General features: G+C 57.6%; 51 protein-coding genes and 2 pseudogenes (1 of these 53 running past the window's edge). 37 read left to right on the top strand and 16 right to left on the bottom strand.

The annotated features are described in order from the left end of the window. The 15 genes from panC to ACLBWT_RS03640 form a co-directional block, all read left to right on the top strand. Positions 1–492 carry the 3' portion of a pantoate--beta-alanine ligase gene (gene panC / locus ACLBWT_RS03710; RefSeq protein WP_447661737.1) on the top strand. The gene continues 402 nt to the left of window position 1, outside the view, so the window shows 492 of its 894 coding nt (coding positions 403–894); its start codon lies off the left edge, out of view; the stop codon is at positions 490–492. A gap of 16 nt (positions 493–508) precedes the next feature. Further along, positions 509–892, top strand: a complete 384-nt coding sequence (gene panD / locus ACLBWT_RS03705; RefSeq protein WP_076356336.1) for an aspartate 1-decarboxylase — start codon at positions 509–511, stop codon at positions 890–892. A gap of 144 nt (positions 893–1,036) precedes the next feature. Next, positions 1,037–1,876: a hypothetical protein gene (locus ACLBWT_RS03700; protein WP_447661736.1), complete on the top strand. Its 840-nt coding sequence runs from the start codon at positions 1,037–1,039 to the stop codon at positions 1,874–1,876. An 18-nt stretch (positions 1,877–1,894) separates the two neighbouring features. Beyond that, entirely contained in the window at positions 1,895–4,759 is a 2,865-nt protein-coding gene (gene dinG, locus ACLBWT_RS03695; RefSeq protein WP_447661735.1) for an ATP-dependent DNA helicase DinG, read from the top strand. Next, positions 4,756–5,415, top strand: coding sequence for a redox-sensing transcriptional repressor Rex (locus ACLBWT_RS03690; protein WP_076356330.1), 660 nt, complete (start codon positions 4,756–4,758; stop codon positions 5,413–5,415). The genes dinG and ACLBWT_RS03690 overlap by 4 nt, the downstream gene beginning before the upstream one ends. Further along, positions 5,396–6,694 carry an amidohydrolase gene (locus tag ACLBWT_RS03685; protein ID WP_447661734.1) on the top strand — a complete coding sequence of 433 codons (1,299 nt, stop codon included), beginning with the start codon at positions 5,396–5,398 and terminating at the stop codon, positions 6,692–6,694. The genes ACLBWT_RS03690 and ACLBWT_RS03685 overlap by 20 nt, the downstream gene beginning before the upstream one ends. Then, a complete protein-coding gene (locus ACLBWT_RS03680; protein WP_447661733.1) occupies positions 6,694–7,215 on the top strand; it encodes a cell wall elongation regulator TseB-like domain-containing protein in 522 nt (173 codons plus the stop codon). The genes ACLBWT_RS03685 and ACLBWT_RS03680 overlap by 1 nt, the downstream gene beginning before the upstream one ends. A gap of 155 nt (positions 7,216–7,370) precedes the next feature. Beyond that, the gene (locus tag ACLBWT_RS03675) at positions 7,371–7,907 is read left to right on the top strand and encodes a hypothetical protein (protein ID WP_447661732.1); all 537 of its coding nucleotides are present in this window, start codon (positions 7,371–7,373) and stop codon (positions 7,905–7,907) included. Then, complete coding sequence (locus ACLBWT_RS03670) at positions 7,900–9,399, top strand: AAA family ATPase (RefSeq protein ID WP_447661731.1); 1,500 nt, start codon at positions 7,900–7,902, stop codon at positions 9,397–9,399. Before ACLBWT_RS03675 ends, ACLBWT_RS03670 begins: the two co-directional genes overlap by 8 nt. Positions 9,400–9,618: 219 nt before the next feature. Then, positions 9,619–10,491: a 3-hydroxyacyl-CoA dehydrogenase family protein gene (locus tag ACLBWT_RS03665; RefSeq protein ID WP_447661730.1), complete on the top strand. Its 873-nt coding sequence runs from the start codon at positions 9,619–9,621 to the stop codon at positions 10,489–10,491. Further along, the gene (locus ACLBWT_RS03660) at positions 10,488–11,711 is read left to right on the top strand and encodes an acetate/propionate family kinase (protein WP_447661729.1); all 1,224 of its coding nucleotides are present in this window, start codon (positions 10,488–10,490) and stop codon (positions 11,709–11,711) included. Before ACLBWT_RS03665 ends, ACLBWT_RS03660 begins: the two co-directional genes overlap by 4 nt. Then, positions 11,708–13,006, top strand: a complete 1,299-nt coding sequence (gene asnS / locus ACLBWT_RS03655) for an asparagine--tRNA ligase (RefSeq protein WP_447661728.1) — start codon at positions 11,708–11,710, stop codon at positions 13,004–13,006. Before ACLBWT_RS03660 ends, asnS begins: the two co-directional genes overlap by 4 nt. A gap of 79 nt (positions 13,007–13,085) precedes the next feature. Beyond that, positions 13,086–13,766, top strand: coding sequence for a DnaD domain-containing protein (locus ACLBWT_RS03650; RefSeq protein ID WP_447661727.1), 681 nt, complete (start codon positions 13,086–13,088; stop codon positions 13,764–13,766). 205 nt (positions 13,767–13,971) lie between these two features. Continuing rightward, positions 13,972–14,193 carry a DUF1450 domain-containing protein gene (locus ACLBWT_RS03645; protein WP_447661726.1) on the top strand — a complete coding sequence of 74 codons (222 nt, stop codon included), beginning with the start codon at positions 13,972–13,974 and terminating at the stop codon, positions 14,191–14,193. A gap of 129 nt (positions 14,194–14,322) precedes the next feature. Further along, on the top strand, positions 14,323–14,826 hold the full coding sequence (locus tag ACLBWT_RS03640; protein ID WP_447661725.1) for a ferritin: 504 nt from the start codon (positions 14,323–14,325) through the stop codon (positions 14,824–14,826). A gap of 119 nt (positions 14,827–14,945) precedes the next feature. Here the strand turns inward: ACLBWT_RS03640 and ACLBWT_RS03635 are convergent, their stop codons facing one another. Beyond that, a complete protein-coding gene (locus ACLBWT_RS03635; RefSeq protein ID WP_447661724.1) occupies positions 14,946–15,146 on the bottom strand; it encodes a hypothetical protein in 201 nt (66 codons plus the stop codon). A 22-nt stretch (positions 15,147–15,168) separates the two neighbouring features. Next, positions 15,169–16,095 (bottom strand): helix-turn-helix domain-containing protein, encoded by a 927-nt coding sequence (locus ACLBWT_RS03630; RefSeq protein WP_447661723.1) that lies wholly within the window; start codon positions 16,093–16,095, stop codon positions 15,169–15,171. Between the two features lie 155 nt (positions 16,096–16,250). Between ACLBWT_RS03630 and ACLBWT_RS03625 the strand changes: the two genes are divergently transcribed. Together ACLBWT_RS03625 and ACLBWT_RS03620 are read left to right on the top strand one after the other, a co-directional pair. Next, a complete protein-coding gene (locus tag ACLBWT_RS03625; RefSeq protein WP_447661722.1) occupies positions 16,251–17,102 on the top strand; it encodes a sugar phosphate isomerase/epimerase family protein in 852 nt (283 codons plus the stop codon). Next, entirely contained in the window at positions 17,099–18,133 is a 1,035-nt protein-coding gene (locus ACLBWT_RS03620) for a Gfo/Idh/MocA family protein (RefSeq protein WP_447661721.1), read from the top strand. Before ACLBWT_RS03625 ends, ACLBWT_RS03620 begins: the two co-directional genes overlap by 4 nt. 121 nt (positions 18,134–18,254) lie before the next feature. On the opposite strand, the pseudogene ACLBWT_RS03615 reads toward ACLBWT_RS03620, so the two are convergent. After that, positions 18,255–18,749: pseudogene (locus tag ACLBWT_RS03615) on the bottom strand (IS3 family transposase); the annotation flags it as partial. A gap of 505 nt (positions 18,750–19,254) precedes the next feature. On the opposite strand from ACLBWT_RS03615, the gene ACLBWT_RS03610 reads away from it, so the two are divergent. The 5 genes and pseudogenes from ACLBWT_RS03610 to ACLBWT_RS03590 all read left to right on the top strand — a co-directional run bounded on the left by ACLBWT_RS03610 (position 19,255) and on the right by ACLBWT_RS03590 (position 23,076). Beyond that, positions 19,255–20,043, top strand: a complete 789-nt coding sequence (locus ACLBWT_RS03610) for a hypothetical protein (RefSeq protein WP_447661720.1) — start codon at positions 19,255–19,257, stop codon at positions 20,041–20,043. Positions 20,044–20,079: 36 nt separating this feature from the next. After that, a complete protein-coding gene (locus ACLBWT_RS03605) occupies positions 20,080–20,739 on the top strand; it encodes a hypothetical protein (RefSeq protein WP_447661719.1) in 660 nt (219 codons plus the stop codon). Positions 20,740–20,883: 144 nt separating this feature from the next. Continuing rightward, positions 20,884–21,807 (top strand): hypothetical protein, encoded by a 924-nt coding sequence (locus tag ACLBWT_RS03600; RefSeq protein WP_447661718.1) that lies wholly within the window; start codon positions 20,884–20,886, stop codon positions 21,805–21,807. 72 nt (positions 21,808–21,879) lie between these two features. Continuing rightward, positions 21,880–22,746: a hypothetical protein gene (locus tag ACLBWT_RS03595; RefSeq protein WP_447661717.1), complete on the top strand. Its 867-nt coding sequence runs from the start codon at positions 21,880–21,882 to the stop codon at positions 22,744–22,746. A gap of 22 nt (positions 22,747–22,768) precedes the next feature. Further along, positions 22,769–23,076 (top strand): annotated as a pseudogene (locus tag ACLBWT_RS03590) (DUF255 domain-containing protein). A 137-nt stretch (positions 23,077–23,213) separates the two neighbouring features. Here the strand turns inward: ACLBWT_RS03590 and ACLBWT_RS03585 are convergent. Continuing rightward, complete coding sequence (locus ACLBWT_RS03585; protein WP_447661716.1) at positions 23,214–24,167, bottom strand: methyltransferase domain-containing protein; 954 nt, start codon at positions 24,165–24,167, stop codon at positions 23,214–23,216. Positions 24,168–24,591: 424 nt separating this feature from the next. Here ACLBWT_RS03585 and ACLBWT_RS03580 point away from each other — a divergent pair, with 424 nt between their 5' ends. Beyond that, the gene (locus tag ACLBWT_RS03580) at positions 24,592–25,470 is read left to right on the top strand and encodes a sugar phosphate isomerase/epimerase family protein (RefSeq protein WP_447661715.1); all 879 of its coding nucleotides are present in this window, start codon (positions 24,592–24,594) and stop codon (positions 25,468–25,470) included. Between the two features lie 319 nt (positions 25,471–25,789). On the opposite strand, the gene ACLBWT_RS03575 is transcribed toward ACLBWT_RS03580, so the two are convergent. Further along, entirely contained in the window at positions 25,790–26,746 is a 957-nt protein-coding gene (locus ACLBWT_RS03575) for a DMT family transporter (protein ID WP_447661714.1), read from the bottom strand. 96 nt (positions 26,747–26,842) lie between these two features. Between ACLBWT_RS03575 and ACLBWT_RS03570 the strand changes: the two genes are divergently transcribed. The 3 genes from ACLBWT_RS03570 (at position 26,843) to ACLBWT_RS03560 (ending at position 31,302) form a co-directional block, all read left to right on the top strand. Further along, positions 26,843–28,297, top strand: coding sequence for an aminotransferase-like domain-containing protein (locus tag ACLBWT_RS03570; RefSeq protein WP_447661713.1), 1,455 nt, complete (start codon positions 26,843–26,845; stop codon positions 28,295–28,297). A 79-nt stretch (positions 28,298–28,376) separates the two neighbouring features. Further along, a complete protein-coding gene (locus ACLBWT_RS03565) occupies positions 28,377–30,203 on the top strand; it encodes an RNA polymerase sigma factor (RefSeq protein WP_447661712.1) in 1,827 nt (608 codons plus the stop codon). Continuing rightward, complete coding sequence (locus ACLBWT_RS03560) at positions 30,190–31,302, top strand: extracellular solute-binding protein (protein ID WP_447661711.1); 1,113 nt, start codon at positions 30,190–30,192, stop codon at positions 31,300–31,302. The genes ACLBWT_RS03565 and ACLBWT_RS03560 overlap by 14 nt, the downstream gene beginning before the upstream one ends. Before the next feature lie 195 nt (positions 31,303–31,497). On the opposite strand, the gene mtnB is transcribed toward ACLBWT_RS03560, so the two are convergent. The 8 genes from mtnB to ACLBWT_RS03520 form a co-directional block, all read right to left on the bottom strand. Next, positions 31,498–32,160, bottom strand: a complete 663-nt coding sequence (gene mtnB / locus ACLBWT_RS03555) for a methylthioribulose 1-phosphate dehydratase (protein ID WP_447661710.1) — start codon at positions 32,158–32,160, stop codon at positions 31,498–31,500. Continuing rightward, positions 32,157–32,894 (bottom strand): 2-hydroxy-3-keto-5-methylthiopentenyl-1-phosphate phosphatase, encoded by a 738-nt coding sequence (locus ACLBWT_RS03550; protein WP_447661709.1) that lies wholly within the window; start codon positions 32,892–32,894, stop codon positions 32,157–32,159. The genes mtnB and ACLBWT_RS03550 overlap by 4 nt, the downstream gene beginning before the upstream one ends. A gap of 213 nt (positions 32,895–33,107) precedes the next feature. Further along, a complete protein-coding gene (locus ACLBWT_RS03545; protein ID WP_447662235.1) occupies positions 33,108–34,337 on the bottom strand; it encodes a 2,3-diketo-5-methylthiopentyl-1-phosphate enolase in 1,230 nt (409 codons plus the stop codon). A 7-nt stretch (positions 34,338–34,344) separates the two neighbouring features. Continuing rightward, positions 34,345–35,256: a pyrroline-5-carboxylate reductase gene (proC, locus tag ACLBWT_RS03540; RefSeq protein WP_447661708.1), complete on the bottom strand. Its 912-nt coding sequence runs from the start codon at positions 35,254–35,256 to the stop codon at positions 34,345–34,347. 32 nt (positions 35,257–35,288) lie between these two features. Continuing rightward, positions 35,289–36,569: a glutamate-5-semialdehyde dehydrogenase gene (locus tag ACLBWT_RS03535; protein WP_447661707.1), complete on the bottom strand. Its 1,281-nt coding sequence runs from the start codon at positions 36,567–36,569 to the stop codon at positions 35,289–35,291. A gap of 1,439 nt (positions 36,570–38,008) precedes the next feature. Then, the gene (proB, locus tag ACLBWT_RS03530; protein WP_447661706.1) at positions 38,009–39,112 is read right to left on the bottom strand and encodes a glutamate 5-kinase; all 1,104 of its coding nucleotides are present in this window, start codon (positions 39,110–39,112) and stop codon (positions 38,009–38,011) included. 364 nt (positions 39,113–39,476) lie between these two features. Next, complete coding sequence (locus ACLBWT_RS03525) at positions 39,477–40,679, bottom strand: aminotransferase class I/II-fold pyridoxal phosphate-dependent enzyme (RefSeq protein ID WP_447661705.1); 1,203 nt, start codon at positions 40,677–40,679, stop codon at positions 39,477–39,479. Positions 40,680–40,810: 131 nt separating this feature from the next. Further along, complete coding sequence (locus tag ACLBWT_RS03520) at positions 40,811–41,308, bottom strand: hypothetical protein (protein ID WP_447661704.1); 498 nt, start codon at positions 41,306–41,308, stop codon at positions 40,811–40,813. Between the two features lie 131 nt (positions 41,309–41,439). Between ACLBWT_RS03520 and ACLBWT_RS03515 the strand changes: the two genes are divergently transcribed. Next, complete coding sequence (locus ACLBWT_RS03515; protein ID WP_447661703.1) at positions 41,440–42,243, top strand: carbon-nitrogen family hydrolase; 804 nt, start codon at positions 41,440–41,442, stop codon at positions 42,241–42,243. Here the strand turns inward: ACLBWT_RS03515 and ACLBWT_RS03510 are convergent. Then, complete coding sequence (locus ACLBWT_RS03510; protein ID WP_447661702.1) at positions 42,237–43,148, bottom strand: LysR family transcriptional regulator; 912 nt, start codon at positions 43,146–43,148, stop codon at positions 42,237–42,239. The two genes, ACLBWT_RS03515 and ACLBWT_RS03510, sit on opposite strands and share 7 nt — an antisense overlap. A 141-nt stretch (positions 43,149–43,289) precedes the next feature. Here ACLBWT_RS03510 and leuC point away from each other — a divergent pair, with 141 nt between their 5' ends. Beyond that, positions 43,290–44,711 carry a 3-isopropylmalate dehydratase large subunit gene (leuC, locus tag ACLBWT_RS03505; RefSeq protein ID WP_447661701.1) on the top strand — a complete coding sequence of 474 codons (1,422 nt, stop codon included), beginning with the start codon at positions 43,290–43,292 and terminating at the stop codon, positions 44,709–44,711. Between the two features lie 37 nt (positions 44,712–44,748). Next, positions 44,749–45,348 carry a 3-isopropylmalate dehydratase small subunit gene (gene leuD, locus ACLBWT_RS03500; protein ID WP_447661700.1) on the top strand — a complete coding sequence of 200 codons (600 nt, stop codon included), beginning with the start codon at positions 44,749–44,751 and terminating at the stop codon, positions 45,346–45,348. Between the two features lie 429 nt (positions 45,349–45,777). Here leuD and yedF read toward each other — a convergent pair whose 3' ends face one another. Together yedF and yedE are read right to left on the bottom strand one after the other, a co-directional pair. After that, positions 45,778–46,023 carry a sulfurtransferase-like selenium metabolism protein YedF gene (gene yedF / locus ACLBWT_RS03495; protein ID WP_447661699.1) on the bottom strand — a complete coding sequence of 82 codons (246 nt, stop codon included), beginning with the start codon at positions 46,021–46,023 and terminating at the stop codon, positions 45,778–45,780. Then, complete coding sequence (gene yedE / locus ACLBWT_RS03490; RefSeq protein ID WP_447661698.1) at positions 45,995–47,221, bottom strand: selenium metabolism membrane protein YedE/FdhT; 1,227 nt, start codon at positions 47,219–47,221, stop codon at positions 45,995–45,997. The genes yedF and yedE overlap by 29 nt, the downstream gene beginning before the upstream one ends. 98 nt (positions 47,222–47,319) lie before the next feature. On the opposite strand from yedE, the gene ACLBWT_RS03485 reads away from it, so the two are divergent. The 8 genes from ACLBWT_RS03485 to ACLBWT_RS03450 form a co-directional block, all read left to right on the top strand. Then, the gene (locus tag ACLBWT_RS03485; RefSeq protein WP_447661697.1) at positions 47,320–47,865 is read left to right on the top strand and encodes an endonuclease/exonuclease/phosphatase family protein; all 546 of its coding nucleotides are present in this window, start codon (positions 47,320–47,322) and stop codon (positions 47,863–47,865) included. Between the two features lie 139 nt (positions 47,866–48,004). Then, positions 48,005–49,528, top strand: coding sequence for an N-acetylmuramoyl-L-alanine amidase (locus tag ACLBWT_RS03480; RefSeq protein ID WP_447661696.1), 1,524 nt, complete (start codon positions 48,005–48,007; stop codon positions 49,526–49,528). A 296-nt stretch (positions 49,529–49,824) separates the two neighbouring features. Continuing rightward, the gene (locus ACLBWT_RS03475) at positions 49,825–51,381 is read left to right on the top strand and encodes an N-acetylmuramoyl-L-alanine amidase (RefSeq protein ID WP_447661695.1); all 1,557 of its coding nucleotides are present in this window, start codon (positions 49,825–49,827) and stop codon (positions 51,379–51,381) included. A gap of 16 nt (positions 51,382–51,397) precedes the next feature. Beyond that, positions 51,398–52,045 (top strand): GerMN domain-containing protein, encoded by a 648-nt coding sequence (locus ACLBWT_RS03470; protein ID WP_447661694.1) that lies wholly within the window; start codon positions 51,398–51,400, stop codon positions 52,043–52,045. A 31-nt stretch (positions 52,046–52,076) separates the two neighbouring features. Next, on the top strand, positions 52,077–54,785 hold the full coding sequence (locus ACLBWT_RS03465; protein WP_447661693.1) for an S-layer homology domain-containing protein: 2,709 nt from the start codon (positions 52,077–52,079) through the stop codon (positions 54,783–54,785). A 143-nt stretch (positions 54,786–54,928) separates the two neighbouring features. Continuing rightward, entirely contained in the window at positions 54,929–55,645 is a 717-nt protein-coding gene (gene nth, locus ACLBWT_RS03460; protein WP_447661692.1) for an endonuclease III, read from the top strand. 7 nt (positions 55,646–55,652) lie between these two features. Further along, positions 55,653–55,934 (top strand): hypothetical protein, encoded by a 282-nt coding sequence (locus tag ACLBWT_RS03455; protein ID WP_021879354.1) that lies wholly within the window; start codon positions 55,653–55,655, stop codon positions 55,932–55,934. Positions 55,935–56,142: 208 nt separating this feature from the next. Further along, the coding region (locus ACLBWT_RS03450; RefSeq protein WP_447661691.1) for a dynamin family protein at positions 56,143–57,671 on the top strand (1,529 nt) is incomplete at its 3' end.

Below are 57,671 nucleotides of genomic sequence, written 5' to 3'. Positions count from 1 at the left end.
CATTTCGACGGGGTCGGCACGGTTGTAAGCAAGCTGCTCAATCTGGTGAAGCCTCAGAAAGCCTACTTCGGGCTGAAGGACGCTCAGCAGGTGGCGGTCGTGCAGCAGATGGTCGACGATCTGAACTTCGACGTGGAGATCGTTCCTTGCCCGACGGTCAGAGAACAGGATGGATTGGCGCTGAGCTCGCGCAATGTCTACCTGACGCCGGAGCAGCGCCAGCAGGCGCTCGTGCTTTCCCGGACGCTGCGCGCCGCTGCGGACTGGGCCAAGGAGCCCGGCATGACGGCCGGCGATCTGGAAGCGCGGGTGAGGTCGGCCATCGCCGAAGCGCCGCTTGCCGCCATTGACTATGCGGAGCTGAGAAGCTATCCTTCATTGGAGGCCCTGCTTCCCGGCGGCAAGCTGGCGGACTTCGGACAGCCGATGCTGCTCGCGCTTGCGGTGAAGTTCGGCTCGACGAGGCTGATCGACAACGCTATACTCCACTGACAGGAGGTCAGGACTTATGTTCCGGACTATGATGAAATCCAAGCTGCACCGCGCGACGGTGACGGAAGCGAACCTGAACTATGTAGGAAGCATCACTATAGATGAAGCTCTGATGGAAAAGGCCGATCTCTGGGCGAACGAGAAAGTCCAGATCGTCAACAACAACAACGGGGCCCGGCTGGAGACGTATATCATTCCAGGTCCGCGGCATTCGGGCGTCATCTGCCTGAACGGAGCGGCAGCCCGTCTCGTGCAGCCCGGCGACAAGGTCATCATTATCTCCTATGCGGCCATGTCCGAAGAGGAAGCCCGCGCCTACAAGCCGAAGGTAGTCATTCTGGACGACCACAACCAGCCGGTCCAGGTTATGGATGAAGAAGTTCATGCCGTCATTATTTAATCCTTATCCTTACGTCTGAGGGAACTGTTCCGCAGGGTATACAAAAGGGCGCCAAAACACAGAATGAGGGTACCGGAGAGAGCTTGACCGGTCATTGCTTTCATTTGCATAGCCTTTATTCCCTGTGGAAGGCGGGTGTCCGGGATGTTTCAACAGCTGTTTGCCGTTATGAACGATATGCTGGACGACATCATGCTGCGTTACCCGCATTGCAGCTCCGAAGAACGCAAAGAAATGCTGGAGCAGCTGGCTCAGCTTCGAGGAATCAGCGACCAGTTTATTGAAGAATGGCTTCGCCTGGAAGAGAAGCTGGCGGATTTCCGCGAGGAATTCCCGGCAGCGGCGGCATCGGCCGGCATAACGGCCGGCTCATCCTTCCCATTGCCTGACAGCGCAGCCGCCGGAGGCGGGCAATCCGCTTCTGCCGCCGCTGTCGGAGCTTCAGACAGCCGGATCGCAGGCGCCGGCATGGTCACCGCGGCTACGAAGGAAGCTCCTGGCGGTCCGGCGATCGGCAGCGGTGCGGACATGGCGGCCAAGCCTCAGCAAGGCTCGTTCGCCATGGATGTGTCGGGCGACAATGTGGAGAGGATCGCCAAGGGCCAAGGATACTTCAAGCTCTTCATGTTTCCGCAGGCGGCCCGGCATTTCCAGAAAGCAGTGGAATGCTCGCCTGAATGCGATCTGGCCCGCATGTATTTGGCCATGACGCTGATGCATCTGCAGCAATGGAGCGATGCCGAGCTTCATTTCAAGCTGCTGGTCAGCCTTACGGACCACCCCCGCTGGCAGGCGATCGGATTCAATGCGCTCGGCTGCATACAGGCGGTGCGCCTCAACATGGACCATGCGGAGATGCTGTTCCGCCAGGCGCACAAAATCGATCCGGCCTTTGAGGATCCAATAACCAATCTCAAGTCATGCCGGCAGACTCCCGGGCCATTATCCCTTTATTTCGGGAGTGCGGAGCTGACTTGCCTGTGAGAGGAAGTTTTGCTTCGAATGATCTATGCCGTATTGGATTTAGAAACGACCGGAACAAGCAACGAGGATGAAATCATACAAGTCGGCCTTGTGCTGATGGACGAGGAGTTCAATGTCTTCCAGACACTGAACTCCTTTGTGCGCCCTAGCGGACCGATCCCAGCCTTCATCACCCAGCTTACCGGCATTGACGACGCCATGGTGGCGGATGCGCCCGAGCCCGACGATCTTCTGCTGGAGATGATTCCGCTGCTTCAGGATGCCGTGCTGATCGGCCATAATGTATCCTTCGATGCCGGTTTCCTTAATATGGCTCTCGACAGGGCAGGCTATTCGCCGTTCGACGGCAGAAAGCTCGATACCGTCGAACTTCTCCGCATGCTCTATCCTTCCCTGAGCTCCTATCAGCTCGGGGCTGTCTCCGAGCAGTTCGGCATCCGCCACGATCAGCATCATCGCGCGGACAGCGACGCGATGGCGACGGCGATCCTGTTCGCCGAATGCGTGAAGAAGCTGCGCGGCCTGCCGCTGCTGACGCTCCAGCGGTTCGTGATGCTGAGCGCCGACAACGATCTCGGGTGGATGCTGCGCGAGGAGCTGGCTCTACGGGAAGCGTCCACCGCTCTAGATACCGACAGCCACCGATATTTCCGCCAGTTCGCCATGAAGGCTGGAGAGTGGACGGAAGAGGAGCCGCCTCGCAACGAAGGAAACGACAAGCCGCTTGAAGGCGTCGGCTTCGAGGACTATCTGGAGCAGGTGCGGGAAGGCTTCACCGCCTTGTTCCCGGACTATGAGGAGCGCGAAGCCCAGCAGACGATGTTCCGCGAGGTGAACGACGCCTTCGAGAACAACCGGCATCTGCTGATTGAAGCCGGGACAGGCACGGGCAAATCGCTCGGCTACTTGATCCCTTCCCTTTACTTCGGCGTCAAGAACGAACGGAAGATTGTCGTCAGCACCCATACGATCAATCTGCAGGAGCAGCTCAGGCAGAGGGATTTGCCGCTGCTCAAGCAGGTGCTTCCTTTCGACTTCCGCGCCAGCGTGTTCAAGGGGAGAGGCAACTATATCTGCCTCCGCAAGTTCGAAACCAAAATCCAGTCGCTCGACTTCGCCGCAACGGCCGAGGAGCGGCAGACGGCGTCCCAGATGATCGTCTGGCTGGGCGAGACGGAGACGGGAGACCAGGAAGAGATCAACTTCGGCAATCGCGGAGGGGAATTCTGGAATACCGTATCGAGCGACGCCGATTCCTGCTTGAACCGGGCATGCCCGTGGTTTAAGCGCTGCTTCTATCACCGGGCCAAGCAGGAAGCGAATCTCGCCGACGTCATCATTACGAACCATTCGCTTTTATTTACCGATATTAGAGCCGATCACCGCCTTCTTCCGTCTTATGAGTATCTCGTCATCGACGAGGGGCATCAGGTGGAGGAAGTGGCCGGCAAGCATCTGGGACAGCAGCTGAGCTTCTACTCGTTCTTGAACCTGGCGAACCGGCTTGCCAAGGATTCGCGCAGCGGCCTGCTGCCGCAGCTCCGCTCCCACATCCAGGGGGAGAGCGAAGACGAAGTGCCCAAATGGACGGAGCAGCTGGACGAGATCATCCCGCGCTTCGGCTCGCTCAAGGACAGCTGGGAGACGGTATTCGAGCAGCTCCAGTCGCTGGCATCCGCCTCTTCCGGAGGAGGCCAGACCGAGACGGGGCAGAGCGTCCTTCGCCTCAAGCCGGGCAGCCTGCCGAGCCAGTGGGAGCCGATCCAGAACGAGGAAGGCATCTACTTCAAGGAAATGAACCGGACGATCAAGGTTCTTGACAAGATGCTCTCGGACATGAAGGACAAGCTGGACGATACGGTGCTGCAAGGCATGCTGACGGATCTGGCCGGAGCGGTCAAGGATGCCGGACGCATCCGGGACGAGCTGCGCTTGTTCGTGCGGGCGGACAAGCCGGAGATGGTGTACTGGATCGAGTCCAATCCTTCCGCGCGGACGAAGAGCATCCAGCTCAACACCGTACCGGCGGATGTCAGCGGGCAGATCCGGGAATATTTCTTCGACAGCAAGAAGAGCGTCGTCATCACGTCCGCTACGCTGAGCGTGCAGAAGTCGTTCCAATACGCCGCCGAGCAGCTGGGACTGAATATGGCGGACGAGCGCCGCTCGCGCACCGTGCTTCTGCCCTCGCCGTTCCATTACCGCTCCCAGGCGCTCGTCATGATTCCGCGGAACTTCCCGGCGGTCAAGGGAGCCGCGGCCGATCCGGCCTACCTCAGCGCCCTAGTCGCCTCCTTGTCGGAAGCGGCCCGCGAAACCGGAGGGCGGATGCTCGTTCTGTTTACAAGCTACCGGATGCTGAAGCAGGTGTACGATCCGCTGAAGGAAGCCCTCCAGGGCTCCGGCATTCAAGTGCTTGGGCAAGGGCTCGACAGCAGCAACCGCAGCAAGCTTACCCGCCGCTTCCGGCAGCAGCCCGAATCCGTGCTGCTCGGAACGAGCAGCTTCTGGGAAGGGGTCGACATTCCCGGCGACGCGCTCATCTGCCTGGCCATCGTCCGCCTGCCGTTCCAGCCGCCGAACCATCCGCTTCAAGAAGCGAAGGCGGAGATGCTTCAGGAATCCGGACAGAATCCGTTCATGAAGCTGTCCGTGCCGCAGGCGGTCATCCGCTTCAAGCAAGGGTTCGGACGGCTGATTCGAACTTCCCGGGACAAAGGGATCGTCCTTATTTACGATACGAGAGTCATCGAGACGTTTTATGGAAAACACTTCCTTTATTCGCTGCCTGGACCTAAAATTGAACATATGCATGCGGATCAGTTCGTTCCGAGAATGAGGGAATGGCTGTCCGAAGACTCCAAGGAGGCGGTCCGGCAATGAGCAAGCAGGGAAAAGCGATATCGGAGGCGGTCGTCCGCCGGCTCCCCGTTTATTTGCAAGTGCTGGGCGAGCTTCATGTGCGCGACGTGCAGACCGTCAGCTCGCAGGAGCTGGGCCTCAAGCTCGAGCTCAATCCGGCTCAGATCCGCAAGGACCTGGCCTATTTCGGGGAATTCGGACGCAAGGGCGTCGGGTATGACGTCAACTACCTGATCGAGAAGATCAGAGGCATCCTCAAGCTGGATCAAGTGATGCTTGTCGCGCTCGTAGGGGCCGGCAATCTGGGGCATGCCTTATGCAACTACAGCACTTATTTGAAGGACAATATGAAAATCACCGCGGTGTTCGATGCCAATCCGGCCAAGATCGGCACCCGGATCAACTCGCTCGAGGTGCAGCCGATCGAGCGGCTGCAGCAGGCCGTGCAGGAACAGGATATTCAGATCGGCATCATTACGGTGCCGGCAGCGGAGGCTCAGAACGTCGCGGACCGGTTCATCGCGGCCGGCGTCAAGGGGATCCTCAATTTTGCCCCGGTCGTGCTCAAGGCTCCGGAGAAGGTCCGGATCCATTATGCCGATTTTACGACCCAGCTGCTGAGCCTCGCCTATTACATGGATAAGGAAGGAACCGAACATGAGCAAATGGTGGATTGAAAACGGGACCTTCGTCACAATGGACGAAAGAAGTCCCGTACTGAAGGGACATATGGTCGTCGAGGACGGGCTGATCGCCTACATAGGGGAAGAACGCCCGGCCGATGCCGACGGGATCGGAGTCAAGATCGACGGCAGCCGCCTCGCGTTCATGCCGGGGCTGATCAACACGCACGGCCATGCGGCGATGTCGCTGCTTCGCGGTTATTCCGACGACGAGGCGCTGCAGACATGGCTGCAGGATTACATGTGGCCGATGGAAGCGAAGTTCCGGGACGAGGACGTCCGGTGGGGAACCTCGCTGGCCGTGCTGGAAATGCTCAAGTCGGGTACGACGACGTTCGTCGACATGTACGACCGGATGGATGAAGTCGCCAAAGTCGTCGAGCAGTCCGGCATGAGAGGCGTTCTGATGCGCGGAGCCATCGGGCTGTGCCCGGAAGACGTGCAGCTCCAGAAGCTGGATGAAGCGGTCCGGTTCGCCAAGGATTGGAACGGCCAGGCGGATGGCCGCATCATGACCATGATGAGCCCGCATGCTCCGTACACTTGTCCGCCCGCGTTCATCGAAAAATTCGTTCAGGCCGCGCATGATCTCGATCTTCCGATGCACACGCATATGTCGGAGACGGCAGCCGAAGTGGAGCAGAACGTCCGCGAGTACGGCCTGCGGCCTGTCGAGCATCTGGACAAGCTCGGCTTCTTCTCTCGTCCTGCATTTGTCGCCCATGCCGTCCATCTCACCGATGCGGAGATCGAGCTGCTTGCCGCCAGAGGCGCGGCCGTGTCGCATAACCCTGCCAGCAACCTCAAGCTTGCCAGCGGCGTCGCCCGCGTTCCGGATCTGCTCCGGGCCGGCGTCACCGTATCGCTCGGCACCGACAGCGCAGCCAGCAACAACAACCTCGACCTGTTCGACGAGATCCGGCTTGCGGCTCTGATCCACAAGGGAGTATCCGGCAATCCGACTGTCGTGCCGGCGGCCGAAGCGCTGAAGCTGGCTACTCTCGGCGGAGCCGCTACGATCCGCCAGCCGCGGCTCGGCGCGCTGCAAGCAGGGATGAAGGCTGATTTCATCGCGATCGACACGGATCAGCCGCATTTCTATCCTCAGTCCGATCTGGTCTCCCATCTTGCCTACAGCGGCTCCGGCCGCGATGTCGTCCACGTATGGGTGGACGGCATCCAAGTCGTCAAGAACGGCGTCAGCACGCTGCTTGACGAAGAGCGGATCAAGCATGAAGCCCAGGCCTGCTACGGCAGGCTGACGGGGAACTGATGGCGCGCCGGCGGCGCGGCCTCATGAGCAGGCGCGGCTGGACGCTGTGGATCTCCGCGCTTGTTGTACTGCTGCTCGTGTGTCTGCATGCCGAGTACCGGAGCTTCCAGCGTCCGATATGGGCTGCGCAGCTGCAGGCCGAGAAGCTCGCCCAGCAGAAGGCAGGACTCAAGGAAACCTCCTCGGCAGAGAAATACGTATGGGATGCGCCGGTATGGGTCGTCCGCGGCAAAAATGCCGAGGGACAGGAAGTAATCGCCTGGCTTCCCGAAAAAGGGGAGCCGCTTCTGCTGGACATGGCGTCAAGCCGCAAGGAAGGCGATATCCGCAGCATCTTCAAGCAGCGCGTTCCGGACGCCGACATCCATCATGTCCGGGCAGGCATGATCGGCGGACAGCCGGCATGGGAAGTGTTCTATACCCGCAAGCAGGGGCAAACCCGCTATTACTATGATTTCTATCGTTATCAGAACGGCGACTATATCACCACGTACTCGCTGACGACAAAAAAAGCTTCCTAAAGTTGTAACGATTACCGCCTCCTCTATGAATATCGATGTGATATACTCTTCGTATAGCAAATGTGATATACTAATCCGTATACGCATGAAGCAAAGTAGACGAAGAGGATGGCTTCAGTGCCGTCGCTTCGATTTTCATAAAGGGGGCTTTTGTTTTGATCAAAGTAAGGCTTGTGCCTTTTTTGACCACGATCGCCATTTCCGCAGCCTTGTTTTTCGGCGGCTGGTATGCCTATGACCAGGCCGTCGTGGAGCGTCCGCTGCAATCTGCAGTGGATTCGCTGCCGGGTGTCGTCTCTGCCGTCCCGACCCTTTCCAAAGACTCGTTGACCGTACGCCTGAAGCTGGGCGCCGGAGCAGATCTGCGGGGCATTCATGACCAGATTGCCGATCGCAGCGCCAAATGGCTTGAAGGACGCAAGCTCGTCATTACGGTCGATCAGAGCTCGCAGCCCAAGCTGGACTCCATCTGGACAAGCCAGCTGTTCACAGTCGCCGAAGCGATGGAGAACCGCCGCTATTCCGAAATACCGGATGCATTGAAGGAAATCGAACGCACGACGCCGGGCCTCAAGACTGCCACCTCGATCGATGACAGCAACGTATATGTGACGCTGGAGCTCGGCACCGATACGAAATATGTAATTCTGCCTAGAGCCGGCGAGCGAATGGGGGTTTGGACGAATGCCTAAGTACAGCATCGAGATAGGCGGGGGAGTTCTGGTCTCGCTGTTTGCGTTTCTGTTGTTCCGGGGCGTGAATATCATTCCTCTTCTGCTTGCGCTTGCGCTCGCGGGCGTGCTGCTGTTCGCGCTCAAGTCCAAAGGACAACTGGCAGCGGCCGGAGGCCGCAGAGAGGCTCGTGTGAAAGGCTCGACGCCGTTCTCCTTCGACGATATCGGAGGACAGGATCGTGCCAAAGGGGAGCTGGTCGAGGCGCTCGACTTTCTGGTCAAGCATGAGGAGATCAGCAAGCTCGGCATCCGCCCGATGAAGGGCATCCTGCTTACCGGTCCTCCCGGAACAGGCAAGACGCTGATGGCCAAGGCGGCCGCCCATTATACGGATTCCGTCTATCTGGCCGCATCGGGCAGCGAATTCGTGGAGATGTATGTCGGCGTCGGAGCGGGCCGGATACGCGATCTGTTCAAGGAAGCCCGCAAGAAGGCCGGCAAGGAAGGCAAGAAGAATGCGGTCATCTTCATCGACGAGATCGATGTCATCGGAGGCAAGCGCGACGGCGGCTCGCATCGGGAGTATGACCAGACGCTCAACCAGCTGCTGACGGAGATGGACGGCATCCATACGAACGAGGCGCCCCGCATCCTCCTCATCGCGGCGACGAACCGCAAGGAGATGCTGGATTCGGCGCTGCTGCGCCCAGGACGGTTCGACCGCCATATCGGCGTCGATCTCCCGGACAAGAAGGGCCGTCTTCATATCTTAAACATCCATTCCAAAAACAAACCACTTCATGACGAAGTAAATATGGAAAAAATCGCCGAGGAGTCGTTTGGATTTTCCGGCGCCCAGCTCGAAAGCGTCCTGAACGAAGGCGCGATCTATGCGATGCGCGAAGGATTGGCGCTTGTCGAGCAGCATCATTTGACGATGGCGATCGACAAGGTCATGATGGGCGAGAAGACAGACCGCGAGTCCACCAAGGAAGAGCGGGAGCGGGTGGCGATCCACGAGCTCGGCCATGCGATCGCGGCGGAGCTGCTTCGTCCGGGCAGCGTATCCCAGGTCGCGCTCGCGCCGCGCGGCGGAGCGCTCGGCTACGTGCGCCACAACCCGAGCGACGACCATTATCTGTACACGAAGGACTATCTGGAAGCCCAGATCATGATCGCTCTTGCCGGCGCGGCCGCGGAGGAGATGTTCTACGGCGGCCGCAGCACCGGCTCCCGCAACGACTTCGAGCAGTCGCTCAATATTGTCCGGACGATGGTGGAATGCGGCTTGACCGAAGTGGGCATCATTGAGGACAGGATGATGACGCCGGACCGCTGGGCCCAAATATCCGGCAGCGTTCTGGACGGCCTCATGAGCCGGGTCAAGGAAATGCTGGCCGCAAGACGGCAGCTGTTCACGCATTGCCTGAACATCCTGATCGACCGCGAGACGCTCGGCGGCGAGCAGTTCCGCAAGCTCATCGCATCCGAGGAGAGCCTCAGCGCGTAAGCGGGAGCGGCGGGCAGGCATTCAAAAAAGAGACGGAGTATGCCGTCTCTTTTTTCATTTGCATCGATTCGGCGGCAATATGGGAACGAATGGTTGAATGGAGCTGGAACAGCCCGGATTTTTATAGCGGAAAAGAACGGTGTCAAGTTGTGTCGGCAGCCGTCGGAACGTTATAATAAAGGGTACTTTATAGATACAGGGAATAGGAGAGACCATACTGTGAATTACAGAAAGATCGGAGTGATCGGCGCCGGCACGATGGGACAGAGCATCGCCGAGATGCTTTCATACAAAGGGTTGGACGTCTATCTGCTGGAACTGTCGGATGAAAGGCTGAAGTCCGGCCTGGACAATATCGGAGTCAGCCTCGACAAGCAGATCGAGAAATGGGCGCTGACCCAAGCGGAGAAGAAGCTGATCCTGGGACGGATCCATGGCGTGTCGGCGATCGAAGACCTGTCCCAATGCGAGCTCATCATCGAGACGATCACCGAAGACCTCGACGCGAAGAAGGAAGTGTTCCGCGCCGTCGACAAGGCTTGTCCGCCATCGGTCATTCTGGCAAGCAACACGTCGACGCTGTCGCTGACGGAGCTGGCCAGCGTCACCGCGCATCCGGAGCGGGTAATCGGCATGCATTTCGTTTATCCGGTATTCAAGGTGGATCTCGTGGAGATCGTGCGCGGACTCCGCACTTCGGACGAGACGTTCAAGGGCACGAAGGATTTCGTGGAGCAGGTGATCGAGAAGAAAGGCGTCATGGTGTTCGAATCCCCGGGATTCGTCACGACGCGCCTCATCTGCCTCTTCATCAACGAAGCGCTGCACATTCTGGAGGAAGGCACGGCTTCCGCGGAGGACATCGACAGCGCGATGCGCATCGGCTATTCGTTCCAGCACGGTCCGTTCGAGATGGCCGACCGGTTCGGGCTGGATTCTGTCCATGCCGCGCTCTCGTCCATGTTCCGGGAATACGGAGAGCTGAAATACCGGCCGTCCTTCATCCTCAAGAAAATGGTGCGCGCCGGCCAGCTCGGCGTCAAGAGCGGGACTGGGTTTTTCAGCTACGACAAGGACGGTGACCGCGTATGAACATTCTCGTCATCAATGCCGGCAGCTCCTCGCTGAAATACCAGCTCTACGACATGAAGGACGAATCCGTTCTAGCCAGCGGCCGCGTGGAGCGGATCGGCATGGATACCGCGATTCTGACGCATGAGCCTGCCGACAAGCCGGAAGTGCGCATCGTCGACGAGATTCTGGAGCATACGAGCGCGATCAAGCGCGTCATGGACATGCTCGTCCATCCGGAGCATGGAGTGCTCGGCTCCGTATCGGAGATCCATGCGGTCGGCCATCGGGTCGTGCATGGAGGGGAGTCGTTCAAGGAATCCGCTATCGTGACGAGCGAGACGAAGCTGGAGATCCGCAAGCTGTTCGATCTTGCGCCGCTGCACAATCCGGCGCATATGATGGGCATCCTCGCCGTCGAAGCGGTGCTGCCGGGCGTTCCGCAGGTCGTCGTGTTCGATACGGCCTTCCATCAGACGATGCCGCAGGAATCGTACCTGTACCCGGTTCCGATGGTGCTCTACCGCCGCCACGGCATACGCCGTTACGGCTTCCACGGGACGAGCCATGCCTATGTAAGCGAGCGCGCGGCGGAAGTGCTCGGCCGTCCGCTGGAGGAGCTGAAGCTCGTCAGCTGCCATATCGGCAACGGCGCGAGCGCGACAGCGATCCTGAACGGCAAGTCGTTCGACACGAGCATGGGCATGACTCCGCTCGAAGGGCTCATGATGGGCACTCGCAGCGGCGATCTCGATCCGGCGATCGTGCCTTACACGATGAACAAGGAAGACCTCACGCTGACGGAAGTCAACTCCATGCTGAACAAGCACAGCGGGCTGCTGGCCATATCCGGCCTCAGCAGCGACATGAGGGAGATTACGGAAGCGATGTCGAACGGCGACAAGAATGCCCGTCTCGCTTTTGAAATGTATACTTACCGCGTACGCAAATACATCGGCGCTTACGCGGCCGCCATGAACGGCATCGACGTGCTTCTGTTCACCGCCGGAGTCGGGGAAAATTCCGTCGTCCTGCGGGAGCGGGTATGCGAGGGGCTGACGTTCCTCGGCATCGAGCTCGACCGCGAGCTCAACGCCCAGCGCAGCAAGGAAGCCCGGATCATCTCCACGCCGGAATCCCGCGTGAAGGTGATGGTCGTGCCGACGAACGAAGAGCTGCTGATCGCCCGCGATACGTTCAAGCTGGCCGCGCAGCAATCGAAGGGAGAAACCGAAGCATGATTGAAAATCTCGTAACCATCAAGCAAGTATCCGCCCATACGGGCGAGCGCGTCACGATTGGAGCCTGGGTGCATGGCAAACGCTCCAGCGGCAAGATCGCCTTCCTCCAGCTTCGCGACGGAAGCGGTTATATCCAAGGCGTAGTCGCCAAGAACGAAGTCTCCGAGGAAACGTGGGAAGCGGCGGGCAAGCTGACTCAGGAAAGCTCGCTGTATGTGTCCGGCACGGTCAAGGAAGAGCCGCGCAGCGCTTCCGGCTACGAGCTGCTCGTGGACGGCATCGAGATCATCCAGGCTACCCAGGAATATCCGATCACGCCCAAGGAGCATGGCGTCGACTTCCTGATGGATCATCGCCATCTGTGGCTGCGTGCGCCGAAGCAGCGCGCGATTCTGACGATCCGCGCGGAGATCAAGCGCGCCGTGAACGAGTATTTCGATACGAACGGCTTCACCCAGGTCGATCCTCCGATCCTCACGCCGACTTCCGCAGAGGGAACGACCAACCTGTTCCATACGAAATACTTCGACGAGGACGCCTATCTGACCCAAAGCGGACAGCTGTACATGGAAGCTGCCGCGATGGCTCTCGGCAAAGTATACAGCTTCGGCCCTACGTTCCGTGCGGAGAAATCCAAAACCCGCCGCCATCTGATCGAGTTCTGGATGATCGAGCCGGAAATGGCGTTCGTCGATCTGGAGCAGAGCCTCCGCATCCAGGAAGCTTTCGTCAGCCATGTCGTGCAGAGCGTCGTCAAAAATTGCCGTCCGGAGCTCGAGACGCTTGGACGCGACATCTCCAAGCTGGAGGCGATCCAGGCTCCGTTCCCGCGAATCACGTATGACGAGGCGATCGACTTCCTGAACAAAAACGGCTTCGAAGTGCCTTGGGGCGAAGACTTCGGCGCTCCGCACGAGACCGCCATCGCTCAAGAGTACGACCGTCCGGTATTCATCACCCATTACCCGGCTTCCATCAAGTCGTTCTACATGAAGCCGGATCCGAACCGTCCGGAAGTCGTGCTGTGCGCGGACATGATCGCGCCGGAAGGCTACGGCGAGATCATTGGCGGCTCGCAGCGGATCGACGATCCGGAGCTGATGGCGCAGCGCTTCGAGGAGCATAACCTTCCCCTGGACGCTTATCAGTGGTACATGGACCTGCGCAAGTACGGCACCGTGCCGCATTCCGGCTTCGGCCTCGGTCTGGAGCGCACCGTCGCCTGGATCTGCGGCCTCGAGCATGTGCGCGAGACGATCGCATTCCCGCGCACGCTGTACCGTCTGTATCCGTAAGACAGCAATGTTCGCCATCGCCGCCGGATTGTCCGGCGGCAGTACTTAAGTTGCAGCGATCAGGAGGAAGGTGAGCCGCTTGAACGAGAACAACCAGCATGAATACACGAGAGCATTGGCTTCCCTTATGGGAGAACGGGGAGTTTTCCTTCCCGCGCTCCTTCTTCGCAGCTATCGGGAGCTGGGCCTCAGCGACAGCGACATGATGCTGCTTCTGCAGCTGATGATGTTCCGCGATTCGCTGCGCCAGGATTTCCCGACGCCGGATGAGCTCGGCCGGCTGACCGGCGCGACCGCCAAGTCGGTTCAGCAGCAGCTCGGCCGGCTGATCAAGGAAGGCTTCCTGACGATCAACGACGCCGTCGACGCCGCCAGCGGCATCCGCTACGAGCGTTACGACTGGCAGGGCTGGCTGGAGCGGGCGGCAGCTTGGGCGGCTGCCGAACGCCCGGAGCCCGCTTCGCCGGAACCGGCTGCCCGCCAGACGGCTGCGATGGAGCTCAACTTGTTCTCGGTGTTCGAGCAGGAGTTCGGAAGGCCGCTGTCTCCGATGGAATGCGAGCGGATCAGCAGCTGGCTCGACCTTGACCAGTACAGCGACGAGCTCATCCGCTTCGCGCTCAGGGAAGCGGTATTCGCAGGCAAGCTCCACTTTACGTACATCGACCGCATCCTTCTCGAGTGGTCCCGCAACCGGGTATCGACGCCGGAGGAAGCGAAGGTTCATTCCCGCAAGTTCCGCGGGACGTCGAAAAACTGACGGGATGAGGCGGGGCCGCTGAAAAACGGGCGGAGGGTGCGGAATCGTTCTGGAGAAGCGAACGCGGTCGCCTTTGTCACCGGATTTCAACCGTAAAAACGGCAAGAAATCTGAGAAATACGGGGACAACAGCGATCGGAAGAACGATCCGCGCACGCAGCGACACCTTTTTCAGTGGCCTTGACGAGGCGGGGAGGATGGCCGGATGAAAATCCGTTTTTGCCGGCGCAACCTGAAGAATGGGGCGAAGCCTGCCTACCGCAAGCTCAAGTCGGAGGCGGGAGTCAAGCTGGTCAAGGAAGACTGCCTCGGCAGCTGCGGGCTATGCAGGGAAGCCTGCTTCGCCGTCGTCAAGGGGAAGACCTTATCGGCGTCCGGCCCCGCCAAGCTGCGGCGCAAAATCAAGAAGCGGTTGAACAAGCGATGACCGCATGACGATGAGGCCGCTGAAAAACAAGCGAAAGGCGCGGATCGTTATGGAGAAAAGTCGGAACAATGATTCACGAACGCAGCGGCAGCTTTTCAGCGGCTTCCATTACGACAGGGGGATTCACAGGTGAACGATCAGTTGGCGACCGCTCTCAACGAGCAGATGAATTTCGAATTCTATTCCGCGCATGTCTATCTGGCCATGGCGGCCTATTGCTCCGGAGACAGTCTGGAAGGCTTCTCCAACTTCTTCCTCGTCCAGGCGGAGGAGGAGAGGTTCCACGCGATGAAGATTTACCGGTTCCTCAACGACCGCGGACGCCGCGCGACGCTGAAGGAGCTGCCGGAGCCGAAGAATGGATACGATTCCATGCTGGACGTATTCGAACATGGCTACCGCCACGAGCAGCAGAATACGAAAAACTTCTACCAGCTCGCGGATCTCGCGCTTGATTCCAGAGAGCATGCTACGATCTACTTCCTCAAATGGTTCATCGACGAGCAGGTGGAGGAAGAAGCGCTGTTCGACGGCATCATCCAGAAGCTGAAGCGCATCGAGAGCGACAGCAACGCTTTCTATATGCTCGATGCGGAGTTTGCCGGCAGATCCTTCACGCCTCCAGCCGAGTAGAATTGCCTCTGCGAGCACCTCTTATCGCGGTCATTGGACAAACACCTGCTTCAGGTCCAATGAGTGCGAAAGGGGTGCTTTTTGCTGTTCAAGGAAGCCCGTTCGGTCAATTGATTGCTTTACTTGCGGGGAGGGAGCTTAAGGAGGATAGCGGCGAGCAGAAGGACGATGATCCACGGACTCACATAGGATGTCATCCACTCGAAAGCGGTCCGAACCTTCGAATCCTCCGAAAAGGAGGCTGTCGACAAGCCGTTGACGAGCATGGAAACGATGAACAGCGGTACAATCCAAAATCCGATCAAGCTCCACTTCTTCAATGTTCGGCACCTCCGAATTGGGCTAGCGGCGGGAATCGGACGGCAGGGAAGCGGCCGCTGCTACGGTCCGCGAATATTCCGACGGCGGCATTCCGGTCGCTTTCTTGAAATCCCGGGAGAAGTAATGAAGGCTTGAATAACCGAGCCGGTCGGCGATCTCCGTATATGTATGGCGCTGCTCCCGGATGAGCGTCTTGGCTTCCTCGATCTTCATCTCCTTGAACGCATCCATGACGCCCATTCCGGTCTGGGACAAAAAGATTTCCTTCAGCCGGCTCCGTCCCAAGTGGACCGCCCGGCATAGATCGTCCAGCGCCAACGGCTCGGACAGCCGCTGCCTCATGATCTCGCGCACCCGGCGCACCGTATCCTGCTCCAGCCGGGCGGCCTTCGCCGGGACGCTGCGGCGCTGTTCGGCCTGCTCGCCCAGTGCTTCTGACCGTGCGCTCCGGATCTGGCCGATCAGCAGCAGCTCCAGCAGCAGGCGGAATGCCTGCTGACTGGCCGCCGGCGCCTGCGGGTTGCGGCGCAGCTCATGGCTGCCGGGTGTATGGTAGGGCGGAAGGAAGCTGGCGAAGCCCTCCTGCAGCAGCAGGGCGAGCCAGCTTCTTTCGCGTTCGCCGGGGTACGATACCCGGTTCTCGAGCTCTTGCATGAGCGGGCTCGAACAGCCGAATGCGATGACGATGAGATTAGGCGGACGATGGCCGAGATCCACGCGCACGGTGTGGAACTCTCCCGGCTTATGGAAGATGAGCTGGCCTTGCTTCAGAGTCAGCAGCCGGTCGTCCGCCCGAACCTCCACCTCTCCCTTGTCTACGTAGAGAAGCTCCCAGAAGTCATGCGATTCCCCTTCGAACAGGAAGCCCGTCGGATATTCGAAATAATGAAAGGAGATCAGGCTCTCCACCTGTACGGGCGTCTCCAGAATCAAGCGACTGAACGGCATGGATGCATCTCCTCGCGGTAAAGAAATACGATAGGCTTCCATTTTACCATGGCTGAGTGCAAATTTAACGGCTGATGCGACAAATCCAATCGGCAGGGAGATTGATATAATCGCAGCAAGGAAGCGGATACACAATCCGAAGGGAGATGCATGATATGAAAAAGGGGATCAATGCCTGGTCGTTCCCGGCGGGAACGGGCATCGGGGAAAGCATGGACCTGGCGCTTGCCGCCGGCTTCGACGGCATCGAGCTTGCGCTGGAGGAGAACGGATCTCTGAGCCTGGAAAGCACGGACCGGGAAATCATCGAGATCCGCAAGCTGGCGGAGGATAAAGGCATCGAGCTGGCCAGCCTCGCGAGCGGCTTGTACTGGAGTTATCCGATCACGAGCTCGGATGCAGCCATCCGCACGAAGTCGGCCGACATCGTCAAGCGGCAGCTGGAATGCGCCGCGCTGCTCGGCGTGGACACGATTCTCGTCGTGCCCGGCGCGGTCGGAGTCGACTTCATTCCGGACGCGGAGGCCGTTCCTTACGACGCTGCATACGACCGCGCGCTGGAAGGCCTATCGCGGCTCGCCAAGGACGCCGAAGCGGCCAAGGTGGCGATCGGCATCGAGAACGTCTGGAACAAGTTCCTGCTGTCGCCGCTGGAGCTGAGAGGATTCATCGACGAGATCGGCTCCGATTATGTCGGTTCCTATTTCGACGTCGGAAACGTCGTGCACTCCGGCTATCCGGAGCATTGGATTCCGATTCTCGGCAGCCGGATCAAGAAAGTCCACTTCAAGGACTATCGCAGGCAGGCAGGCGGCTTGCACGGCTTCGTCGACCTGCTGGCGGGCGACGTCGACTACCCGGCCGTGGTCGGCGCGCTGCGGGCCATCGGCTATGACAGCTATGTAACGGCGGAAATGATTCCTCCTTACGCCCATCACGGCAGCCAGATCATCTTCAATACTTCGGCGGCTATGGACGCCATTCTCGGAAGGAGCGGGCGCGCATGATCAGAATCGGCATCATCGGACTTGGATTCATGGGAAGGGCGCATCTGGAAAACTACGTCAGGCTGGCCAAGGAGGGCGTTGCCGTGCAGGTGACGGCCATCTGCGACGCGGATCCCGCCAAGCTTCGCGGCGAAGGCGGCGGAGGCAATCTGGATGCGGGCACTTCACAACTCGACCTGTCCTCTATTTCCCTTTATACGTCGCTCCAGGAAATGCTGGACAAGGAGCAGCTGGACGCCGTCGATATTACGCTGCCGACGCATCTGCATCGCAGCGTGACGGTCATGTGCCTGGAAGCGGGCCTGCATGTACTGTGCGAGAAGCCGATGGCGTCGAACGAAGCGGAATGCCTGGAGATGCTTCAAGCTTCCGAGAGAACGGGAAAATCGCTGATGATCGGGCAATGCCTGCGTTTCTGGCCCGCTTACGTATACTTGCGGGATCTGATCGCCGGCGGAACATACGGCAAGCCGACTTATGCGTACTTCTACCGCGGCGGCGGCACGCCGGACTGGGGCCCTTGGGTGCTGCAAAAGGATAAGGGAGGCGGCGCCCTGCTCGATATGCATGTGCATGACACGGATGTCGTCAACTGGCTGTTCGGCATGCCGGAGGCGGTATCGACGCAGGCTGTCAACGTCATTCCGGGCAGCGGCTACGACATCGTGTCCACCCATTACCGATATGGCGGCGGCGAGGTCGTCCATTCGCAGGTCGACTGGACGCTGAACGGCGACTTCGGATTCGAGATGGGCTTCCGGGTCAACTTCGAGCGGGGCAACGTCCAGTTCAGCGGCGGCGTCGTGAAGGTGAATCCGAATGACGCGCCCGGCTTCGAGGCGGATCTGCCGGAGGATCAAGGCTATTACTACGAGCTGAAATACTTTGTGGAGAAGCTGCTGGCCGGAGAGCCGATCGAGGAAGCCCACCCGGCGAGCACGATGTCGACGATCGCCATCGTGGAGGCGGAGCTGGCATCCGCCGACAAGCGGGGCGAGTGGGTGAGCCTGGCTGGAGCGGCGGTTAATTAAGAGCTGGACGGATGGCAGCGACGAGGTCAGGGGCTCGATCCTCAAGGCTCTATAACAAAAAAGCCATCAAACACTAGGGACTGACCCCCGTCTGTGAGACAGGGATCAAAATACCATTAAGTTAAGTGGCCCGTCGTCGGAAATCAACCGGCGACTTGTTTTTTAGTTTTGCTTGAATATGAATTGAGTTATAGTAGATGATGTACTCTCGAACGGTTTGTTCAACGATTACCGTCGTTGTACGAGTGAGTCCTTCGAGATAGAACGTTTCAGACTTTAGAGTGGAATGGAACGATTCGATGGAGGCATTATCAGCGGGTGTTCCCTTGCGGGACATGCTCATGGTAATGCCTATTCCTTTTACGGCCCTTTGGTATGCCTGAGACGTATAGACACTGCCTTGATCACTATGCAACAGCATCCCAGGCTGATCGGGTAGCTGATTTAACGTGTCCAGTACCATTTCAGTATCCTGCTTGTCAGCTATACTGTGGGCTACAACCTCGCCGTTATATAAGTCCAAGATGCTCGATAAATATAACATCCTGCTCCCAAAGGACAAATGCGTAATATCCGTTACGAGCTTTTGCAACGGTCCGTCTGCCTGAAGCTGCCGGAAGTTAAGTACTGGTCAATTAAGCCTAATTTTCCTAAGGTAAAGAGAATGGTTAGTAAGTTTGTATTAGTCGTGGAAATTATTGTGACTGCTGTTGGACTGAATAGATATGTAACTATGAGGAACATTGGACTCAACAATGGCCCCAATGATCATCTTGTGGTATATGGACTTAAACCGACTGTATCAAGTGAAGATTGGGATACATACATGATTGAAAATATCATGATCATTGGATACTCTCTTATTACTAAATTAACTTTTTGCAATGTCCAAGCTGTTTAGATTAGCAATAGTCGGACTATTATGAAGGAAGAGAAAAGAAGTTGCTATATTCACTTTAATAGTAGTATAGACTCTTCTAATCAATATTTTAAAAAAATAGGACTTTTGAAACAGTCTCTATAACAAAAGATGACGATAAAGTACAATATATTCCACTTATGAATAGATATATGTTATCCTTACTAGGAAGGAATACCCAATTAAAAAGGGGGTAGAGTTCTTGAAAATTAGTGATATATATGACCTGAAAGCAGATCAAGTTCAGCTGGATTTTGTAAATATTGAAACAAACAGAGACTACCCATTATATATCGATCCTTATCTTATTTCTACTAGAAGTGATCCATCGTCTATGGAAGTAGATGGAACGATAAAAAGTTTCTTTTCCAAAGTAGTTGAGTATATTAGAAATTCTGAACATTCGAAGGCTATTGAACTATTTCGGTTTATGTCTGAACCTAAAGAAACGTGTTTTGGGATTAGTAAGACGGGCACAAAAAATGGCCGAGGAGTTGGACAAGGCAATGCTACCGATATTATTAATGAAATAATTAATAGCAAAGCGATAGAATCAGGAGTTGTACAGAATATTGAGGACATTGTTGTATTTGTTGATGATATAGACAAAGATAAATTATCTGATATGACGACAAATATAATAAGAAAGCATTTAATTGATTATACCAAGGAGCAATGTAAAATCTGGGGAATTCCTTTAACTAATCAGGATTCACTTCCATATTGGAATAGAAATACTGAAGATTGGGAAATCTCAAGAGAAGATTTGTTATTTTATCAAGGAAGAGAGTTATTCTTGGTTCCTAAAGCCATAGTGTCATATATATCAGAATATAATGCTCAGAAATACGGATGGCATTTTGTGGTTACCAATGAACGTGACGAGCAACTAGCGAGAAGGTCATCTCTAGTGAAATTTAAGAAATATAAGAATGGGAAAGGAGTATATTTTTTACCAAAAAAAGACGTTAATAATCAAATTACTAATTAAATTAGCAATGGGGATTTTGAGAGTAGAAAAGATTATTTGCGACAATACACTCAAAAAAAGCCGGAAATATTTGATAGATTTCGAAATTCTAAATCAAAAGAAGTGAAATCGTTAACAAACGATGAATTTATGGAACATACGGGATCAGTATCTATTGAAAAATTAGTAGATGCATTAATAGTTAGCTTGAAAAGTATACCTATTGGTACGAAAAATGCTTCTGAGTATCAAAAGTTCATAAAATCAATTCTCGAAATATTGTTCTATCCTCATCTGAATAATCCCATAATAGAAGAGAAGATCCATCAAGGAAGAAAAAGAGTAGATATTGTCATGAGTAATATCGCTCTAGTTGGCTTTTTTCATCGTCTACACAATATCAACAAAATTCCCTGTGGCTATATATTTATAGAATGTAAAATTTATAGCAAAGATGTTGCTAACCCTGAAATCGATCAATTATCTGGAAGGTTTTCTTTTAATAAAGGAAAATTCGGGATATTGATGTGTAGAAATATTGATAATAAGGAACTTTTATATCAAAGATGCTCTGATACGTATAAAAACGATAATGGCTTAATAATTCCTTTAGATGATAAAGATATCATTTTTATGTTGGAATCTTTAAAAAGCGAAGAGGATAAAGTTGAAAATCTGTTAGAAAGAATTAAAAAGATCATAATTTTAAATAATTAAACAAAAATTGAACTTCTTGAAATAAACTAATCTTACATTTTGAGGTGATAATATTCCAGTAATAAAGGGGCTTGATTTTTATACGAAGCAGTAAGAATTATTAAGCTAGGTCAACAAAATTTATAAGAAGAAAGAGACGATATTATGGAAAAGAAAATATCGGCTGTTGCTATTGAATTATTAAAAGAAGCGTTATGCAACATATATTGGTACAAGAATAATCTCAAAAGTTTTCTGAATAATTGCATTAATGATAACTCTATAGTTAACAGGCCAGATTGGAATGGATACAAAAGACAAATAGTGTCGGATATTGTTGATGATTTATGTAGTAATCAGGAAAAATATCTAGGTGATATAAGACGTCTAATATTTGAAGTAACAAGAATGGAAAGTTTCCGCCATCTTGAACAATTAGAAGATGGTAAGAAAAAGGTAGAAAGAGCAAAACAAGCAGTTTCTGATCTAAGACGAGTAGTGGAAGATCAGGCACAGAAGTTTAAAGAAGAGGAGGAAATAAAGAAAAAGAGATTAGATAACTTACATCGAATCCGATCTAGCCAAGCTGTTTTAAGTCGATTGGATGATATAAAAAGCAACTATTTTAGTTTGGTTATCTCAAAAGACTATCAAAAGCGGGGATTTGAACTAGAAAAAGTTCTGTATGATCTTTTTGAGCTATTTGATTTAGATCCAAAAGCATCTTTTAGAAACACTGGTGAACAAATAGACGGTGCTTTTACTCTTGAGGGTACTGATTATTTGTTTGAAGCAAAATGGAGAACTCATTTATCTGATGCATCTGATTTAGATAGCTTTACAGGGAAAATTAGAAGAAAGTTAGATAACACTCTAGGATTATTTTTGTCAATAAACGGCTTTTCTGAAGATGCAGTAAGAGTTCATTCAGTAGGAAGAAGTACAATCCTCTTAATGGACGGAACAGATTTAATGGCTGTGCTAGAAAATCAAATTGATTTCGTATCTTTGATAGTTAGAAAACGTAAGCATGCAGCACAGACTGGGAACATTTATCTAAAAATTAATGAAATACTTATTGATGATTAAAAATGGGAATGATTTCACTCAATTGTTTACTGTATTATTTTATAAACGTCAATATACAGGGAGGCTTTGATAATGCCAATATATGATGCTATTTATAGAATAGAAGTAGATGGAGAAGAAACTGAAGAGCCTATTTCAATTAGTACAATAGAAAATCATCCGGAGTTTTATAAAGTCAAAAATAATATTTATTGCACATATGAAAAATGTTTGGCAAAGTTGGAGTATGTACCAAAAGGCAAGAAAAAAGCTTATTTTAAAACTTGGCCGAAACAAGACCATACAGCTGAATGTTCCGACTTTTTTGAAAGAGAAAAAATTGCAAGAAGTACGAGAAACTCAGCAACCTCTACTATGGCCCTCTCGGATAAGCATATAGCTGATATTCTTAATGATATCAAAAGAAAACGACAGAATACTGATAGCAATAAAACAGGCGGAACAGGTAAAACAAAAAGAGAGAAAAAGAACCCACGTGTAGACTCTGAACTTCCTGAAGCTTCAGTTGTAAATATTAATCCGACTACTGGTGGTGAGGCGGATATAAAAGAGGGCGATTTAAAAACAAAGGCACCCTCTGTTAGAAGAAGAACTTTGTTACTTTTAAATGAAGATGATGTGGGTTTTACACGAGCCTTATCAGATGTATATATTAATTCTGTTGAAGTTGCCTCAAATCGGGTGGTTATTAATGCTTACAATGGTTCTAAGAATTGTGATATTTACTTTGAGGAGTTTTTCTTCACATCTTCACCAGTTAACTTTATCAATAGATTTGTTGAATTGAGCAATATTGTAAAATCTAATAAAAGGTTGTCATTTAGTTGCGTGGGGGAAGTATTAATAAGGTATGATGCAATTTCTATGCTGGTAAACAAGCATTCTGACTTTCGTGTAGAGGATCTTTACCTGAGTATTTTTTTGGTTAATTTTAAATGAGAATAAGGATTATTTTCACAAGGTGACTTCTAAATATGAAGAAGTTACCTTTTTCTCACTCTCTGAGCCCCTTACCACCTTTTTGGGGAAAATAAGCATAAGCAATACTTTACCTAAATCTAACACGAAGATAGGTGATGCCCAGGACAACTCCAAAAGTACCAATAGATTAGCCAAGGAAAAGTCACCTTATCTGCTGCAACACGCGCATAACCCAGTGAACTGGTTCCTTTGTCGGAAGAGGCTTTTGAAGTCGCTCAGCGCGACAACAAGCCTGTCTTCTTATCTATTGGGTATAGCAGTTGTTGGTTCACACGTACCTGTCATTGATGGGATGTTCGTGTGATTTAGAAGCTGCTGCCAACAACTTAACGGAGATTTATTATTGTATGATATAAGAATTACTAAATCACTGACCTAATTCTAGCACGATGTATTTGCTAGAGGGGACGGGACCGCCGCATGCATCAGGAAACGACTGCCAGCAGCATCCCGTCCCCGCAGCTGAATATTTCGCAGCCGTCAACGGCCAAAGGGCGCCGGAGCTTGTCGAGCTCCCTGTCGGTCAACGGCCCAGCGATCGCCAGCCTGCCGCCGGGCAGGAGCACACGGCGCATTTCCTGCAGAGCGAGGAGGCGTTCATCATGACGCAGATGCTGCAGCACGAAGCTGCTTGCCGCGAAGTGGCAGCTTCGATCGGGAAGCGGCAATGCAAGCAGGTTGCCTTGCCGAGTTTCGATCTGCGGCAGCGAGCGGGCCAGCAGGGATAGCATCGACGAGGAGACGTCCACAGCGATCAAGCGGGCGCCGCCGGCGGTGAGAAGCCTCGTCAAGTTGCCGGTTCCGCAGCCGAGATCGGCGCCGGTTTCTCCTGGCAACGGGTCGAGCCAATCAGCCAGCTCTTCAAGCGTCGCTCTATACCGCTCTAACGAGTACCCGGCAGGCAGCGATCGGACAGGCGCTTCCTCTCCTGCTGCCGTCGCCATCCCGTCCCAGCCGATCCCGTCGGTCCAGCTGCCCCGGGTTTTTCGTTGTTGCTGGAGCTTCCGGGACAACTCATTCAATTGATCCAGCGAAGGGAGTCCGGCGCGGCTCTGCCAAGCCGCCATTCCCTGGTCCAGCGACTTCAAGGCGGCTGAGGCGTCCAGCCATTGTTCGTACAGCGATTGCCTCGCTGCTCCAGCCGCCAGCAGGAAAGCTTCCCGGTCGCCGAGGCTGTCCAACATGCTGGCAATGGAGGAGAGCGGGATGCCCCATTCACGCAGAGCCGCGATCCATCTCAGGCGATCGATGTCATCGTCGCTATAGCAGCGGTAGCCGCCTTCGGTTCGTGCGCTTGCCGGCAGCAGGCCCGTCTGTTCGTAATAACGGATGGCACGGGGAGTAAGGCCGGTCATGGCGGCTGCCTGACGGATATGCATGAGTAAGTTCTCCTTTCCGGCATAACCGGATTTTCGATTTGGATGTCGGAATGCGTTCTATCGCTATCATTAACTCACAGATTGACATCGCTTTTTAAATTTCAACTGTAGACATCTATCCTAAAGATCAATAACAGACACTTATGGCAAAGATACCGTAGACATCTGTCGCTAAGATTAATACAAACATCGATACAACCATTAATCGCAGATATTTATCGCAAATACCCAGCGCAGAAATACCCGGAGTTTCGATTGGCCGGTCGATGCGGTTGGCTACATCTTACACCTTGACGCAGGGAGAAGGTCAAGCGTCCCATAAGCACAAAAATCCAAATGGTCGGCATCGGAGTTCTAGAGGGGATATCTCCGGGAAGGTACAATAAAAGCAGAACGATAACCTTCCTAAAAGGCGGTATGTGGCATGACTAAAATCAATAATCCTATCGGCGTCATCGTGGACAGCTTCCAGCTCGGCGTTCGTCAAGGGCTGCTGAAGGCCAAGGAAGTCGGAGCGGACGGCGTGCAGATCTATGCGGTGAAGGGCGAAATGGATCCCGATGTGATGGATGCCGCCCGTCGCAGGGAGCTCAAGGAATACATCGCATCCCTCGGCTTGCAGATTTCCGCCCTTGTGGGCGATCTGGCGGGACACGGCTTCCAGGACGCCAAGGAGAACCGCTGGAAGATCGAAAAGTCCAAGCGGATTCTCGATCTGGCGATGGATCTCGGCTGCCCGATCGTCACGACCCACATCGGCATCGTGCCGGATGACGAGAACGGCGAGATCTACCACACGATGCAAAGCGCCTGCGATGAGCTCAGCAGCTATGCCAGCAGCATCAACGCTTACTTCGCGATCGAGACCGGTCCGGAGCGGTCCGCCCATCTGAAGAAGTTCCTCGATACGCTCAGCACGAACGGCTTGTCCGTCAACTTCGATCCGGCCAACATGGTGATGGTGACAGGCGACGATCCGGTTCAAGGCGTCTACACGCTGAAGGATTATATCGTCCACACTCATGCCAAGGACGGCATCCGGCTGCGGGAAGTCGACCCGCGCAAAGTATACGGCATGCTCGGTTACGAGGCAATGAGCCATGAGGCGCTGGCGGCATCGGCCGAAGCGGGCGAAGACTTCCGCGAAGTTCCGCTGGGCCAAGGCGGCGTGAATTGGCCGAATTATCTTCAGGCGCTTCAGGATATCGGCTACTCCGGCTACCTGACGATCGAGAGGGAAGTCGGCACCCAGCCTGAGCAGGATATCGCCGAAGCGGTCCGGTTCTTGAAGAGCTTCAAGTAACCTGATTCGAGAGGCATTATGCTGCCAGAGTAGCAGTAGAGGCTGCTGTCTGCTCGGGGCTCGATTAGAACAAGTCGGCAGAACAAGCAGAATCGACTGTAGAACAAGCAAAGCAATCAAAAGAAGTAAAGTGAGCAGATAAAGCCTAGCAAATGCAGCAGGCACAGAAAGAAAAGAACAGGCACAGAAAGAAAAGAACAGGCACAGAAAGAAAAGAACAAGCACAAAAAGAGAAGAACAAGCACAGAAAGCGAAGAATCCATTCCGGCATCGGAGGGGTTCTTCGCTTTTTTTTTACTTCAAATTTAATTCACATCCCTCAGACAGACTCGGACTCGGACGTCCGAATGTTGCGGCTGGCCGCTTCAAGAGCCCGTCGTCTGCTGCGGGAGGAAGCATATTCCTTCAGCTCGGGCAGGCGGGGAATGACGATGCCGGCCAGCACCAGCAGGCTTCCGCCTAACGAAAGCAGAGACAGCCGCTCATTTTGCAGAAGCGCGCCGAGACCTAGAGCGATGACGGGGGAGATGTACAGCCAGGTGGACGGGAAAAAGGCGTTTGTCGCTTTGATGAGCCAGGCATAGAGGCTGTGTCCGAGCATGGAGCCGACAACGGTCAAGTAGATCAGCGATCCGGCTGCCGGCAAGAAGATTGACTGCGCCGAGGGCCTTTCGGCGAAAGCGGAGAGAATCAGCAGCCCGATGCCGCCGTAGATCATCTGCGCGGCGTTCAAGGCGACCGGAGGCAGTTCCGGCGAGCGAAGCAGCGTACGCCGGGTCAAGAGGCTGCCTGCCGCATAACCTAGCTCTCCCAGCAGGACGAGCAGGCAGCTGACCAGCCAGATTACATTCGCCTGAGCATGAAGCTCCGGCATCATGAGCGTGATGACGCCAAGCAGGCCGATGCCGCAGCCTGCTCTCTCCAGGAAGCCGGCTCGCTGCCGGAGCGCCACGGATTGCATCAGCAGGATGGCCATCGGGCCTGTGGCCGACAGGATGGCGGCCATGCCGGAGTCGATATGCTGCTCGGCCCAGTAGAGTCCGGCAAAGGTGGCGAATGTGCTGCCGGCGCCGATGAAGACGAATTCCTTGCGGAACAGCATCGAGAAACGGACCTTGCGGCGGGCAAGCATCCAGCCGTACAGCAGCAGCCCGGCGGCGGTGAAGCGGATTCCTGCCGACAGGAACGGGGGCAGGCCGGCAGCCACGCCGATTTTGATGACGAGAAAAGTCGTGCCGAAAATCGCGCACATGAGCAAGTAATTGAATGCAACCATCAGCGTGCCTCCTCTTTTTATTTACTATAGAGGTTGACGAATAGAACAGATGGGATAGGATTAGACCAGATAGGCTGATATCGGGAGGAATGGGAAGTGGAGAACAACATCGCTGCCGCGGCTCGGGGCAATAACGCCGTCACCAAGCTGGCGCTCGTTCAAAACGAGGTGAGAAGCGGCATGAATCGGGGAGAGTGGAAGGCCGGGGAGAAGCTTCCATCGGTCAGGTCGATGGCGGAGCGGCTCGGGGTGCACCGGCTGACCGTGCTCAAAGCCTATCGGCTGCTCGAAGAGGAAGGCATTCTTGCCTCCAGGTACAAAAACGGCTATTACGTGCGTGCCCGCGAGGAAGGGCGGACGAGGACTACGGATGGAGATGCCGCTTCGGGGTGGGCTTACGCAGCCGCTCCGGGCTACGTCAACCGCAGCCGGCTTTCGGACATCCACAGCGTGCGGGTCAGCCATCAGATGTCGGAGGCTTTGATCGATCCGGCTCTGCTTCCGAACCGCTATTTATCGAATCATGTGAAGCAGGTGCTGGATCTTCATCCGATGGTTCTAAGCACTTATTCCACTGTGCTCGGCGATCCGGAGCTTAGGGAGGCTTTATCGGCGTTTTTTGCCGAAGCCCATGGAATCGATGTCGAGGCGGGAGAATTGCTCATCACGTCGGGTTCACAGCAAGCGATCGATCTTGTGTCGCGTTCTCTGGTCAAGCCCGGCGACCGCGTCTTGATTGAACGGCCGACGTACAGCCCGGCGATCGACGTCTTCCAGCAGCAGAATATCGTTCTGCTGCCTGTCGAGCTGACGGCGGAAGGATATGACCTGGACGCTGTCGAAGCGCTGATGGAGAAGGAGAAGCCCCGCCTGTTCTATATGAACCCGACCTTCCACAACCCGACGGGTTATACGGTTCCAGCCGAGCAGCGCAAGCTGCTGGTGGAGCTGGCGGAGCGGCATGACTGCATCCTGGTGGAGGATGACGTCTACCATGATATCTACTTCGACCAGCCCCCGCCTCCGCCTCTGTTCTATTACGATACGGAAGGATATGTCGTCTATATCCGCAGCTTCAGCAAATATATCGCTCCCGGCCTGCGGATTTCCGTGCTTGCCGCGCGCCCCTCGATCATGGAGGGCATCCGGCCGCTCAAAGCGTTGTCCGACAGCGGATCTCCGCTGCTCAATCAAAAAATATTCCAGCATTACTTTTTCTCGAGCCGCATGCAGGAGCATGTCCAGAAGCTGAGAACCGCGGTCCGCATGCGCAAGGATGCAATGGAAAATGCGCTTGCCCGCACGGGCTGGAGCTGGGACAGCCCTTCCGGAGGGCTGAACCTGTGGATCTCCTTGCCGGATGGAATCCCGGCCGATCTGCTGCTGGAACGATGCTTGGCGCGATCGGTCGCCTTTGTGCCCGGCAGCATCTGCGATCCGTTGGGCGATATGAATGCGAGGATCCGTCTCAGCTACTCCTTTTTGAGCGAAAAGCGGATCGCAGAGGCCGTCGAGCAGCTGATCGAAGCGGCGGAAGAGCTGCGGCACTGATTTTTTTTCGTATTTTGTTCAAATCCGCGGCGAGAGCGGCATCTCTCTGAATAGGCCGAAGAGAAGCGAGGAGATCAGCATGGAATCGATTGCCGAAGAAGAACACATCGGCGCCTCAATGGCATTGCCGCCTGCAGAGCCAGGCCATGCTGCTGATGTTGAACGAAAGCTCGCGGAACGGGCTAGAGCGGGAGATGCCGAAGCTTTCGGGGAGCTGTTCGAACGTCATCGCCAAAAGGCGAAGGGCTTGGCGCAGCGGCTGACAGGTGACGCGCATATGGCCGATGACGTCGTGCAGGAAGCGCTCATCCGCGCCTTCCTCCATCTGGGGACGCTTGCCGATACGAGCCGGCTGCTGCCGTGGTTTTACCGGATCGTCCGCAACCAGGCCAACATGAAGCTGCGCCGGGGCGGACCGTACCGCAAGGAAAGGCCGTTCAACTCGCTTGCAGCTCCTGTCGACCGAGGGGCCGCCGCTGCCGACTGGGATGATCTCGACAGCATTTTGTCCCACTTGGCCGGTCGGGCGAGCCAGGAAGCGGCTTCCAGCCAGGATCCGGCGGAGCTGCTGCTTCGCAAGGAAACGTATGAAACGATTCATGCGCTGCTCCATTGCCTGAATGCCAAGGAAAAAGGGATCTTCAAGGCTTATTTTTTCCGGCAGCTCCGTCCGGAAGAAATCGCCGGGATGTACGGGATGACGACCGGATCTATCTACACGTACATTCACCGTTCCAGGCAAAAGCTGCGCCAGGAGCATATCCGGGCTTCTCTCGGCCTGATGCCGGATGCGAAGAGAGGTGCGGGAATGGAAAACGGCAAGCTGCTTGAGCTTGCGGCAGGGAAAGAAGACCAGCCCAGGCTGTTCACGCTCGCAAGCAGTCTGGGAAGGATACTTGCGGCAAATGGAGAGCCGAGGAGCGGCGCGGAACTGATGGGAGACTCGGGGATGGCTTTCCGCATGAGCATTTCGGAGAAGACGACGTTCTCGGACGGGCTTTACATCTTCGATTGGAGGTCGTCGATACAAGAGCTGATGGCAGGATACGGGTACGAGACGGCGTTTTGCTGCGGGCAGCTGGCCGGCTCTCCGGTTCCGCTGCTCGGGGCCGTGGAGAGCTTCCCGGTCGTCCTGCCGATCGAGGAAGCCGTCCTGCCGTTCATCCGCAGCCGGATCGACGCCGGAATGCCTGTGCTTTATTTCGATACGCAGGCTTCTCGGCCGTTCGTCCATGAATGGTCCGTCATCTACGGTTATGACGACGACCGGCGCATCGTGCATGTGACCGATCCTGTGCTTCCCGAAGGGAAAACCTTGCCATACGAGGATGTGGCCGGCAATCCCGTCCGGTTTCTGGCCGCTTTTTCGCGGAAAGGGAGCAGCAGGACGGTGAGCAGGCAGGCGGCGGACAGCGAGGGGGTGATCCGGTTCGTCCAAGCTGCCTGCAAGGGAATTCATTTCGCCAATGAGGGATCGCAATATCGTCCTCGAACCTCGTACTTGAGCTATGCGGCGGGGCTTGCGGCTTACGAGGCCTGGATCCGCCATCTGGCCGATCCGGACACGGCGCCGAACCGATACGGCATGGGCCAGCTTGCAGCCGCCTATGCCGAGGCGAAGCGGTACGCGGGTGCGTACTTGCGGGCGGCACCTTTGCGCGGGGAGGCGATGAGGATGGCTCTGCTGGCATCGGAAGCTTATGAGCAGGCGGCGCTTGCGCTGGAGGAGCTCAGCCTCCTGGTTCCTTTCGTCAAAACGGCGGTAGTGATGCCTCCGAGCCTGCGGGAAGGCTGCATGTCCCTGTTGAGGAAAGCCAAGCGGTTCGAAAGCGCCGCCGTGGGCTATATGGAACAAGCATTGAAGCTGCATATCGAGGAGAGGGTCGAAGAAGATGAGCAAGCTTAGATTCATGACCGAGTTCACGAATTTGAAGCGGATTATGGAGGCCAAGGATTCGTTCGAGCGGCTCCATCCAGAGGTTGAGGTCGTCATCGAGCAGTCGGCGGATCATTTCGAGTCGCTCAGCGCTTGCCGAACGGATGAAGCGCCCGACATCATCGAATCGGGAGGCTGGGCGCTGTTCAACCGAGAGGGGATGTTCGTCGACTTGAACCCATTTGTCGAGCAGTCGGGGATTGAAGCGGATCTTTATTCGGGGCCGCTGGCGATTGCCCGCCATAACGGCACGCTGCCCGGACTTCCCGTCGACATGAGTGTTCCGCTGCTCGTGTTCAACAAGGAGATGTTCGACAAGGCGGGCCTGCCTTACCCGGAGGACGACTGGACATGGGAACAATTCGTTGAAGCGGCCAAAAAGCTGACGATCCGCGGCGAAGACGGGGTGGCGGTCCAGTTCGGCTTCGGCATCGGCGTGGACATCGAATGGTACGAGCCGTTCGTATTCCGGAATGGCGGATCGTATTTATCTCCTGACGGCCGGACAGCGAGAGGGTATGCCGACAGTCCGGCAACCATCGAGGCGATGCAGAAATTGATCGACGCTTACCGGGTGCATGGCATTATCCGCAAACCGAAGGAGCCATCATCTGCCGGGCAGCTTCATGAAGGCTTTGCCATGATTTTCGGCTTCATGTGGTTTGCCGGGGGTTTGATTCACCACGGCATCGATCATCGATTCGGGGTGGCAAGGCTGCCGCGACTGGCGGAAGGAAGAGACGGCAATATGATCTATATGGGCGGAGCGGGCATAACGGGCAATTCCCTGCAGCCCGGCCTGGCCTGGGATTTCCTGCGGCATTATCTCGTCGACAGCCCTTCGTGGCCGCTGCCGATATCCCGAAGCCAGGCGGAGGAGAGAGGCTTGCATGAGCACAGGATCTGGTCCCGCTATCTGGAGGAGCTTCAGCATGCGCAGCCGAGCGGCTTTTATTTGAATGAGAAATGGAACTCTGCCCGTCAGCTGATCAACGAGGACATCGAACGAATGATTGTCGACGGAGCGGATGTAGCGAAGACGCTGCGTTCATGGACCCGGTTTGCGTGAGACGCACATGGAAGGGCAACAGCAAGCAGGCGGGAAGCAGCATGAAAAACGCTGGCTCGAGGCGGCACAAGCGCAAGATTTCGTTGCTGCTTATCCGGTCTTTATGACCAGCGCTATCAATTGAAAAACGGCCGTCCAACCGAGCTTCGCTCGCAGGACGGCCGTTTTTCACTTTCATTTGATGCGGCTGGGGGGTTAGGAACGTCCTTTGTTCAGCAGTTCCCAGCGGTAGGCGTATTCGAACAGAAACTCGAACGATTCCAGATGGCGCTTGGCTTCGAAGGCATTCGCTCCCCAGGCGTAGATGCCGTGCTTGCGCAGCAGGATGCCCGGCAGGCGCGGATTCAAGTGATCCGTCACTTCGGGCACGATGCGGGGAATATCGGCGAAGTTAGGCACGATGGGAATGTCGATATGCGCCTCTTCCTCCCAAATGCCCAGCCCTTTGATCAGCTCGACTCCGGTCACCGGAACGCTCCGGCGCTCCCAGAAATATTCCGAGACGAGATTGCTGTAGACGGAATGGATATGGAAGATCGCGCCGCAGCCGGTGAGACGGTAAATCTCGCAGTGGATCAGCGTCTCGGCAGAAGGCTTGAGCGACGTCGCTTCGCTTGCCTTCCCGTTTTGATCCACGAGCAGGAAGTCCTCCGGCGTGGACTTGGACTTGTCCTTGCCGCTCGCCGTGACGGCGAATTGGAAGCGCCCCGGATTGAAGTCGCCTATGCGAACGGACAGATTGCCGCTCGTGCCTGGGAACCAGCCCCGTCCGGCGAACAGCTCCTTCACTTCGGAGAGCTCGGCGAAAGCTCTCTGCTTCTCTTCGAGTGTAATCGGGGAATCCATGTAATCGGTCATGGCCGTTCACCTGCTTTCTGAAGTTGCTGCCGCTCTTTGAGACTGGCGACTACGTCGTGGAAAGTACTGAATTCCACATGCGGAAGGCCAAGCTCGCGGCATTTGGTCGTGAGATGGGAGCGGGAGAAGACGAGATCGGCAAGCTTGGCGCCTTCAAAGTCGGTCACGCTGTCCCCGATCAGAATCCGGTCGTGCTTGTCGCCCGCGAAGCGGCGGATGACGGCTGTTTTGCACATGCCGCATTGTCCGTTCGGACATTCCTCGTCGCAGCTATGCGGCCAGACAATCTCGATGTTCTCTCCGCTGAAATCGCTGCTGTTGCAATAGATATGGTCTTCCGGAATGCCGAAGCGGGACAGCAGCGGATAGACGAAAAAGTCGATGCCGCCGCTAGTGACGAAAAATTCGATATTCTCCGCCTTGCAGTAATCGAGCAGCTCCTGGAAGCCGGCCCGAATGACGGCGTTGGAGATCGAGTAGGCGATCACTTCATCTTTGAGCGAGGCTGGCAGGAGACGGAACATTTCGCCGACTCCCTGCTTGATCGACTTGCGCTGGTCGATGGTATCCTGGGCGATCTGTTCCCAGCCCTCAGGATTGAAATGGCGGATGATAGCGATGATGTTGTCGTTCTCGGTTATCGTGCCGTCGAAGTCGCAGAAAATAACCGGCCTGCGGGCTGCCCCGGCGTTATAGGAGGCAGAGAAGCCGGATTCGGTCAGGGATGAGGTCATGATGACGAGCCTTCTTTCATGCGGGATTGTTCTCGAAGAGAAGGATGCCTCGGGCAGCCTCTGCATTCGACTCCAGGGAAGGGCTTCACACGGCGAATACGTCAACGCCTTTCAAAGCCTGTACAAGAAGAAAGCATACCACAAGCTTGTCTTCTTCTCTACGCCGAAATGGCCGCCTCTTGAAGACGGCGGCCATTTCGGCGGAAAGGAAAGTCAGCCTTCGCGAACGCCCCAGGCCTTGATGGCTGCGGCAAGTTCTTCTCGTCCGGAAGCGGCAGCCGCTTCCTGGAGAGACACTCCCTCCAGCGACGCGTCGATCGCCTGCCGGAATGCGCGGCCGCCGGCGGCCGCTCCCATCGGATGGCCATGGACGCCGCCGCCGGCGTTCACGACGACTTCGCCTCCGAAGTCTCTCAGGATCAGCGGCACGAGTCCGGGATGGATGCCCGCAGACGGCACGGGGAAGCTTGTCCTTGCAGGGACAGAAGGATCCAGCAGCGCTTCCTTGATCGCCATGTTCTCCTGCTTCGGCATGACGACGGAGCCGTAGGGCGAAGGGAAGAGGACCAGGTCCGCGCCAGCCAGCCGCATAAGCTTGCCCAGCAGCAGCGAAGCGGAGATTCCGTAGTGCGGGGACGGATAGAAAGCGCCCGCCAGAGCGGGATGCGCCGCGATCGGGACGTTGATGTCCGGATCGCCGCTCAGCTCGTGAAGAACGTCGTAGCCGTAGGAAAGGACATTGAACAGCAGGGCGTTGGCGCCTTCCGATATTGCGGTGCGGGCCTGTTCGGCGAGCTTGGAAGTCGGTCCGGTCAGATTGACGGCGTACAGAAGCTTCTGTCCGGTATGCTCCGACGCTTTGCGAGCGGCTTCCATGCAGACGGCGACACGGCGGCGGATGCCGATCTCCTCGTTCTCGAACAGAATCTCATCATCCTTGATGAGATCCACTCCGCCGAGCGCCTGCTGGTAGAACTGCTCCTCCAATCCTTTCAGGTCATGGCCGATGACCGACTTGAAAATGCTCATCAGCAGCGGCCGGTCATGGACGCCCAGCAGCTCCCGCACGCCTTCGATGCCGAACTTCGGTCCAGGGAAGGCGCTCCGGAAGCTCTCGGACACATCGAGATCGAGCAGCCGCACGCGGCCGTCCATCGACAGCTTGCCGAATACGGTGACGAGCAGGGCTGGAATGTCCCGGCTGAAATTGATGTCGGGATAGGCGATCCGAATATCGGCATAGCGCGATCCCGGCGTGCCGTCGCCTTCATGGACGTCGATGGAGACCGTGCGTCCCAGATGCTTTTCCATTTCGGCCTTCCGTGCGTCCGGAAGCTCGGTCCAGCTGCCGACCGTCAAGCCTACGGCGATGGAGTCCGCTTTTTTGCTGAAATCCGCCTTGTCGTCATGGACACGGTAAAGGGCGGTGCACATGCCTGGAATGGCGATGTTACTTTTGCTCTCGTTCACCAAGAACGCTCCTTTCGATCTCGCGGCCGATCTCGTCCGCACGCTGCGCGGACTTTTTCATTCCGGCCTTGAAAAATTCGGCGACACGATGCTCCTGCATCAGCTGGATCGCCGCTTGAGTCGTGCCGTTCGGGCTGGTCACCTTGCGCCTCAGCTCGGCCGGCTGCTCGCCGGTCACCCGCATCATTTCGGCGGCGCCGAGCACGGTCTGCACGGTGAGCTCGCGCGAGGAATCGCTGTCGAGCCCCATTTCCATCCCGGCTTCGATCATGGCTTCCATAATATAATACAAGTAGGCCGGTCCGCTACCCGACAATCCGGTGACGGCTTCCAGCAGCCGCTCCTCCACGACCGTTATGAGGCCGATCGAGCGGAACAGCTGCTCCACGGCCGCCCGCTGCTCCGAATCCGTCTCCGGGGAATAGCTCAGCGCCGTCGCGCCGAGGCCGATCGTGCTGGACGTGTTGGGCATCGTCCGGGCGACGGCGGCTTTCGTCCCGACCAGAGCTTGGATCGTGCGGATCGACAAGCCTGCGATGAGGGAGACGATCAGCTTGCTGCCGTCGATGAGATGGGAGATGGAGCGCAGCGCTTCCTCGGCGTCCTTGGGCTTCATGCTGAGCACGATGACGTCTGCGCCGGCCAGCATCGCCTCTTTTTCCTCCGGAGTCTCTGCGGTCAGGACCCCGTATGCCGAGCGGAGCTCGGCCAGCCTGGAGCCGCCGCTGCGGTTGAACATGCCGATGCGCGAGGCTCCGCACAGTCCGCGCGATATCATGCCGCGGGCGACGGCTTCGGCCATGGAGCCGGCTCCGAAGAAGCAGTAGCTCAGCGTTTCCGGCTGGGCGAACAAAGCGGGAGTTCCCGCCGATGATGGGAATGGGGTAGTCAATAGTAGTCCTCCTTAACGTTCCTTGACGGCTGTCAGCCTCTGATCTGGCCGGTGCCCTGGATGCGGTATTTCGTCGATGTAAGCGCCGGCAGACCCATCGGTCCCCGTACATGTAGCTTTTGCGTACTGATCCCGATCTCGGCTCCATAGCCGAATTCGAAGCCGTCCGTGAAACGGGTGGAGGCGTTATGGTAGACGGCCGCGGCGTCCACTTCATTCAGGAATCGTCCTGCGGCATCGGCATCGGGCGTCACGATGCATTCGGAATGGCGGGTGCCGTATCGCGAAATATGGTCCAGCGCCTCGTCCAAGCTGTCCACGACGCGAATGTTGAGAATATAGTCGTTATACTCCGTCGCATAGTCGGCTTCGCCTGCCGGTGCCATTGGGACCGCGCTTCCCGCTATGCGGCGCGCTTCGCCGCAGCCTCTCAACTCGACACCGGCCCCGGCAATCGCAGCTGCCAGAGGAACGAGGCCATGCTCGGCATAGCGGGCGTTGACGAGCAGCGTCTCCATGGAGTTGCAGACGGATGGACGCTGGGCTTTGGCGTTGACGGCAATGGAGGCAGCCATGGCCGGATCGGCCTCCGCATCGACATAAGTATGGCAGATTCCCGCCCCCGTCTCAATGACAGGCACGGTCGCGTTCTCGATCACATTGCGGATCAGAGCCGCGCCGCCGCGAGGAATGATGACGTCGAGCAGGCCGTTCAGCTTGAGCATGGCGTCCGCCGATGCGCGGCTCGGATCCTCGATCAACTGGAGCGCTTCAGGCGGCACCGCTGTAGCTTGCAGCGCTCCGCGAAGCACCTCCACGACGCGCTGGTTCGTTTGGAGGGCGGCGCTTCCTCCGCGAAGAACGACGCTGTTGCCGGTTTTCAGGCATAGGGCCGCGGCGTCAACCGTGACGTTGGGTCGGGCTTCATAGATCATGCCGATGACGCCGAGCGGCACGGACACCTGCTCGATGTGGAGCCCGTTCGGGCGCTCGATCGTCTGCACGGTCCGTCCGACGGGGTCCTCCAGGGCGATGACCTCCCGGACACCTTGGGCGATCGAGGCGATCCGCTCGGCATTCAGCGCGAGCCGGTCTAGCAGGGAAGGGGCGGTTCCAGCCTCGCGCCCGCGCTTCAGATCCAGGGCATTGGCTTCCAGGATGCTGTCCGTTTCCACGATCAGCGCGGCGGCCATCGCCTCCAGCGCCCGGTTTTTCTCGGCCGTGTCCAGGCTGCCCAGCTTGCGGGCGGCTTGCTTCGCGAGCGCGGCTTTGACGGCCGCTTCGGATGCGGCGGTTTTTTGCTCTATCGTCATGGTTCATTCTCCTTTCGGGTTTAGGGCTGCTGCTCGGGATTCAAGTTGCTGGCCGCTTCGCGTGCAATCCGCTTGAAGTGCGCCGCTTCGCGTGCAGTTTGCTTAAAGTGCGCCGCTTCGCGTGCAGCCTGCTTAAAGTGCGCCGCTGCGAGTGCAGCCTGCTTAAAGTGCGCCGCTGCGCGTGCAGCCGATCTTCCGATCGCTGTTCCCGTCGGATTCCCTGATTCTCATGGACAAGGGAAGGAATCCTCCGGAAAAGGCGACCGCTGACGCTTCTCCAGAACCGGCTGGCACGCTTCGCGGGCCATGGCGCTTATACTCGTTGCGCGGGACTCAATTTGCGTGCCGCTGCGCATGCAGTCCGCTTGAAGTGCGCCGCTGCGCGTGCAGCCGATCTTCCGATCGCTGTTCCCGTCGGATTCCCTGATTATCATGTCCAAGGGAAGGAATCCTCCGGAAAAGGCGACCGCTGACGCTTCTCCAGATTCGGCTGGCACGCTTCGCGGGCCAAGGCGCTATGCTCGCTGCGCGGGGCAGAAGTGCGCCGCTTCGCGTGCAGTTCCGCTTGAAGTTCGCCGCTGCGCGTGCAGCCGATCTTCCGATCGCTGTTCCCGTCGGATTCCCTGATTCTATGCTCAAGGGAAGGAATCCTCCGGAAAAGGCGACCGCTGACGCTTCTCCAGACCCGGCTGGCACGCTTCGCGGGCCATGGCGCTTATACTCGCTGCGCGGGACTCAATTTGCGTGCCGCTGCGCATGCAGTCCGCTTGAAGTGCGCCGCTGCGCGTGCAGTCCACTTGAAGTGCGCTGCTGCGCGTGCAGCCGGAACTTCCGATTGCTGTTCCCGTCGGATTCCTGATTCTAATCTTCAAGGGAAGGAATCCTCTGGAAAAGGCGACCGCTGACGCTTCTCCAGACCCGGCTGGCACGCTTCGCGGGCCATGCGCAAAGCTCGCTGCCGGGATCAATTGGCTTGCCGCTGCTTATGCGGCGGGTGAAGCGGCGTTAAGTAGCGGGTCAAGCCGCGTGATTCACGTTAAGCTTCGTTATTTTTCGTTGCGCTGCGTTATTTTCGTGAAGCAGCGTTAATTGCGCGTCAAGCGGCGTCAAGTTCACGACAGCCTAGCCGCCAGAGGCCGGCAGAGTCGCCGCGAAGCGGATCCTCCATCTGAATAATCCCAGCGTAGCGAGCCGGCCAATCCATAGAAGCGCCAGCGTTCGCCTTTGCTGATGTATTCTGACCACTGACCCAAAAATTCAGAGAATACATCAGCAACAGCGATCGGAGGATGGCCGGCCCGCGCAGCGTTCAGAATTGTTCAAGAGGATGGCCCGCGCAGCGTTCAGAATTGTTCAAGAGGATGGCCCGCGAAGCGCTCAGAATTATTCCGGCGAAGCATTCCGAATTTTGGCCGACGCGCGTACAGCTCAGGCATCGTTCATTTCAGCGTAATCCACTCGTCCCGATGAATAACCTCGATCCGCTGCACGTCGATGCGCCGCTTCGCTTCCTCCGAGCCGAGGCCGGCGACGGCGCGAAGCTGCCAGGCGGCATAATTGACGATGCCGCGGCCGACCAGCGAGCCGTCCCGGTCCTGCACCTCGATGACATCTCCGGGGTGGAAGTCGCCGGTGACGTTCGTCACGCCGGCGGGAAGAAGGCTTCTGCCGCCCGCTACCAGAGCGTTGCAAGCGCCCTCGTCGACCTTGATGCTGCCGGACGGCATGGAGTGGAAGCCCAGCCATTGCTTCTTTACGGGAAGACTATGCTCGTGAGAGGTGAAATAGGTGCCTTTGCCTCGTCCCTCGGCCGCGAGGACCAGATCTCCCGGCTCGGATACCCGTCCGACAAATGCCGGCACGCCGCCGCGCATCGCGATGCGTGCCGCCTCGATCTTGGAGCGCATGCCTCCCGTGCCGACTGCGGAGCCGGCGCCGCCGGCCAGGCTCATGAGCTCGCCGGTGATTTCCTCGACGCGCTCGATTTTGCGGGCGTCCGGATTATGGCGGGGATCGGCGGTATAGAGGCCGTCCGTATCCGTGACAATGATCAGCTTGCGAGCCTTCACGAGATTCGCGACGAGCGCCGACAGCATGTCGTTGTCCCCGAACTTCAGCTCGTCGGTCGAAACCGTATCGTTCTCGTTGATGACGGGAACGACCCGCTGGCGCAGGAGCTCCTCGATCGTCATCATGGCGTTCCGGCCCCGGTCGCGGCTGCTGAAATCGTGGCGGGTAAGCAGCACTTGCGCGCATGTGACGCCTCCGGTCGCAAAGGCTTCCTGATAGGCCTGCATGAGCAGCGCCTGGCCGACGGCTGCGGCCGCCTGTTTTTCATGGAGCAGCTTGGGGCGCGACTCGTACCCGATGACGCTGAAGCCGGCTGCGACCGCACCGGAGGTGACCAGCAGCACCTCGTGGCCCTGAGCGTGAAGCTTGCCCAGCTCGCCGGCGTAAAAGACCATGTTTTCTTTATTGAGTCCGCCCTCCGGGCTCGTCAGCGAGCTGCTACCGATCTTGACGATGATTCTTTCCTTCGGCATCCCCCGAACCTCCTGTCTATCCGTGCCGTTCTTGTGAATCAACATGAATGCTAGGCGAAAAACAAATAGGCCTCCGTCCTCAAAAAGGACGAAAGCCTATGCTTCCGCGGTACCACCTTCGCTTGGGCGGCATGAATGCCGTCCCACTCCGGACCCTTGTAACAGAGGGCGCTGTCCGGCTCGTCGCCGGCCGCTCCGGGATGGGTGCAGGCGATACGGCACGGCAGCCTCTCCCAGCCGATGGAGGCTACTCTCTGGCGTGCCGCTGTGACGCCTGGCGGTTCCCTTCATTGCGAATGTCGGTTTTCAGTTGCACTTAGAATACCATGCCTCTTTGCTGCTGTAAAGCGGCGGACCATTCTCCTTAAGAGAACAAGCCCAGCTTGCCGATCCGGAGGATCGCTTCCCGCAGCCGCTCTTCTCCGCTCAGCAGCCCGAGCCGCACATAGCCTTCGCCATGCGTGCCGAAGCCGATGCCGGGAGCGACGACGACGTCGGCCTGCTCCAGAAGCAAGTCCGCGAACGACTCTGATGTATGGCCGTCCGGGACGGGCAGCCAGCAGAAGAAGGAGCCGCCCGGGCGCGCAGCCTTCCAGCCGATGTCGTTCAGCGCCGAGAAGACGGCCTCGCGGCGGGACTGATAGAGGGCGTTGAGCTCCGCCACCGATTGCTGCGATCCCGTCAGGGCAGCGGAAGCGGCTTCCTGTATGCCTCCGAACAGGCTGCAGTAATAGTGGTCCTGGATCGTGTTGATCAGCTCGACGACGGTGCGGTTGCCAAGCGCGAAGCCGACTCTCCAGCCGGCCATGTTGTACGTTTTGGAGAGAGTGTAGAACTCGACTCCGACCTCTTTGGCGCCTGGAGTCTGCAGGAAGCTGACCGGACGCTTGCCGTCGAAGCCGAGGGCTCCGTAAGCGAAATCGCTGGAGACTACGATGCCGTTCGCGGCGGCGAATTCGACGGTCTCCCGGTAGAATTCCGGCGTCGCCACCGCTCCGGTCGGATTGTTCGGGTAGTTGATGAACATGAGCTTGGCGTCGCGGCGGTCTTGCTCGGATACGAGGCTGTAGTCCGGCAGGAACGCATTGCCTTCGAGCAGCGGCATGAACGACATTCTCGCGCCCGCGAGCGAAACGCCGGACCAATAGTCCGGGTAGCCCGGATCCGGCACGAGGCACAGATCGCCGGGATTGAGCAGGCACTGGCTGATCTCGATCAGCCCGGTCTTGCCGCCGAACAGGATGGCGACCTCGGTCTCGGGATCCAGCTCGACTCCGTAATCCTCCTTATAACGCTTCGCCACGGCTTCTTTCAGGAAAGGAAAGCCGCGGAAGGGAGGATATTTGTGATACTTGGGATCGGCGGACGCCTTCTGCATCGCTTCCACGATATGGATCGGGGTCGGCGTATCGGGATTGCCTTGGCCGAGGTTGATGACGTCGCGGCCTTTGGCCGCCTGTGCGTTCGCCTTGCCGACCAGCTTGGCGAAAAATTGTTCAGGCAGCCCTTGCAGCCGCTCGGCGGGCTGAATATCGATCAGCGCGCGGCTGCCGACGGGATTGGTCATGTACGGTCACTCCAATTCAATTTGCTTCGGGACGGTCCGGCATAGCCGCAGCCGCCGCTTGTATGAAGCCATGGTATCAGAGAGGCTACGGCATGTCGAGAAATCCTTCCCGGAATAACCGGATATCTTGATCAGGACTTGGGCTCGAAGCCCGCCAAGGCGAGGAAAGGCCGCAAATCGGTATTGACTCGAAGCAAATAGGGCTTGTTTTTCAGATCGAAGGCGAGCATCTCCGGCTCTTTGCCGCGGCAGTAGAACAGAAACACTTCCTGGACCTCGAAGCCGGCCTTCTCGAGCTGCACTTTATGCACTTCGTTGAGCGGGATCCGGAACACGTACCCGCAGCGGTCGTCCGGCGTGAAGTTCGGCGACATTCCTTGGACGTCGTGCAGCCATTGCCGGGCAACAGCCTGGAATTCGGCTGAATTAGCCAGCGTTCGGACGACCTGGCCGGCCTCAACGTCAAAAATCTGAACCGGCCGCTCACCTCCCGATGATAGGGGAGGAAGCGCCTTTGAAGCTTCCGGAGACGAAGCTGGCGATGCTGGAGCCGCCGAAAAGGCGGTCCCGCCAAAACAGGTCATAACGGCGAGCAGAACGATTGCGGCGAAGCTTAGCGGTCGGAACACGGGATACCTCCATTGGTCTTTTCCAGTTAAAGGGGATGCCTTTAAGCTGTCCAACTTGACAGACTTCCATGAGGAAGTATCATAGAAAAGACAATTTGAGGCGGCCCTGCCGCGTCCGGAGGTACCTGCCCATGGAGAAATCTTCTGCCAAACTTCGCATCGCCCTCTTGCAAATACCCGTACACGCCGGTGATCCCGAAGCCAATTACCGGCTCGTGGAACAGCGGCTGCGGGAAGCTTCGGAGCTGAATCCGAAGCCGGATGTCCTCGTGCTTCCGGAAATGTGGAATACGGGCTACTCGCTGCAGCAGATCCAGCAGCTGGCCGATGCCGACGGTGCTCGGACCCGCAAGCTGATCTCGGATTTCAGCCGGAGCACGGGCATCCATGTCGTAGCCGGCTCGATCGCCGAGAAGCGCGGCAGCGAAGTCTACAACACCGCCTATGCGTATGACCGGGACGGCCGGCAGGCCGGCTCCTATTCTAAAATCCATCTTTTCCGCCTGATGGAGGAAGAAAAGCATTTGTCCGCCGGAAGCGAGCCGGGACTGTTCCCTCTTCAGGATGAGCAGGCGGGCATGATGATCTGCTACGATATCCGCTTCCCCGAGCTGGCGCGCAAGCTTGCCTTGTCGGGCGCCAAAGTGCTGTTCGTGCCGGCTGAATGGCCGCATCCGCGCCTGCATCATTGGAGAACGCTTCTGACGGCCCGCGCGATCGAGAACCAGATGTATGTGATCGCCTGCAACCGGACAGGCGCGAGCGGCAAAGACGTCTTCTTCGGCCATTCGATGGTCATCGATCCATGGGGAGAGGTCATTGCCGAAGGCGGGGAAGAAGAGACCGTCCTCGTCGCCGACATCGACCTCGGCCTCGTGGACGAGGTGCGCGCGCGGATTCCCGTATTCGAAGACCGCAGGCCTTCCCTCTACTGACGGCTTCCTTCCTTGTAATGCCTGCTCACCGCAGCCTTCATCGTCTCGATGAAGGCTTCTGCCGCTTTGGACAAGTAGCGTCCCTTCCGGCTGGCAATAACGAGCGTTCTCGAAGGGTTTCCTTGAATGGAGCAATAGCTCGGCATGAACTCGCTGCGCGCCCCGCGGGCGATCATGTCCGGGATGAATGCAAGCCCCATTCCGGCAGCCACGAGGGATTGCACGGTCTCGATATTGCTGCTCTCAAAGACGATGCGCGGCTGGAAGCCGGCGCCGGCGCACAGATCGAGCGCGATCTGGCGGAAGCCCTGGCCTTTCTTCAGCACGATGAAGGGCTCCTCCGACAGCGTCTCCAGGCTCACGGGAGCCTTCTCGCCGGCAAGGCGATGGCTGGGCGGGACGGCAAGGGAGATTTCTTCCCGGATGAGCGGCTGATAGACGAGCGTGGAATCGATCAGAGGCAGCGAAAGAAGGCTGATATCCGTCTGCCCGCTGGCGGCCAGCTGCTCCAGCTTGACCGTCGTGTCCTCGACGAGCACGATTTCGATCTCCGGATAGGCGGCTCCGAATTCCGGCAGCACGATGGGGAGGATATGGGAGCCGGTGATCGGAAGGCTGCCGATGACGAGCCGGCCTCGTTTCATATGGGCCATATCCTCCATCTCCGTCCGCAGCTGCTCGATGCTGCCGAGGATGGATTGGGCTTTGTCGACGAACACTTCGCCGGCATGGGTAAGCTCGACGGAGTTCGTCGTGCGGCGGACGAGAAGGACGCCGATTTCCTTCTCCAGCTTGGACAGCTGCTGGCTCAGCGATGGCTGGGCGATGTGGAGCTTTTCCGCGGCGCGGGAAAAATTGAGTTCTTTTGCGATTTGAATGACGTATTGCAGCTGGCGGAGCTCCATTTGCAACCATCCCCCTTTGATTATTATGTATACCTATAACTATTATAGATATTATATCTTGGAACAATCAAGGGAAAGCAGGTATGCTGGATTCAATCATTAAGAAACGGCAATCTACTGAACTTATACGGGGTGATTCGCATGGCGAAGCGTACAATGTTTGAAAAGATCTGGGACAATCACGTCATCCATTCGGAGGAAGGCAGTCCGAGCATCATCTATATCGATCTGCATCTCGTGCATGAGGTTACTTCTCCGCAAGCGTTCGAGGGCCTGCGTCTCTCGGGACGCCAGGTGCGCCGTCCGGACCGGACGTTCGCGACGATGGACCATAACGTGCCGACGAAGGACCGCTTCAACATCAAGGATCCGATCTCCAAGCAGCAGGTGGACACACTCACGAAAAACTGCGAGGATTTCGGCGTCAAGCTGTTCGACCTCAACAATATCGATCAAGGCGTCGTGCATGTCATGGGGCCGGAGATCGGCCTGACCTGGCCGGGCAAGACGATCGTATGCGGCGACAGCCATACGTCGACGCACGGCGCGTTCGGAGCTCTCGCATTCGGCATCGGCACAAGCGAGGTCGAGCATGTGCTGGCGACCCAATGCCTGCAGCAGTCCAAGGCCAAAACGATGGAAATCCGCTTCATCGGAAGCCGCCGTCCCGGCGTGACCGCCAAAGACATGATCCTCGGCCTCATCGCCAAGTACGGAACGGACTTCGCGACGGGTTATGTGCTTGAGTATACCGGCGAATCCATCCGCAGCCTCAGCATGGAAGAGCGCATGACGGTCTGCAACATGAGCATCGAGGCAGGTGCCCGCGCCGGCCTGATCGCTCCCGACCAGACGACGTTCGACTACCTGCGCGGCCGGGAATACGCTCCTCAAGGAGCGGATTACGACAAGGCGGTCATCGCCTGGAGCGAGCTGGCTTCCGATGAAGGCGCCGAGTACGACACGGTGCTCGAATTCGACGTCGACGCCCTCATTCCGCAAGTGACCTGGGGCACGAGCCCGGGCATGGGCACCGACATCACGGCTGCCGTCCCGAATCCGGCGGAGCTCCCGACGGAGAATGAGCGCAAGGCGGCCGAGAAGGCGCTGGAATACATGGATCTGAAGCCAGGCACGCCGATGGCCGAGATTCCGATCGACTATGTGTTCATCGGCTCCTGCACGAACGGCCGCATCGAGGATCTGCGCGCCGCAGCCGAGATAGCCAAGGGCTACAAGGTGAGCGACCGCGTGACCGCGATCGTCGTGCCGGGCTCCGGCCGCGTCAAGATGCAGGCGGAGAAGGAAGGGCTTGACGCCATCTTCACCGCGGCCGGCTTCGAGTGGCGCGAGGCGGGATGCTCGATGTGCCTCGCGATGAACCCCGACGTGCTGCAGCCCGGACAGCGCTGCGCCTCGACGTCGAACCGCAACTTCGAAGGCCGTCAAGGACGCGGCGGACGCACGCATCTCGTATCCCCTGCAATGGCGGCCGCGGCTGCGATCAAGGGCCGCTTCACGGATGTGCGCGACTGGAAGATCAATCAGGAAGTGGCGAACTAGTAGACAGGCGCCTGCCTAGAAAAGGGGAGTACCGAACATGCAAGCATTTGAGACCTTTACGGGCATCGTAGCCCCCGTCGACCGCGTCAACGTGGATACCGACGCCATCATCCCGAAGCAGTTCCTGAAGCGCATCGAGCGCAGCGGCTTCGGCCAATATTTGTTCTATGAGTGGAGATTCGACGAAGAGGGCAACGTGAACCCGAACTTCGAACCGAACAAGCCGCGCTACAAGGGCGCTTCCGTGCTGATCTCCCGCGCCAACTTCGGCTGCGGCTCCTCCCGCGAGCATGCTCCCTGGGCGATTCAGGATTACGGCTACAAAGTCGTGATCGCGCCTTCTTACGCGGACATCTTCTACAACAACTGCTTCAAGAACGGCATTCTTCCGATCAAGCTTAGCGAAGAGCAGGTCGAAGAGCTGTTCAAACGCACCGCTGCGACCGAAGGCTACGAGCTTACTGTTGATCTGGAGAGCAAGACGATCGCGGACAATCAAGGGCTCAGCATTCCGTTCGAGCTCGACGAGCACCGCCGCCAGTTCCTGCTGCAAGGATTGGATGACATCGGCCTGACCCTCAAGCATGCGGATGAAATTACCGCTTACGAAGAGCGCCGCCAGGGCTCATTCGCTTAAAGCCGGCCCAGGCGCATCCGCATATGACCAGGCGGATGTGTCCGGAAATGAACGGCCTGATCTCAGTCGCGATAACTCTTCCGGCGTTTCCCCGCTGGCTCCGGAACCATTGTCCTGCTGAGCATTGGAATATGGACCACAGGGACTGTCCCATCCGTCATATCATGACTGGGGACAGTCCTTTTTTTGTTTCGGCAGACACAAAGAAACCGGCTCATCATGAAATGGCCGCGAGGCTGCCATTCCAGAGAGTCGGTTTCTTTGTCCATTCAAGCTATTCTGGGCCATCGATGAGGGTGCTGTCGGGACAAGCCTCGCCGCAGACCACGTCAGGCCGACACCACGTCAGGCCGACACCGCGACAGGCCGCACACCGCGACAGGCCGCACACCGCGACAGGCCGCACACCGCGACAGGCCGCACACCGCGTCAGGCTCTAATATAGAACACAAGCTCGCGGCCGTTTTTTTCCGGCTCCATTTCCATGGTGTAGCCATGCTTGACGACTTCTTCAGGAACGTTCCTGAACGAGGCGGGACAATCGGCTACGACCTGCAGCAGCTGCCCCTTTTGCAGCTGAGTCAACGTTTCCAGCGTATAGATGACCGGATAAGGACAGGATTCGCCTCGGACATCAAGCGTATAGTCAACGGTTGGCGGTTGTTTTTGCGACATGGGCGGTCGCTCCTTTCTTGAAGCCGTCTTTGAACCGGTAATGCTTCTGCCAGTACACGGCGATGATGAACGCGGCCGCCAGGACGACCAAGGTAGCTGCAAGCGCCGCTCCCGATCCCATGACATCGATGAGGTTGATCTTGGAGCCGCTCTTCACGAGCGTGTTGTAGACGCCGAGATGGTCCCAAGAGTATGCCAGGGCGCCGGCGCCGATCACGTTGCCTATGAACACGGGCAGGAAGACGATCTGGCCTTCCATGAGCCGATACATCATGCCCGTCTCGCAGCCGCCGGCCATGACGATGCCGAGGCCGAACAGCAGCCCGCCGACAAGGGTGCTCAGCCCGGCGACCTTCGTAATGGGCTCCATGCCGTTCAACAGAATGATGGCGAGCGTTGCAACGGAACTGACGGCCATGCCGACGATGATGGCTTTGGTCATAGTAGCGCGCCCGCTGATCCACAAGTCGCGGAACGCCGAGGTGAAGCAGATCTGGGCGCGTTCGATCAGGATGCCGAACAGGGCGCCGAACAGAGCAGCGACGCCGAGCATCTTATATCCGCTGGCGAAAAAATAAACGACCAAGCCGGCATAGGCGGCCGCTGTGGCGCCTCCTATAATCGGCTGAACTGCCGAAGACTTGGCGGCCTTCCGGGCGATCGGGCCTTTCGTTACGACCGGCTTGCCCTTCCACCAGGACGTGCCCGCCAGCTTGGCTCCAAGGAAGGTGCCGCCTGCCGTCGCGATCATGAAAATCCAGGCATGGAGCGAGAATTGGGGCACGCCGGTGAAGAAGGCGGCCAGGTTGCAGCCGAGCGCCAGCCGGGCTCCGAATCCGGCGACGATACCGCCGGAGAACGCTTGCAGCCAGCGGCGTTTTTGCCGCGGAACGGTGATTTTGAAGTTATTGTTCAGAAGCACCATAATGAGGGCGCCGGCGAACATGCCCCATACGATCCAGCCGTCCGTGCGGGTAAAGGATGTTCCTTTCATGCCGATCAGGTTGAAGTAGTCCCAGTTCGAAACATCCGCCCCGAACAGCGCCATCACATGCCCTGCGAGTCGCGTGAACTCGCCCGTTACAGCCCACACCGTATGCGTGATTCCGAAATACAGCGCGCTGAGAACGCCGGCCAGCGCCATGACGAGATAGGGATTCCAGTAGTTCTGAAACAGCTTTTCGTATAATGATTTCATTTCCATTTCCTTTCTCCCTGTCTGATTCAACTTATTCTACTATAAATATCGGAACGCGTGGCCAGTAGAACCAACATAAATAAGGAGGGATCGTCATCATGCCGGAGACAGCAGCCGAGAGCCGCAACATCCGCTTCATGACCTGCAATATCCAGCATGGCATGGGAATGGACGGAGCCATGGACATCCAGCGGACGGCAGCCGTCATCGCCGGAGCCGGCCCGGATATCGTCTTTCTTCAAGAGGTCGACCGATTCGTGTCCAGGAGCGGCGGAGTCGACCAGATGATGCGCCTGGCGGAGCTGACGGGGCTGTCTCATGTCCAATTCGGCCGGTCCATCGATCTGGAGGGCGGCGAATACGGCAATGGAATCCTGTCGCGCTATCCGCTTCAGCGGCTGGCGCTGCTGGAGCTGCTGAACGATTGGAGGACCGCTCCGGGAGGGATGGAAATTCCGACTTATCCTCCTTCACCAAAGCCCGTCTGCCAGCTCGATTATCTGTTCCTCAACCAATCGGCGAGGTGGGAGAGGCATCCGTGCAGGCTTGGTCGGAGAGGGAGGCTTCCGACCATTTGCCCCTCATTATGGACGCTGTTCTTCATTCCTGACCCCCCCGAAAATAGGAAGCATCCGCCTGGATAAATGAGTAATAAAAAATTGGCGAATGGACCCAGAATTTGCAACATTATCCCCCTGGAATGCGTCTGTTTTTCTGTTCGGCATTCAAGCCGTAGACGAAGCGAGCTGCAGGCTTGGAGGACAATCCAGATACCTGAGGTGGATGATGAAAAAAACAGCAACGCTGCTGGCGATGGCAGCCATGCTCCTGGCATCGGTTCCGGGACATTCCGCCGCCGCCGCGAAAGCTCCCAAGCTCTATTTGGACGGGACGGAGCTTACGGCGGCCGCTCCCAGGATCGACAAGGATACGACCTATATTCCCATCCGGACGGTCGCCGAAGGAATGGGTTTCGACGTCGATTGGGACAAGTCTTCCAAAAAAGTAGGCATCCGTAACGGCACGAGCGTCATCGAGCTCACGATCGACAAAAAGACGGCTCTGGTGAACGGGCAGAAGGCTGCGCTTCCCGTTCCGGCGCGGATCATGGGGATGTCGGCAAGCGCGGCGACGATGGTGCCGCTCCGTTTCGTCAGCGAGAATATGGGTCTGAGTGTTTATTACGACGCTCCAGCCAAGTCCGTGTACTTATACCAGCCATACGCGGCCGAAGGGGAAGAGCAGGCTCCGGCGGACAGCGAGAACGGCGATCCTCAAGGCGGGGCGGCCGGCTCCGGAGGAGCAGGTTCCGGCGCCGGTTCCCCGCTGCCCGGAGGAACAGGACCCGCAGGCCAGGCCGGAGACGGCTCCGGATCGTCGCCCGTGTCAGCCGCAGGCTCCGTCACATCGATCCTTTATGACGGAATCGGCACGACGACGATATCTTATCAGGGCGCCATAACGGCTGCGGAACCGTTCCTCATGACGGGCCCGGACCGGATCGTCCTGGATATGCCGGCTTCATCGTTCGCGGACTCGTTCGGCATCCAGTCCGGCTCCAGCCAATCCGGCGAACTGACGGTGGACGGACCTCTCTTGACCAAAATCAGGTATGCCTATTTGACGGATCAGCCGACGACGGTCAGGGTGGTGTGGGATGTCGCGCCGGCCGTGACATATACGCTGCTCAAATCCGACGGAGTGATCCAGCTGGGACTGCTCGGCGCGGGGCAGGCTGTTCCCGCAAATCCAGCGGCTCCATCCGGCGACCGCATCTACAAGGTCGTCATCGACGCCGGCCATGGAGGCAGCGCGCCCGGGGCGATCAGCCTGTCCGGCAAATTGGAGAAAGCGTTCAATCTGGCCGTAGCCCTCAAGCTGAACGCGCTGCTGGCTGCCGATCCCCGCATCCAGCCGATCATGACCCGGACGGACGACGCGAGCATCGATCTGAAGCCGCGCGCGGAATTCGCCAACCGGATGGGCGCCGACCTGTTCCTGTCGATCCATGCGAATTCGCTCGACATTCCGGCTTCGGGGACCGAAACCTATTATTACCGGGCCGACAGCAAGGCGCTGGCCGATATCGTGCACAAACATCTGATCGCCGCAACCGGCCTGCCCGACCGGAAGGTGAAGACGGCCGCCTTTGTCGTCATCAAGGAAACGGTTATGCCGGCCGTGCTTACGGAGTCGGGATTCCTCACCAATGCCAGGGACGAGGCCGTACTCTTCGACGAGCAGAGCCAGAACCGGATCGCCCAAGCGCTGGCGGACGGGATCAAGGAGTATCTGGGATTGTACTGATCATTGGAAATGGGCCGTGGCAGGATCGTCTGCTGTGTCCGCTTGCTCGGCGTCAAGACAGCGACAGGCCGTCCCTGGCAGGGGACGGCCTGCTTTGTTCGCGGAATGAATCATAGGCAGACTTCAAAAGTCAACCCTTTTTGACGAAAAAAAAGGTGGCAAGTTTCCTTTTATTTCGCAACTTTGCTTGGCGAACAGCGTCTAATTTTCTGCCTGACTTCATGACAGCGGAGCCGCCGGCTGAGTGAAGGAAGGGTCAATCCAGGTTCTAGAGGTGAATGATGAAGAAAGCTGCAATGTTGCTGGTGTTTTTGGCTCTGTTCGTAACCGCGTTCGCAGGATCCGCATCCGCCGCCACGAAGACTCCCAAGCTGTATTTGAACGGCCAGGAGCTTCAGTCGGCATCGGCGCCCCGCATCGAGAAGGATACGACGTATATTCCGATCCGGACGGTAGCCGAGGGGATGGGTTTTGACGTCACTTGGGACAAGGCGGCAAAGCAAGTAAGCATACATAACGGCAAAAGCATGATTGAGTTGACCATCAACAAAAAGATTGCTACGGTGAACGGCCTTTCGGTCGCATTGCCTACTCCTGCCAAGATTATGGGTGCCGGCTCGACAAGCACGACGATGGTTCCGCTTCGTTTCATCAGCGAGAACATGGGGCTCGAGGTCTACTACGACTCTCCGTCCAAGTCCGTGTATCTGTATCAGAATGAGGCTTCCTCGGGCAATGGATCGGGCGGCGCAACGCCATCCCCGACTCCAACGCCTACGCCGACTCCGACGCCGACCCCGGCGTCGACGCCAGGCAGCGGCGGGACGGGAAGCGAGACACCGACACCGACGCCGGGCAGCGGCGGGACGGGAAGCGAGACGCCGACACCGACGCCGGGCAGCGGCGGCTCTACCGCGCCGGCCGACGCGACGGGACTGATCACGTCGATCAGGTACGACGGAATCGGAACGACGACGATCGCCTACACAGGGACGGTCGGCGATTCGCAGCCGTTCCTCATGACTGGTCCCGACCGGATCGTCATGGATATTCCGGCAGCGTCGTTCGCGGCGGACTTCGCCAATGGCTTCACGGCGACGAGCGCCAAGATGGGGGAAGTGGTCATCGACAGCCAGCTGCTGACGAAGGTCCGCTATTCCTATTATTCGGACAAGCCTTCGACAGTCCGCGTCGTCTGGGACCTTCAAGCTGCGGCCGAGTATACGGTGACGAAAGGCGAGGGCATGATCCAGCTCAGCCTGCTCGGCGCGCTGGAACCTGTGCCGACAACGCCGACGACTCCTTCGGGCGACAAGATCTACAAGGTTGTCGTCGATGCGGGCCATGGCGCGCAGGATCCGGGAGCGATCGGAATCAGCAAGAAGACCGAGAAATCCTTCAACCTGGCCATCGCCCTCAAAGTGAATGCCCTGCTGAAGGCCGAGCCTCGCATCCAGCCGATTCTGACCCGCTCGGACGATACGTTCATCGCGCTGGATGAGAGAGCTGCGATCGCCAACAGGCTGAACGCCGATCTGTTCATTTCCATCCACGCGAATGCCCTGCCGGGGTCTTCAGCCTCCGGCACCGAAACCTTCTACAACCGGGCGGACAGCAAGACGTTCGCCGACATCGTCCATAGACATCTTCTGGCGGCGACGGGACTGCCGGACCGCAAGGTCCAGACAGCCGGATTCGTCGTCATCAAGAAGACGACCATGCCCGCCATCCTGACGGAATCCGGATTCCTGACGAATTCGAAGGATGAGGCAATCCTGTTCAACGAGCAGAAGCAGAACGAGATCGCGCAAGCATTGGTAGACGGAATCAAGGAATATCTGAAATTGAACTGAGGAGGCTTGAGCGCCTATGAACCGACGCATGAACAAGACAGCGGTGCTCTTGACCGCCGCCGCGATCGCACTTAGCCTTTCGGCTTGCGGAGCAAGGGAAACGGCCGGACCGGGGGCGGGAGCATCCGGCAATGCGGGAGCATCCGAGCCCGCTGCCGTCTCCCCATCGCCTTCCGCCGCTCCTTCTCCCTCGCCGACAGCTGCCGAAGGCAGCGGCAAGGGCTCGAGCGCGGCAGGCGGCATTGGAGCCGTCAAGGAGTCCGATCAAGTGAAGCAGGAAATCTCGATCTATCAGACCGACGATCAGCTGCTGGAGCTGAAGGCCGTCAAGGCCGAGATCAGCTATGGCAGCGCCGAGGAGAAGCTCGCAGCCGCTCTGGAGGCGCTGGCCGGAGACGATCGGGAAGGAACCATCTCCCTTTGGAAGGGAGTGGAATTCAAGAAGGTGTCGCTCAAGGACGGCGCGGCGACAGCCGATATCCATATTCCGGACGAATCCCGTCTCGGAGGAGCCGGCGAGGAATTCGCGCTTGAGGCGATCCGCAAAACCGTATTCCAGTTCGATGATGTTCAAACCTTCGATCTTCTCGTGGACGGTCAGGCTGCCGAAACCCTCATGGGGCATATGGAGCTTGAACATCCGATGAAGAAGAGCAATCCATAATCCATACTTGTTGCTAAGGGAGAGACGGAAAATGCATCGTTCGCCATCCTATCATATCGCTACGGGCATGATCGCCCTCTCCCTCCTGGCAGGAGGACCGGCCGCTGCAGCTGCAGCGGCTTCTTCTGCCTTAGGGGGGACGGCCGTATCTGCAACCGCGCCATCATCGTTTTTTGCCGATGTCAAACAAGGCCATTGGGCTGAAAAGAACATCGTCAAGCTTGCTCTGCAGGGAATCATCGTGGGAGAAAACGGCAATTTCAGACCTGCAGCCAACGTAAGCCGCCAAGAAGCGGTCGTGATGGCTCTGCGGTTCATGGGCAAGGAAAAGGAAGCCGACCTGCAGCAGGCGGTCATCTTCCCGGAATCGTTCAAGGTGAACAATTACTACAAGCCTTACATAGCGCTGGCGATCAAGCTCGGCCTGCTCGAGGAAACGGCGGAGTTCAAAACGGCGGAATCCGCCAAGGGCGAATGGGGCAGCTCGCCCGCTTCGCGCGAATGGCTGACGAAGCTGATCGTCAGGGCCGCAGGCAAGACAAGCCTGGCGCAGGAGCTTGCTTCCCGAGCATCCGCTTTCCAGGACGGAGCTTCGATCGGCGCCGGTTATGTCGGTTACATCAATGCTGCGGGTTCGCTCGGCATGGTCACGGGCGTCACGCCGATGCAGTTCCAACCGGCTGCAGCCGTCAACCGGGCGCAGGCGGCCACGCTGTTCAGCAGGGCGCAGCAGGTCGCTCCGGTCGCTTATCCGGGTGAAACCGGCGGCATCCTCACGGCGATCAACGGGGCCAGCGTATCGGTGTATACCGATCAAGGGATCCAGACGTTCAATCTGGCGGCGGATTCCCGCTTCTACCGCTTCGATTCGGATGCTTCGCTCAAATCGTCCTCGGAGCTGACGCTGTATACGCATGTCCGCATTCTCGGCGGAGGGATGGATGCCCTCTACGTCGAACAGACGGATCCGGACCAGCAGGTCAAGACGATCGAAGGAACCGTATCGAGAGTCGTGGCGGCGCAGAACAAGATCTGGCTGTGGGTCGGCGACAATCCGGTCGAAATCCAGTACGATTCGTCTCTGGTCGTCAAAAAAATGGACGGAACGAAGCTCGGACTGGCCGATCTGACGGTGGACAGCCAGGTTCAGGTGAAGGAGGATGCCTTCCGGGACAAGCCGCTGGGGCTTGAAGTCATCGTGAAGTCGGCTCCGGTATCGAAGGACGGCTCCGGAACCGTGGCTGCCGCCGGCAACGGCGCGCTGAGCGTCAAGACGGCCGCCGGAGCGGACGAGACTTGGACGGCTTCTCCAAGCCTGGCCGTCATCGGCTGGGACGGCAGAGTGCTCGAAGGGGGCCTCTCCGGATTGAAGGCAGGCGATGCCGTCACATATACGGTGAAGGACAGCGTGCTTGTATCCGTCAAAGTGACGATGGCGGGAAGCGCGTCCGTCCAAGGAAAGTTCAGCAACATCAGCGACGGCATCCTGACGGTGCTGGCAGGCAATTCCCTGCAGTCCAACTATTTGTCCGAATCGGTCACTCTGGTCATTCCGGGCGTGGAGCAGCCGGTGCTGGGCGATCTGTACAAGGACGACCAGCTTGATCTTACCCTCGATGCCGGAGGCAAGGTGACGAGCATCAAGGTGACGAACCGCTCGCTCAGCACGCTGACGGGAGCGGAGATCCTCAGCTACAGCAGCGATCAGAAGGCATTGACGGTCAAGGGAACCAACGGCAAGCTGGCCGCCTTGCAGCTGTCGGACAAGACCAAGTTCGAGATGAACGGAACGACGCTCAATCTCGCCTCGGCCGCGCCTCTGCTCCGTCAAGGACAGCGGGTTACGGTCGGGTATTCCGGCAGCGACGCCATGCTGGTGCGGGTCGTCTACCAATATACCGGCTCCGTCGTTCTGCTGAATACGGCCACCAAGACGCTGGCCCTGGCGCTGGATGACGGCTCGTCGGTGACGCTTCCGTTCGATGCTCTCGGAGTCGAGTGGTACGGCCGCAGCGGGACCGGCGTGGCGGATATCAAGAACGGCATGAGGGTGACGGCGCTCCTCGACGCCAGCCAGACCAAGGCAGCAGCGCTGCGCGTCAACCAGAATGTCCAGTACAAGATCACGACGGTCGACGCGGCAGCCAAAGCGCTCTCGCTGCAAGCAGCCGACGGAAGCCGGACGACGGTGACTGCCGGCAGCCTGGTCCTCAAAGGAACGGATGGAAGCGCCCTGGCGTTCGCCGGCTTCGCCGCGGGACAGACGGTGAACGTCACTTATGCCGGCAGCACGCCGACAGCCGTCTCGCTCGTCAAAGTGACGTACGGCAAAATCGCCGCTGCCTCTGCCGACTCCATCACGCTGCAGGAATATGGCGGCTCAAGCCAGACGCTTCCGCTCGGAAGCGGCTTCTCCATCGTCAAAGGAGGAAGCGCGGGAACGAGCGCTTCGGCTCTGGCTGCAGGAGACCGGGTTGAAGTCAAGAAGAATGCGGACGGTGCCGTCGTCGTCACAGTCAATGCCGGAGTGGCGAAAACATTCTGGAAGGTGGATGCCGCAGCCGGCCAGCTTCTGATGAGGAAATCGGGTGTCAACGACAACGATTACCGCTTCGCTTATTCATCGTCCACGCTCATTACGGCGGGCGGCCAGCCGGTTGCTCCCGAGTCGCTCAAGGACGGGGACAGCATCGTTCTGTACCTGTTCGAAGGCAAGCTGCTTGAGGCTGCCAAGGCATGACGCTCATGGCGGTTTGATGAATTATTGTAAAAAAGACCCCTCGCGGGGTCTTTTTTTCGTTCATAGGGATGATTTCCGGTTGCATGGCGCGTGGATATTCGCTAAACTTTGAACGACAGTGCAACTAGGGAGAGTTAATGACCATGAAGGCTTCGGATAAGATGCGGTGCATTCTGGACACGATGGCCGAGATGTTCCCGGATGCCCATTGCGAGTTGAACCATGCCAATCCGTTCGAGTTGACGATTGCCGTCCTGCTGTCGGCCCAGTGCACGGATGAGACTGTGAACCGGGTGACGGCGGACTTGTTCCAGAAATACCGTACGCCCGAGGATTATTTGGCCGTCGACCTGGAGGAGCTGCAGCAGGATATCCGGCGCATCGGGCTGTTCCGCAACAAGGCGGCCAACATCCAGAAGCTGTGTCGGATACTGCTGGAGCGCTACGGAGGGGAAATCCCCGAGCGGCATGACCAGCTGACCGAGCTTCCCGGCGTCGGGAGGAAGACGGCCAATGTCGTCGTCTCCAATGCATTCGGCGTTCCCGCCATCGCGGTCGACACTCATGTCGAACGGGTATCAAAGCGTCTCGGCTTGGCAAAGCAAGAGGATAGCGTCCTTGAGGTCGAGAAGAAGCTGATGCGCAAAGTTCCCCGAGAGGAATGGACGCTTACTCATCATCGGTTCATCTTCTTCGGCCGGTACCATTGCAAGGCGCAGCAGCCGAAATGCGACATCTGCCCGCTGCTCGACATGTGCAAGGAAGGCCAGCGCCGAATGAAAGCTACCTGCACGACCACGAAACCCGCAGCGGCTTCGAACAAGCGAGCCGCCGCTTCCAACCCCCTGAGCAAAGGATGATGAAACGATGAAATGCATCAGCGTATTCACGAATGATTTTGGTCTGTTCTCCGATATTTACGAGCAGGTCATGGAATCTCCTCCGGGAGAGAACGAGGATCTCGTCATTGAAGGCGTAACGGTGAGCGGCTCCGGCGATCTGCCGGCCCAGTACCTGGAGCGCATGCGCCAGAAGCCCGAAGTTGTCGTGATGCGCGAGAAGCAGCGCAACATTACGATTCTTCAGCACGGCAACGTGTTCGAAATCTGCATTCCGACGGATGAGGACGACGAGGCTCCGGCGGTTTAAGCAGGGAGATGCTCCGAATCAAGTGAACAAGCAGCCGTCCTTGCGTTCAAGGGCGGCTGTTTGACGTATCCGGCCGCGGCTGACAGGGATGTCCGCCTCTCGTAAGAGGGCAGGCGAGCAGCCGATGCGGCTATGCAACGGATCGCGGGAAGGGAGATGGCCCGATGCTTGGGCCGCTCCGATCAGAGGTAGACAGGGAGAGAGAATCATGAACGGACTACAAGAGAGCAACAGGACCGCGGCGACGGACCGCGAGGCGGCATTGGCCCGGGCTGCGGCCAGCCTGCAGGCCGGATTCGGCTCGGCAGGAGACCATGGCAACGCGCAGCGGGCGGAGCAGCTGTCCGCCAAGCTGGAGAGCGGGCTGCTTACGGTCGCTTTTTGCGGCCACTTCTCCGCGGGAAAATCGACGCTTGTGAACGCGCTGTGCGGGAAGCAGCTGCTGCCGTCCAGTCCGATCCCGACGAGCGCCAATGTCGTGTCCATCCGCAGCGGCGAGCCGGCCCGTGCGATCATCCGGGCGCTCGCGGACGGCAAGGAGACGACCTTCGAGGCGGATCCGCTGCGTCTGGACGACTATTGCAAAAACGGCGAGGAGTTCATCTCCGTCGATATCGTTTATCCGATTCCCCGACTGGGCTCTTCGACCGTTCTGCTGGATACGCCGGGCATCGACTCGACGGACGATGCGCACCGGATGGCGACGGAGTCGGCCCTGCATTTGGCTGATGCGGTGTTCTATGTGATGGATTACAACCACGTCCAGTCGGAAATCAACTTCGAGTTCGCCAAAGGATTGAAGGATTGGGGCAAGCCCCTCTATCTGATCGTCAACCAGATCGACAAGCACCGCGAGGAGGAGCTGCCGTTCGAGGAGTACCGGAACAGCGTCGAGGAGGCATTCCGCAGCTGGCATCTGGAGCCGGCCGGCATTCTTTATCTGTCTCTGCGCGAGCCGGATCATCCCGGCAGCGAGTTCGCTTCCCTCGAAGGGCTGCTGAAGGAATTGGCGGAGGAGCGCGAGGAGCTGTCGCAATGGAGCGTGGACGCCTCGCTGCGCCATTTGGTGCGGGCTTCCCTGCGCTCGGCCGCCGAAGAGGAGGAGGCGCAGCGGCAGAAGCTTCAGGATGAAGCCGGCAGCGAAGAGGAAAGGGCCGCGCTTGCGGAGAGGATCGCGAGCCTGGAGGCCGAGGCGGAGGAAGCGGACAGCAGGCCGGCTGCCATGGAAGCATCCTTGAAAGCCGATATCGTCAAGCTGCTGGACAACGCCAGCCTGATGCCTGCCGCCACGCGAGATCTCGCGGCCGAGTTCCTCGACAGCCGCAGGCCGGGCTTCAAGACCGGCTTGCTGTTCGCGGGCGCCAAGACGGCGGCGGAGCAGCAGCGGCGCGCAGAAGCGTTCCGCGATGACCTGAACCGCCAGATCCAGGCGGCTGCCGTATGGCACTTGGGGGATCTGCTCCGCAAGGCTGCCGACGAAGCCGGCCTTGCAGGGGCGGAGCGAGAAGCATGGGAGCATGCGCTCGAGGAAGGGCTCAACTGGCGTCCGGACATCGATTGGCTGGCCGGGCGCGTGAATACGGGAGCCGTATTCGGCGGCGAGTATACGCTCGTCTACACGCGCGAAGCGGCGGTGGAGATCAAGGGGCGGCTGCGCCGCGCCGCCGGCGAGGCGGCCGAAGCGCTCGCCGCCTGCGCTGCGCCGGCCGCTGCCGCTGCCGCCGCCCAGGCGCGGGC

This window comes from Paenibacillus sp. D51F, assembly GCF_053345695.1.
The sequence above is the reverse complement of the archived record's forward strand: the minus strand, read 5'-3'. Positions and strand labels throughout refer to the sequence as shown.

Coding starts and splice junctions, on each gene's coding strand:
- panD (WP_076356336.1), top strand. CDS start 509: ATGTTCCGGACTATGATGAAATCCAAGCTGCACCGCGCGACGGTGACG.
- ACLBWT_RS03700 (WP_447661736.1), top strand. CDS start 1,037: ATGTTTCAACAGCTGTTTGCCGTTATGAACGATATGCTGGACGACATC.
- dinG (WP_447661735.1), top strand. CDS start 1,895: ATGATCTATGCCGTATTGGATTTAGAAACGACCGGAACAAGCAACGAG.
- ACLBWT_RS03690 (WP_076356330.1), top strand. CDS start 4,756: ATGAGCAAGCAGGGAAAAGCGATATCGGAGGCGGTCGTCCGCCGGCTC.
- ACLBWT_RS03685 (WP_447661734.1), top strand. CDS start 5,396: ATGAGCAAATGGTGGATTGAAAACGGGACCTTCGTCACAATGGACGAA.
- ACLBWT_RS03680 (WP_447661733.1), top strand. CDS start 6,694: ATGGCGCGCCGGCGGCGCGGCCTCATGAGCAGGCGCGGCTGGACGCTG.
- ACLBWT_RS03670 (WP_447661731.1), top strand. CDS start 7,900: ATGCCTAAGTACAGCATCGAGATAGGCGGGGGAGTTCTGGTCTCGCTG.
- ACLBWT_RS03660 (WP_447661729.1), top strand. CDS start 10,488: ATGAACATTCTCGTCATCAATGCCGGCAGCTCCTCGCTGAAATACCAG.
- asnS (WP_447661728.1), top strand. CDS start 11,708: ATGATTGAAAATCTCGTAACCATCAAGCAAGTATCCGCCCATACGGGC.
- ACLBWT_RS03645 (WP_447661726.1), top strand. CDS start 13,972: ATGAAAATCCGTTTTTGCCGGCGCAACCTGAAGAATGGGGCGAAGCCT.
- ACLBWT_RS03630 (WP_447661723.1), bottom strand. CDS start 16,095: ATGCCGTTCAGTCGCTTGATTCTGGAGACGCCCGTACAGGTGGAGAGC.
- ACLBWT_RS03625 (WP_447661722.1), top strand. CDS start 16,251: ATGAAAAAGGGGATCAATGCCTGGTCGTTCCCGGCGGGAACGGGCATC.
- ACLBWT_RS03620 (WP_447661721.1), top strand. CDS start 17,099: ATGATCAGAATCGGCATCATCGGACTTGGATTCATGGGAAGGGCGCAT.
- ACLBWT_RS03600 (WP_447661718.1), top strand. CDS start 20,884: ATGGAAAAGAAAATATCGGCTGTTGCTATTGAATTATTAAAAGAAGCG.
- ACLBWT_RS03595 (WP_447661717.1), top strand. CDS start 21,880: ATGCCAATATATGATGCTATTTATAGAATAGAAGTAGATGGAGAAGAA.
- ACLBWT_RS03585 (WP_447661716.1), bottom strand. CDS start 24,167: ATGCATATCCGTCAGGCAGCCGCCATGACCGGCCTTACTCCCCGTGCC.
- ACLBWT_RS03580 (WP_447661715.1), top strand. CDS start 24,592: ATGACTAAAATCAATAATCCTATCGGCGTCATCGTGGACAGCTTCCAG.
- ACLBWT_RS03575 (WP_447661714.1), bottom strand. CDS start 26,746: ATGGTTGCATTCAATTACTTGCTCATGTGCGCGATTTTCGGCACGACT.
- ACLBWT_RS03565 (WP_447661712.1), top strand. CDS start 28,377: ATGGAATCGATTGCCGAAGAAGAACACATCGGCGCCTCAATGGCATTG.
- ACLBWT_RS03560 (WP_447661711.1), top strand. CDS start 30,190: ATGAGCAAGCTTAGATTCATGACCGAGTTCACGAATTTGAAGCGGATT.
- mtnB (WP_447661710.1), bottom strand. CDS start 32,160: ATGACCGATTACATGGATTCCCCGATTACACTCGAAGAGAAGCAGAGA.
- ACLBWT_RS03550 (WP_447661709.1), bottom strand. CDS start 32,894: ATGACCTCATCCCTGACCGAATCCGGCTTCTCTGCCTCCTATAACGCC.
- ACLBWT_RS03535 (WP_447661707.1), bottom strand. CDS start 36,569: ATGACGATAGAGCAAAAAACCGCCGCATCCGAAGCGGCCGTCAAAGCC.
- proB (WP_447661706.1), bottom strand. CDS start 39,112: ATGCCGAAGGAAAGAATCATCGTCAAGATCGGTAGCAGCTCGCTGACG.
- ACLBWT_RS03525 (WP_447661705.1), bottom strand. CDS start 40,679: ATGACCAATCCCGTCGGCAGCCGCGCGCTGATCGATATTCAGCCCGCC.
- ACLBWT_RS03515 (WP_447661703.1), top strand. CDS start 41,440: ATGGAGAAATCTTCTGCCAAACTTCGCATCGCCCTCTTGCAAATACCC.
- ACLBWT_RS03510 (WP_447661702.1), bottom strand. CDS start 43,148: ATGGAGCTCCGCCAGCTGCAATACGTCATTCAAATCGCAAAAGAACTC.
- leuC (WP_447661701.1), top strand. CDS start 43,290: ATGGCGAAGCGTACAATGTTTGAAAAGATCTGGGACAATCACGTCATC.
- leuD (WP_447661700.1), top strand. CDS start 44,749: ATGCAAGCATTTGAGACCTTTACGGGCATCGTAGCCCCCGTCGACCGC.
- yedF (WP_447661699.1), bottom strand. CDS start 46,023: ATGTCGCAAAAACAACCGCCAACCGTTGACTATACGCTTGATGTCCGA.
- yedE (WP_447661698.1), bottom strand. CDS start 47,221: ATGAAATCATTATACGAAAAGCTGTTTCAGAACTACTGGAATCCCTAT.
- ACLBWT_RS03485 (WP_447661697.1), top strand. CDS start 47,320: ATGCCGGAGACAGCAGCCGAGAGCCGCAACATCCGCTTCATGACCTGC.
- ACLBWT_RS03480 (WP_447661696.1), top strand. CDS start 48,005: ATGATGAAAAAAACAGCAACGCTGCTGGCGATGGCAGCCATGCTCCTG.
- ACLBWT_RS03475 (WP_447661695.1), top strand. CDS start 49,825: ATGTTGCTGGTGTTTTTGGCTCTGTTCGTAACCGCGTTCGCAGGATCC.
- ACLBWT_RS03470 (WP_447661694.1), top strand. CDS start 51,398: ATGAACCGACGCATGAACAAGACAGCGGTGCTCTTGACCGCCGCCGCG.
- ACLBWT_RS03465 (WP_447661693.1), top strand. CDS start 52,077: ATGCATCGTTCGCCATCCTATCATATCGCTACGGGCATGATCGCCCTC.
- nth (WP_447661692.1), top strand. CDS start 54,929: ATGAAGGCTTCGGATAAGATGCGGTGCATTCTGGACACGATGGCCGAG.
- ACLBWT_RS03455 (WP_021879354.1), top strand. CDS start 55,653: ATGAAATGCATCAGCGTATTCACGAATGATTTTGGTCTGTTCTCCGAT.